The organism is Planococcus antarcticus DSM 14505 (assembly GCF_001687565.2).
GTDB classification, from domain to species: Bacteria; Bacillota; Bacilli; order Bacillales_A; family Planococcaceae; genus Planococcus; species Planococcus antarcticus.
In genome coordinates this window covers 2,004,286-2,060,843 of record NZ_CP016534.2, presented here as the reverse complement: position 1 = coordinate 2,060,843, position 56,558 = coordinate 2,004,286, and the positions used below count along the sequence as shown (strand labels likewise).

At 38.8% G+C, this 56,558-nt stretch carries 63 protein-coding genes, 3 pseudogenes and 1 CRISPR repeat array (2 of these 67 only partly in view); of the genes and pseudogenes, 34 read left to right on the top strand and 32 right to left on the bottom strand.

Annotated elements, in window-relative coordinates; translation table 11 throughout:
* From BBH88_RS10325 to BBH88_RS10315, 3 genes are all read left to right on the top strand, one after another.
* Window positions 1–391 carry the 3' portion of a hypothetical protein gene (locus BBH88_RS10325; protein WP_238323302.1) on the top strand. The gene continues 194 nt to the left of window position 1, outside the view, so 391 of the gene's 585 nt are visible here — the last part of the coding sequence; the start codon falls outside the window, past its left edge; the stop codon is at window positions 389–391.
* Between the two features lie 55 nt (window positions 392–446).
* Window positions 447–1,445, top strand: a complete 999-nt coding sequence (locus tag BBH88_RS10320; RefSeq protein WP_065536826.1) for a macro domain-containing protein — start codon at window positions 447–449, stop codon at window positions 1,443–1,445.
* An 81-nt stretch (window positions 1,446–1,526) separates the two neighbouring features.
* Complete coding sequence (locus BBH88_RS10315; RefSeq protein WP_006830636.1) at window positions 1,527–2,177, top strand: vWA domain-containing protein; 651 nt, start codon at window positions 1,527–1,529, stop codon at window positions 2,175–2,177.
* A gap of 166 nt (window positions 2,178–2,343) precedes the next feature.
* Here the strand turns inward: BBH88_RS10315 and BBH88_RS10310 are convergent, their stop codons facing one another.
* On the bottom strand, window positions 2,344–2,595 hold the full coding sequence (locus BBH88_RS10310) for a hypothetical protein (protein ID WP_006830637.1): 252 nt from the start codon (window positions 2,593–2,595) through the stop codon (window positions 2,344–2,346).
* A 527-nt stretch (window positions 2,596–3,122) separates the two neighbouring features.
* On the opposite strand from BBH88_RS10310, the gene BBH88_RS10305 reads away from it, so the two are divergent.
* Window positions 3,123–4,208: a Delta(10) desaturase DesB gene (locus tag BBH88_RS10305; RefSeq protein WP_006830638.1), complete on the top strand. Its 1,086-nt coding sequence runs from the start codon at window positions 3,123–3,125 to the stop codon at window positions 4,206–4,208.
* 60 nt (window positions 4,209–4,268) lie between these two features.
* Here BBH88_RS10305 and BBH88_RS10300 read toward each other — a convergent pair.
* Window positions 4,269–4,718, bottom strand: a pseudogene (locus BBH88_RS10300) (GNAT family N-acetyltransferase).
* 483 nt (window positions 4,719–5,201) lie between these two features.
* Window positions 5,202–5,894: an AIM24 family protein gene (locus tag BBH88_RS10295; protein ID WP_006830640.1), complete on the bottom strand. Its 693-nt coding sequence runs from the start codon at window positions 5,892–5,894 to the stop codon at window positions 5,202–5,204.
* A gap of 305 nt (window positions 5,895–6,199) precedes the next feature.
* Here BBH88_RS10295 and BBH88_RS10290 point away from each other — a divergent pair, with 305 nt between their 5' ends.
* Window positions 6,200–7,084: a proline iminopeptidase-family hydrolase gene (locus tag BBH88_RS10290; RefSeq protein ID WP_006830641.1), complete on the top strand. Its 885-nt coding sequence runs from the start codon at window positions 6,200–6,202 to the stop codon at window positions 7,082–7,084.
* A 177-nt stretch (window positions 7,085–7,261) separates the two neighbouring features.
* On the opposite strand, the gene BBH88_RS10285 is transcribed toward BBH88_RS10290, so the two are convergent.
* From BBH88_RS10285 to BBH88_RS10270, 4 genes are all read right to left on the bottom strand, one after another.
* Window positions 7,262–8,794, bottom strand: a complete 1,533-nt coding sequence (locus BBH88_RS10285) for a PH domain-containing protein (protein WP_065536827.1) — start codon at window positions 8,792–8,794, stop codon at window positions 7,262–7,264.
* Window positions 8,791–9,285: a PH domain-containing protein gene (locus BBH88_RS10280; RefSeq protein ID WP_006830643.1), complete on the bottom strand. Its 495-nt coding sequence runs from the start codon at window positions 9,283–9,285 to the stop codon at window positions 8,791–8,793. Before BBH88_RS10280 ends, BBH88_RS10285 begins: the two co-directional genes overlap by 4 nt.
* A gap of 434 nt (window positions 9,286–9,719) precedes the next feature.
* The gene (locus BBH88_RS10275) at window positions 9,720–10,277 is read right to left on the bottom strand and encodes a hypothetical protein (RefSeq protein WP_065536828.1); all 558 of its coding nucleotides are present in this window, start codon (window positions 10,275–10,277) and stop codon (window positions 9,720–9,722) included.
* 98 nt (window positions 10,278–10,375) lie between these two features.
* Complete coding sequence (locus BBH88_RS10270; RefSeq protein WP_006831638.1) at window positions 10,376–10,660, bottom strand: hypothetical protein; 285 nt, start codon at window positions 10,658–10,660, stop codon at window positions 10,376–10,378.
* A 230-nt stretch (window positions 10,661–10,890) separates the two neighbouring features.
* On the opposite strand from BBH88_RS10270, the gene BBH88_RS10265 reads away from it, so the two are divergent.
* Window positions 10,891–11,190: a transposase gene (locus BBH88_RS10265; RefSeq protein ID WP_006830420.1), complete on the top strand. Its 300-nt coding sequence runs from the start codon at window positions 10,891–10,893 to the stop codon at window positions 11,188–11,190.
* A complete protein-coding gene (locus BBH88_RS10260) occupies window positions 11,190–12,083 on the top strand; it encodes an IS3 family transposase (RefSeq protein WP_154669152.1) in 894 nt (297 codons plus the stop codon). Before BBH88_RS10265 ends, BBH88_RS10260 begins: the two co-directional genes overlap by 1 nt.
* A gap of 530 nt (window positions 12,084–12,613) precedes the next feature.
* Here BBH88_RS10260 and BBH88_RS10255 read toward each other — a convergent pair.
* Genes BBH88_RS10255 through BBH88_RS10235 form a run of 5 tightly spaced genes read right to left on the bottom strand, consistent with a single transcriptional unit; the run spans window position 12,614 to window position 15,624 of the window.
* Window positions 12,614–13,030 (bottom strand): metalloprotease family protein, encoded by a 417-nt coding sequence (locus tag BBH88_RS10255; protein WP_006828320.1) that lies wholly within the window; start codon window positions 13,028–13,030, stop codon window positions 12,614–12,616.
* Entirely contained in the window at window positions 13,020–13,295 is a 276-nt protein-coding gene (locus BBH88_RS10250) for a hypothetical protein (RefSeq protein ID WP_006828319.1), read from the bottom strand. The genes BBH88_RS10255 and BBH88_RS10250 overlap by 11 nt, the downstream gene beginning before the upstream one ends.
* Window positions 13,292–14,668, bottom strand: a complete 1,377-nt coding sequence (locus tag BBH88_RS10245; protein WP_006828318.1) for a hypothetical protein — start codon at window positions 14,666–14,668, stop codon at window positions 13,292–13,294. Before BBH88_RS10245 ends, BBH88_RS10250 begins: the two co-directional genes overlap by 4 nt.
* A complete protein-coding gene (locus tag BBH88_RS10240; RefSeq protein ID WP_006828317.1) occupies window positions 14,625–15,341 on the bottom strand; it encodes an ATP-binding cassette domain-containing protein in 717 nt (238 codons plus the stop codon). Before BBH88_RS10240 ends, BBH88_RS10245 begins: the two co-directional genes overlap by 44 nt.
* 55 nt (window positions 15,342–15,396) lie before the next feature.
* Window positions 15,397–15,624: a hypothetical protein gene (locus tag BBH88_RS10235; RefSeq protein ID WP_006828316.1), complete on the bottom strand. Its 228-nt coding sequence runs from the start codon at window positions 15,622–15,624 to the stop codon at window positions 15,397–15,399.
* A 648-nt stretch (window positions 15,625–16,272) separates the two neighbouring features.
* On the opposite strand from BBH88_RS10235, the gene BBH88_RS10230 reads away from it, so the two are divergent.
* Complete coding sequence (locus BBH88_RS10230; protein ID WP_006828315.1) at window positions 16,273–16,470, top strand: hypothetical protein; 198 nt, start codon at window positions 16,273–16,275, stop codon at window positions 16,468–16,470.
* 260 nt (window positions 16,471–16,730) lie between these two features.
* Here BBH88_RS10230 and istB (BBH88_RS10225) read toward each other — a convergent pair whose 3' ends face one another.
* Both istB (BBH88_RS10225) and istA (BBH88_RS10220) read right to left on the bottom strand, forming a co-directional pair.
* Window positions 16,731–17,483 (bottom strand): IS21-like element helper ATPase IstB, encoded by a 753-nt coding sequence (istB, locus tag BBH88_RS10225; protein ID WP_065536829.1) that lies wholly within the window; start codon window positions 17,481–17,483, stop codon window positions 16,731–16,733.
* Window positions 17,480–18,991, bottom strand: a complete 1,512-nt coding sequence (istA, locus tag BBH88_RS10220; RefSeq protein ID WP_006828313.1) for an IS21 family transposase — start codon at window positions 18,989–18,991, stop codon at window positions 17,480–17,482. The genes istB (BBH88_RS10225) and istA (BBH88_RS10220) overlap by 4 nt, the downstream gene beginning before the upstream one ends.
* Window positions 18,992–19,138: 147 nt before the next feature.
* Here istA (BBH88_RS10220) and BBH88_RS10215 point away from each other — a divergent pair, with 147 nt between their 5' ends.
* The 4 genes from BBH88_RS10215 to BBH88_RS10200 all read left to right on the top strand — a co-directional run bounded on the left by BBH88_RS10215 (window position 19,139) and on the right by BBH88_RS10200 (window position 21,432).
* Complete coding sequence (locus tag BBH88_RS10215; protein ID WP_006828312.1) at window positions 19,139–19,363, top strand: hypothetical protein; 225 nt, start codon at window positions 19,139–19,141, stop codon at window positions 19,361–19,363.
* 104 nt (window positions 19,364–19,467) lie between these two features.
* Window positions 19,468–19,815: a hypothetical protein gene (locus BBH88_RS10210; protein WP_065536830.1), complete on the top strand. Its 348-nt coding sequence runs from the start codon at window positions 19,468–19,470 to the stop codon at window positions 19,813–19,815.
* Window positions 19,816–20,127: 312 nt separating this feature from the next.
* The gene (locus BBH88_RS10205) at window positions 20,128–21,036 is read left to right on the top strand and encodes a hypothetical protein (RefSeq protein ID WP_006828310.1); all 909 of its coding nucleotides are present in this window, start codon (window positions 20,128–20,130) and stop codon (window positions 21,034–21,036) included.
* A 135-nt stretch (window positions 21,037–21,171) separates the two neighbouring features.
* Complete coding sequence (locus BBH88_RS10200) at window positions 21,172–21,432, top strand: hypothetical protein (protein ID WP_006828309.1); 261 nt, start codon at window positions 21,172–21,174, stop codon at window positions 21,430–21,432.
* A gap of 590 nt (window positions 21,433–22,022) precedes the next feature.
* Here the strand turns inward: BBH88_RS10200 and nadS are convergent.
* Together nadS and BBH88_RS10190 are read right to left on the bottom strand one after the other, a co-directional pair.
* The gene (gene nadS / locus BBH88_RS10195) at window positions 22,023–22,346 is read right to left on the bottom strand and encodes a NadS family protein (protein ID WP_006828308.1); all 324 of its coding nucleotides are present in this window, start codon (window positions 22,344–22,346) and stop codon (window positions 22,023–22,025) included.
* Entirely contained in the window at window positions 22,343–22,702 is a 360-nt protein-coding gene (locus BBH88_RS10190; RefSeq protein ID WP_006828307.1) for a type II toxin-antitoxin system RelE/ParE family toxin, read from the bottom strand. The genes nadS and BBH88_RS10190 overlap by 4 nt, the downstream gene beginning before the upstream one ends.
* 315 nt (window positions 22,703–23,017) lie before the next feature.
* On the opposite strand from BBH88_RS10190, the gene BBH88_RS18910 reads away from it, so the two are divergent.
* Entirely contained in the window at window positions 23,018–23,128 is a 111-nt protein-coding gene (locus BBH88_RS18910; protein WP_081487812.1) for an IS3 family transposase, read from the top strand.
* 58 nt (window positions 23,129–23,186) lie between these two features.
* Here the strand turns inward: BBH88_RS18910 and BBH88_RS10185 are convergent, their stop codons facing one another.
* The 4 genes from BBH88_RS10185 to BBH88_RS10170 form a co-directional block, all read right to left on the bottom strand.
* Window positions 23,187–23,510 (bottom strand): ribonuclease E inhibitor RraB, encoded by a 324-nt coding sequence (locus BBH88_RS10185; RefSeq protein ID WP_006828306.1) that lies wholly within the window; start codon window positions 23,508–23,510, stop codon window positions 23,187–23,189.
* Window positions 23,511–23,789: 279 nt separating this feature from the next.
* Window positions 23,790–24,137 carry a type II toxin-antitoxin system RelE family toxin gene (locus tag BBH88_RS10180; RefSeq protein ID WP_006828305.1) on the bottom strand — a complete coding sequence of 116 codons (348 nt, stop codon included), beginning with the start codon at window positions 24,135–24,137 and terminating at the stop codon, window positions 23,790–23,792.
* A complete protein-coding gene (locus tag BBH88_RS10175) occupies window positions 24,138–24,497 on the bottom strand; it encodes a hypothetical protein (protein ID WP_006828304.1) in 360 nt (119 codons plus the stop codon).
* A gap of 423 nt (window positions 24,498–24,920) precedes the next feature.
* Complete coding sequence (locus tag BBH88_RS10170; RefSeq protein WP_238323301.1) at window positions 24,921–25,823, bottom strand: hypothetical protein; 903 nt, start codon at window positions 25,821–25,823, stop codon at window positions 24,921–24,923.
* Between the two features lie 530 nt (window positions 25,824–26,353).
* Here BBH88_RS10170 and cas9 point away from each other — a divergent pair.
* Genes cas9 through BBH88_RS10150 form a run of 4 tightly spaced genes read left to right on the top strand, consistent with a single transcriptional unit; the run spans window position 26,354 to window position 32,425 of the window.
* Window positions 26,354–30,355: a type II CRISPR RNA-guided endonuclease Cas9 gene (cas9, locus tag BBH88_RS10165; protein ID WP_006828302.1), complete on the top strand. Its 4,002-nt coding sequence runs from the start codon at window positions 26,354–26,356 to the stop codon at window positions 30,353–30,355.
* A complete protein-coding gene (gene cas1, locus BBH88_RS10160) occupies window positions 30,352–31,236 on the top strand; it encodes a type II CRISPR-associated endonuclease Cas1 (RefSeq protein ID WP_006828301.1) in 885 nt (294 codons plus the stop codon). Before cas9 ends, cas1 begins: the two co-directional genes overlap by 4 nt.
* Window positions 31,237–31,253: 17 nt before the next feature.
* Entirely contained in the window at window positions 31,254–31,562 is a 309-nt protein-coding gene (gene cas2 / locus BBH88_RS10155) for a CRISPR-associated endonuclease Cas2 (RefSeq protein ID WP_006828300.1), read from the top strand.
* Entirely contained in the window at window positions 31,559–32,425 is an 867-nt protein-coding gene (locus BBH88_RS10150; RefSeq protein WP_006828299.1) for a hypothetical protein, read from the top strand. Before cas2 ends, BBH88_RS10150 begins: the two co-directional genes overlap by 4 nt.
* Before the next feature lie 20 nt (window positions 32,426–32,445).
* Window positions 32,446–33,870: a CRISPR direct-repeat array (repeat unit 36 nt; unit sequence GTTTTAGACCAATGTAATTTTAGAGAGTAGTAAAAC).
* Window positions 33,871–33,992: 122 nt separating this feature from the next.
* Here the strand turns inward: BBH88_RS10150 and BBH88_RS10145 are convergent.
* A protein-coding gene (locus BBH88_RS10145) for an IS3 family transposase (protein ID WP_154669139.1) occupies window positions 33,993–35,137 on the bottom strand; the annotation gives its coding sequence in 2 pieces (ribosomal slippage) (window positions 33,993–34,891 and window positions 34,891–35,137; 1,146 coding nt in all).
* Window positions 35,138–35,314: 177 nt separating this feature from the next.
* On the opposite strand from BBH88_RS10145, the gene BBH88_RS10135 reads away from it, so the two are divergent.
* Entirely contained in the window at window positions 35,315–35,983 is a 669-nt protein-coding gene (locus BBH88_RS10135) for a hypothetical protein (RefSeq protein WP_065536833.1), read from the top strand.
* Between the two features lie 372 nt (window positions 35,984–36,355).
* Here BBH88_RS10135 and BBH88_RS10130 read toward each other — a convergent pair whose 3' ends face one another.
* The 3 genes and pseudogenes from BBH88_RS10130 to BBH88_RS20040 form a co-directional block, all read right to left on the bottom strand.
* A complete protein-coding gene (locus BBH88_RS10130) occupies window positions 36,356–36,682 on the bottom strand; it encodes a helix-turn-helix domain-containing protein (protein WP_006831551.1) in 327 nt (108 codons plus the stop codon).
* 17 nt (window positions 36,683–36,699) lie between these two features.
* Window positions 36,700–37,146 (bottom strand): hypothetical protein, encoded by a 447-nt coding sequence (locus BBH88_RS10125; RefSeq protein ID WP_006831552.1) that lies wholly within the window; start codon window positions 37,144–37,146, stop codon window positions 36,700–36,702.
* A 221-nt stretch (window positions 37,147–37,367) separates the two neighbouring features.
* A pseudogene (locus tag BBH88_RS20040) lies at window positions 37,368–37,624 on the bottom strand (recombinase family protein); the annotation flags it as partial.
* A gap of 257 nt (window positions 37,625–37,881) precedes the next feature.
* Here BBH88_RS20040 and BBH88_RS10120 point away from each other — a divergent pair.
* The 3 genes from BBH88_RS10120 to BBH88_RS10115 all read left to right on the top strand — a co-directional run bounded on the left by BBH88_RS10120 (window position 37,882) and on the right by BBH88_RS10115 (window position 39,706).
* A complete protein-coding gene (locus BBH88_RS10120; protein WP_065536834.1) occupies window positions 37,882–38,505 on the top strand; it encodes a hypothetical protein in 624 nt (207 codons plus the stop codon).
* Window positions 38,495–38,620, top strand: a complete 126-nt coding sequence (locus tag BBH88_RS19815) for a hypothetical protein (RefSeq protein ID WP_269148233.1) — start codon at window positions 38,495–38,497, stop codon at window positions 38,618–38,620. The genes BBH88_RS10120 and BBH88_RS19815 overlap by 11 nt, the downstream gene beginning before the upstream one ends.
* A gap of 192 nt (window positions 38,621–38,812) precedes the next feature.
* The gene (locus BBH88_RS10115; protein WP_065536835.1) at window positions 38,813–39,706 is read left to right on the top strand and encodes a nucleotidyltransferase domain-containing protein; all 894 of its coding nucleotides are present in this window, start codon (window positions 38,813–38,815) and stop codon (window positions 39,704–39,706) included.
* Window positions 39,707–39,717: 11 nt separating this feature from the next.
* Here the strand turns inward: BBH88_RS10115 and BBH88_RS10110 are convergent, their stop codons facing one another.
* Window positions 39,718–40,320 (bottom strand): Cap15 family cyclic dinucleotide receptor domain-containing protein, encoded by a 603-nt coding sequence (locus BBH88_RS10110; RefSeq protein WP_065536836.1) that lies wholly within the window; start codon window positions 40,318–40,320, stop codon window positions 39,718–39,720.
* Window positions 40,321–40,479: 159 nt separating this feature from the next.
* Window positions 40,480–41,097 carry a recombinase family protein gene (locus BBH88_RS10105; protein ID WP_065536837.1) on the bottom strand — a complete coding sequence of 206 codons (618 nt, stop codon included), beginning with the start codon at window positions 41,095–41,097 and terminating at the stop codon, window positions 40,480–40,482.
* Window positions 41,098–41,367: 270 nt separating this feature from the next.
* Between BBH88_RS10105 and BBH88_RS19910 the strand changes: the two genes are divergently transcribed.
* Window positions 41,368–41,652, top strand: coding sequence for a GNAT family N-acetyltransferase (locus BBH88_RS19910; RefSeq protein WP_331243358.1), 285 nt, complete (start codon window positions 41,368–41,370; stop codon window positions 41,650–41,652).
* A 441-nt stretch (window positions 41,653–42,093) separates the two neighbouring features.
* Window positions 42,094–42,675 (top strand): sigma-70 family RNA polymerase sigma factor, encoded by a 582-nt coding sequence (locus BBH88_RS10095; RefSeq protein WP_065536838.1) that lies wholly within the window; start codon window positions 42,094–42,096, stop codon window positions 42,673–42,675.
* Here BBH88_RS10095 and istB (BBH88_RS10090) read toward each other — a convergent pair.
* A complete protein-coding gene (istB, locus tag BBH88_RS10090; protein WP_083387728.1) occupies window positions 42,670–43,422 on the bottom strand; it encodes an IS21-like element ISSau9 family helper ATPase IstB in 753 nt (250 codons plus the stop codon). The two genes, BBH88_RS10095 and istB (BBH88_RS10090), sit on opposite strands and share 6 nt — an antisense overlap.
* Window positions 43,415–44,962 carry an IS21 family transposase gene (gene istA, locus BBH88_RS10085; RefSeq protein WP_456291191.1) on the bottom strand — a complete coding sequence of 516 codons (1,548 nt, stop codon included), beginning with the start codon at window positions 44,960–44,962 and terminating at the stop codon, window positions 43,415–43,417. The genes istB (BBH88_RS10090) and istA (BBH88_RS10085) overlap by 8 nt, the downstream gene beginning before the upstream one ends.
* A gap of 130 nt (window positions 44,963–45,092) precedes the next feature.
* On the opposite strand from istA (BBH88_RS10085), the gene BBH88_RS10080 reads away from it, so the two are divergent.
* From BBH88_RS10080 to BBH88_RS10060, 5 genes are all read left to right on the top strand, one after another.
* Window positions 45,093–45,893, top strand: a complete 801-nt coding sequence (locus BBH88_RS10080; RefSeq protein ID WP_006831646.1) for a hypothetical protein — start codon at window positions 45,093–45,095, stop codon at window positions 45,891–45,893.
* The gene (locus tag BBH88_RS10075) at window positions 45,894–46,139 is read left to right on the top strand and encodes a hypothetical protein (RefSeq protein WP_065536839.1); all 246 of its coding nucleotides are present in this window, start codon (window positions 45,894–45,896) and stop codon (window positions 46,137–46,139) included. It abuts the gene before it with no gap.
* 606 nt (window positions 46,140–46,745) lie between these two features.
* A complete protein-coding gene (locus BBH88_RS10070) occupies window positions 46,746–47,219 on the top strand; it encodes a hypothetical protein (RefSeq protein ID WP_006831648.1) in 474 nt (157 codons plus the stop codon).
* A 3-nt stretch (window positions 47,220–47,222) separates the two neighbouring features.
* Window positions 47,223–47,630 (top strand): hypothetical protein, encoded by a 408-nt coding sequence (locus BBH88_RS10065; RefSeq protein WP_006831649.1) that lies wholly within the window; start codon window positions 47,223–47,225, stop codon window positions 47,628–47,630.
* Between the two features lie 102 nt (window positions 47,631–47,732).
* On the top strand, window positions 47,733–48,095 hold the full coding sequence (locus tag BBH88_RS10060) for a YolD-like family protein (RefSeq protein ID WP_006831650.1): 363 nt from the start codon (window positions 47,733–47,735) through the stop codon (window positions 48,093–48,095).
* Between the two features lie 40 nt (window positions 48,096–48,135).
* Here the strand turns inward: BBH88_RS10060 and BBH88_RS10055 are convergent, their stop codons facing one another.
* A complete protein-coding gene (locus tag BBH88_RS10055) occupies window positions 48,136–48,522 on the bottom strand; it encodes a site-specific integrase (RefSeq protein ID WP_006831651.1) in 387 nt (128 codons plus the stop codon).
* 317 nt (window positions 48,523–48,839) lie between these two features.
* Here BBH88_RS10055 and BBH88_RS10050 point away from each other — a divergent pair, with 317 nt between their 5' ends.
* Window positions 48,840–50,156, top strand: coding sequence for an IS1380 family transposase (locus BBH88_RS10050; protein ID WP_065536840.1), 1,317 nt, complete (start codon window positions 48,840–48,842; stop codon window positions 50,154–50,156).
* Window positions 50,157–50,556: 400 nt separating this feature from the next.
* Here the strand turns inward: BBH88_RS10050 and BBH88_RS10045 are convergent.
* Window positions 50,557–51,700, bottom strand: a pseudogene (locus BBH88_RS10045) (IS3 family transposase).
* Between the two features lie 132 nt (window positions 51,701–51,832).
* Here BBH88_RS10045 and BBH88_RS19220 point away from each other — a divergent pair.
* The 4 genes from BBH88_RS19220 to BBH88_RS10025 all read left to right on the top strand — a co-directional run bounded on the left by BBH88_RS19220 (window position 51,833) and on the right by BBH88_RS10025 (window position 54,369).
* Window positions 51,833–51,946: a TlpA family protein disulfide reductase gene (locus BBH88_RS19220; RefSeq protein ID WP_006830785.1), complete on the top strand. Its 114-nt coding sequence runs from the start codon at window positions 51,833–51,835 to the stop codon at window positions 51,944–51,946.
* Between the two features lie 15 nt (window positions 51,947–51,961).
* Complete coding sequence (locus tag BBH88_RS10035; protein ID WP_006830786.1) at window positions 51,962–52,588, top strand: redoxin domain-containing protein; 627 nt, start codon at window positions 51,962–51,964, stop codon at window positions 52,586–52,588.
* Between the two features lie 191 nt (window positions 52,589–52,779).
* On the top strand, window positions 52,780–53,673 hold the full coding sequence (locus BBH88_RS10030) for a DMT family transporter (RefSeq protein ID WP_065536841.1): 894 nt from the start codon (window positions 52,780–52,782) through the stop codon (window positions 53,671–53,673).
* 258 nt (window positions 53,674–53,931) lie between these two features.
* A complete protein-coding gene (locus BBH88_RS10025) occupies window positions 53,932–54,369 on the top strand; it encodes a hypothetical protein (protein ID WP_065536842.1) in 438 nt (145 codons plus the stop codon).
* A gap of 142 nt (window positions 54,370–54,511) precedes the next feature.
* Here the strand turns inward: BBH88_RS10025 and BBH88_RS10020 are convergent, their stop codons facing one another.
* Window positions 54,512–55,192, bottom strand: a complete 681-nt coding sequence (locus BBH88_RS10020; RefSeq protein WP_065536843.1) for a Crp/Fnr family transcriptional regulator — start codon at window positions 55,190–55,192, stop codon at window positions 54,512–54,514.
* A gap of 440 nt (window positions 55,193–55,632) precedes the next feature.
* Between BBH88_RS10020 and BBH88_RS10010 the strand changes: the two genes are divergently transcribed.
* Entirely contained in the window at window positions 55,633–55,959 is a 327-nt protein-coding gene (locus tag BBH88_RS10010; protein ID WP_065536845.1) for a thioredoxin family protein, read from the top strand.
* A gap of 144 nt (window positions 55,960–56,103) precedes the next feature.
* Here the strand turns inward: BBH88_RS10010 and BBH88_RS10005 are convergent, their stop codons facing one another.
* Window positions 56,104–56,558, bottom strand: partial view of a CDP-alcohol phosphatidyltransferase family protein gene (locus BBH88_RS10005; protein ID WP_065536846.1) — the 3' portion only. Its footprint extends 127 nt past the window's final position; the window shows 455 of its 582 coding nt (coding positions 128–582); its start codon lies off the right edge, out of view — the gene reads right to left on this strand; its stop codon occupies window positions 56,104–56,106.

Sequence of the window (56,558 nt, the reverse complement as noted above, 5' to 3'; positions counted from 1 at the left end):
ATCTTCTAGCTCAGGGCTATTTAAGAAAGCCATCCACTTCGTCCATACGACGTCAGAACTTGCTTATTCCGTGTTTTGTAATGGGAAGAATTGTAGCGAATCTACTCCGAGTTTGTTGAAAAATGAGATGTTGAAGAACTACATTACAGGAAATTTTGCGGCAGAACTAATAAATTTAAGTGAATCTTTGATTATTCCTTTAGGTGTAACTGTCTCGAACGCCTTAAATTATCTAGTAAAGAAAGAAATCGTTTCAAGTGAGCAAATTCTCTCAGGTTTCCCACATCCTTCGGGTGGCAACGGTCATCGCCACAAGCAATTTGCAGACAACAAAAGAGCGATGAAAGACATGCTGAAAGTTCATTTTGCGAAAATGGAAGTATCTGATTAATGCACTAAATGGATGGGTTTGCAAAAAAAACTAAATCACCAAGGGAGATGAAAGCATGCCACTAGAAATCGTACGAAACGACATTACGAAGATGAAAACCGGTGCCATCGTCAATGCTGCAAACTCTAGCTTAAAAATGGGTGGCGGTGTGTGCGGCGCCATATTTAATGCTGCAGGGGCTCAGACGTTACAAGAAGCATGCGACCAGATTGGTCATTGTTCTGTGGGCGGAGCGGTGTGTACAGAAGCTTTTTCGCTAAATGCCAAATACATCATCCATACGGTTGGACCTGTCTGGCAAGGAGGTGGTAATGACGAAGAAGTATTGCTTCGAAACTGTTACTGCAACTCGCTCAAACTTGCTTACGGGCTTGGTTGTGACTCAATTTCTTTTCCGCTCATTTCTACTGGGATTTTTGGCTATCCAAAAGAGCCTGCTTTGCAAATTGCGATTTTCGCAATTGAAAGGTTTCTGATGACACATGAAATGCATGTGTACCTTGTGGTGTTCGACAAGCAGTCTTTTGGAATCAGTGAAAAGCTATACCGATCGATTGCGGCTTTTATTGATGAAAATGAAGTAAGTGCGCTGGAGAAGAGAGATACACGGTATCGCAAAAAAAGCGATTCAGAATCCGCTTTGTATAGTGTAGAAGCAGAAGTTAAAGTGGAATCCCAAACGAAGAAGAGTTTGAAGGATATTTTTGAAAATATGAATGAATCCTTTTCACAACGACTGCTCCGTTTTATTGACGAAAAAGAGATGACAGATACAGAAACCTATAAAAAGGCGAATATCGATCGAAAGCTATTTTCTAAGATTCGTAATTCTCCTGGCTATACACCGATGAAAAAGACGATTATCGCTTTTGCAGTGGCTCTTGAACTGGACCTAACTGAAACAGAGGATTTGCTTGAAAAAGCCGGATACAGGCTATCGCGCAGCCATAAATTCGATTTGATCATTCTTTATTTTATTGAGCAGAAGAATTACAATATCCATGAAATCAACGAGGCTTTGTTCGCGTTTGATCAAATGCTTCTCGGTGCTTGAAATGTCGCTTTAAAAGCGACCATTTCGCCCGTCGAAAGTCGTATCTTTAAGTTGTAAAGAAAACTTGAGGAGGAATATACGATGAAAAAAGAAGCGACGGAATTGGTTTTTATTCTCGACAAAAGTGGGTCAATGGCGGGGCTAGAGAAGGATACAATCGATGGCTTTAACGCCTTGATTGAAAAACAGCGCAAGCTTCCTGGGGAGGTCCGTGTTACGACAGTGCTGTTCAATCAAGGGTATGAACTGCTGCATGACCGAATTTCGCTAAAAGGCGTTTCTGCGCTGACCGAAGCGGATTATGAGGTAGGCGGAATGACGGCGTTGCTCGATGCAATCGGTTCGACGATTCAAAAAATAAGCAACGTCCAAAAAAGCACGATGCCAGAACAGCGAGCAGATAAAGTAATGGTTGTTATTACGACCGACGGGTTGGAAAATTCCAGCTGTGAATACACGTATAAAAAAATTCATGAACTGATTGCGATGAAGAAAAACGAAGCTCATTGGGAATTCATCTTTCTTGGTGCGAATATTGACGCAGTCGCGACAGCGCGTCAATTCGGAGTAAAAGAGGAGTTCGCGGTTAACTACCATGCAGATGCTAAAGGGACTCAGTTAAACTATGATGTATTGAGTGAGGCCGTCACTTCTTTCCGAACAGGAAAAAAGATCGATCGTAGTTGGAAAAAAGATATTGAAAAAGACTTTAATGCTCGCGCGAAGAAATAAAGTTCCTTCGTTTCCTTATAGGAGGAAACGAAGGTTTTTAGTTGCTGAGTTGATATCTGAAGGCAACGTCCGCTTAGACCGACCAAACCTTGTAATAGTTGATGAATTTGTGAGACTGGGAAAGTCAAAATGGTTTATAGGTATCGAAACCTTAAAAGGGTACTTTTTACTCTCTGCTCCTTAATTCTTCCTGAAGATAATCTGCAAAATCAAGCCAAGTAGTTTCATCTGTCATCATGCCTGAATTTCTATACTCGTATATTTCACGAATATATTTTCTCAAATCAAAATCTTTTATACGGTTGATATTTTCTTTGATTGTGTCAATGACAAGTACAGGTATATCTGAACGGCTGCCTAATGCATATTTAAAAGCAAAGAATACAATATCATTAGTTACTGCTAGTTTCTGCTCCATTCTTCTTCCTCCTTAAGTTTACCTTCAATTTCTTAAATGATTCGAATTCCTTCTGCTGTTGATCAACTTTCTATACGGAACACACCATCATCATTTCCTAAAGCTCATTTTCTTCTTCTACTCCATGTATTACGGCGGCTTGTATTTTCATTCTAACCTCCTCATTAAAATTCAATCCTTTAAACCTACTACCATCTATATATGGCTTATTGAGAAAATCGAGAAATGAATAAAGAAAGGTTAAGTAACTGTTATGATTATGAATTTGTAGAATTAACCTGTACAGTAAAGGATAGCAGAATGCATGAAATGATTGCTTGAAGTTTTAGAAGTGAGATTTAGAAGGCTAGAAAAGAAGGCGCTGTAAGGAAGATTTTAACGTTTGTAAAAGATATTGAACATCCAATCCTCTATAAAGAACGCTCTTTATAGAGGTGGTTATTTGTTTGGTCCATGCTGCTCTAGTTTTTGATCGCACCTAATCGGTAGAAAAGAAGAAGCAATTGCTTGTTAATTGGAGGAATAGTATGAATAAAGAATTTCACTCATTTGGCTGGTATGCGTCTAAAGTATCGCCGCATATGCCCAAAAAAGCATTTAAACCGGTACCAGGACGTTTGCTTGGTGGTCTCGCCTATTTACTTATTACTATTACAGGAATGTTGGCTATTGGCGTATATGATTTACCCTTTCTTGCAAACACCGCCATTTCATTTGTAATTGGAACAAGTTTTGCCGCAATGGGATTTTTAGGACATGAAATCTTACACGGAACGGTAGTGAAAAAAGCCGGATTGCGTGATTTACTAGGAGCTGTTTTCTTTTTCCCTCTTCTTACTGGACCCAGACTTTGGCGCAAATGGCATAACATGACCCATCATGTTCATACTCAACATGAAGAGAAAGATCCGGATACGTGGATGTCTAAAGATGAATTAGACAAAAAACCTGCGCTGAAACTTATCTATCGATTGCCATTTTCAGTCCGTGCATTTCTGGAGTTTTTCTCTTTGTGCTTTTTATTCACGTTGCACTCCACTAGAATGTTTTTCACTTATGTTAAAGAGTTTCAGCCTAAAAAACGGGGGGCTGTTTGGATCCAGTTTTTAGTGCCTTGGGTTGTTTGGATAGGTTTGGTTTTCTTTGTCGGAATAACAAACTGGGTATTTATCTTTTTAATTCCACATTTGATTGCGAATGCAATGGTCATGGGGTATATTTCTACTAATCATCGGTTGAATCCATACGTTCCTGTAAATGATCCACTAGCAAACACTTTATCAGTGACGGTTCCTAAATGGATTGACGTTTTACATTTTAATTTTTCGTATCATACAGAGCATCATATATTTCCAAGTATAAGCTCTAAGTATTATCCTTTAGTGAAAAAGCATATAAAGGATAATTGGCCAAGTCTTTATCACGAGATGCCCATGTCGAGTGCTTTGAAAGCGTTATGGAAGACTCCTAGAGTTTATTATAATGGGAAAGAATTGATTGATCCTCAGGCTGGGTTAGTCTATGGGTCACTCGGGAATGGTCTTGATCCCGAAGCAATAGAGCCGCGATCGTTAAATGAAAGCGATGCTAAAAATGGAATAAAACAAGCATAAAGTTCTAAAGGACGTATCTTTTATCAAGATACGTCCTTTTTTTGCATTGCCATCTATAAATTATACATTTTTCACAACGGCCATTTCTTTGCCAAACCGGTCTCCATTATCAATAAACCCTAAACTAGCATAAAGGTGATGTGCCCCAAGGTTTTTGGGGTGATAGCCTACAGCGATTTTCTTGGCATTTAACGATTTAACCATCTCATCCATCATTAAACTGCTTGCTGCTTTTCAAATTCCTTTGCCTTGAAACTGTTTATCGACCATTATGCGATAAATCCAATAAGAGTCCAGTTCTTCTGGAGCGGAATTGTACATCAAAAATCCAACGACATTTTCTCCAGTATAGATAGCTAACGGTTTCAACGTCAGCTCGAACTTTGATTGTGCTATAGATACTGCATTAGGTTCCACATATTGTTTTTGTTCTTCTGCAACTTCTAGTTCACAGCAGGCATACCAATTTTCAGTGTTTACTTCTACAATTTTAATAGTTAATGTACTCATAATTTTCCCCTTTCAAATTGCGGGGAACCTCTTAACCACTAGTCAAATAAGCACGAACCCCGTGTAATCTGTGTTCACAAAGATAGCTTTATTTTTCATAATGAACGCCTCCTGTACCGATATTGTCTTTCAACTAAGTGTAAGTATCAGATGATTCAATTGTACCATAGTAATTTGCTTCTTTTGAACCAGCACTTGATTAGTAAAATTTTTTGTGACATGAATATTTATAATTTCTATAAAGGCTGGACGTATCGAATAATACCTGCAAGCATACATGAACTATCCTGAAAAAAGCCAAGTAAAAAATGAGCTTTGTTCTAGAAGTTCGTTTTGATAACGGATAAGATGTAATTAAACTAACAGCACAAAGAAAAAGGTTCTGATTTAACTGCCAGAATTTTTTTGAACATTGATTATCAAAAAAAGACCCGCTACCTGTCAAACTTGGCAAGCAACGGATCTCGTATTGAAAAGTAAAAATCATTTTTGCTGCGCTTGATACACTTCTTCAAAAGGCTGGACAACGACAAAGCCATTGCCGGAAAATTTCATTTGTACCGACTCTCCGCTGCCTCTGCCAAACAAGCTTTTCAATTGAATATCTGTAACGAAATCAGGTTCTAAACTACCTGACCACGCAACCGTTGCGTTCGGGTCTGTGAAAATGGGTGTATCAGGTGTAACGAGCAATGTCAGCGGTTCATAATGTGAAGTGAAGGCAACAAGACCATGTCCTTCTAAGCGCACATTAAACAAACCACCCGCCATCATACCAGCGACGCGGCGCATGAGCTTGATGTCCCACTCCAGTCCGTCTTGAAAAGCGAGCAAGTCATTGCCATTAATAAAGATACTCTCACCTTCCAAATCCAAAATGGTGATTTTTTTGCCACTGTCAGCTACATAAAGTTTCCCTTGTCCATTTGCTTTCATCAGTTGCGCACCTTCGCCACTAAAAGCTTTTTTGACAAATTTCCCTAGTCCGTGCTCTAGCATTCCTTCACGTTCAAATTTGATATTTCCTTCATAAGAAATCATGGATCCCGCTTTTGCCCAGACCAGACCGTTCAAGTTTACTTCTAATAAACGATCAGTCTCCAGTTCAAAAAATTCACGTGCATTTTCGTCTTGTTTTGTTTTTTGGACAAATTGATGGATAGAGTACTTCGACATCTACTATTCCTCCTTTAGTTGAATAGTAGATTATACGTTTGAATCGTGAAATGGTTCCAGTGAAATGGATTAGCATGTCTTCAATCCCACCAAGAAGGGCGCGAGCATCTCTCGCGATTGTTTAAAGTAGTGAACATCACTTTTCAAATGCTCTTTATTAACCCAAATAGCCAAACTATCAGTGCGGAATTCTGAATTTCACATAAAGATTTACTCTCGTTGTTATTCTTGTAGAAAAAAGGAATTCCCCATCCAGAAGAGAATTAGTATTGAGAACAGCTAGCAACAAAAGGAGGAATAACTAAATGGGTCTTGTCTCAGAAGGGTATATCCCTGTTACAGGGGGGAAGGTGTGGTACCAAGTCAGCGGTGACGGTCCAGGCATCCCGCTGTTGGTTTTACACGGAGGACCAGGAGGGAAAAGCAGCGACAGCGATCCGCTCTGTCAGTTAGGAACAGATCGACCGGTGATTCACTTTGACCAGCTGGGGTGTGGGAAATCAGATCGACCTACGAATACAGAACTATGGACAGTGGAACGTTATGTAGAAGAGTTGAGGCAAGTGATCGATGCGTTGAAACTGGAAGAAGTCCATATTCTAGGTCATTCTTGGGGAACGATGCTAGCCGCTTCCTATTTGTTGGGAAAACCAGACGGCGTCCGTAGTATTATTTTCTCTGGACCCGCTTTAGATGCACAAAGATGGGAACGCGATCAGCGGAATTACTTGAAACAACTCCCACAAGACATCCAAGATACGATTGAACAAAGCGAGCAAGAAGGGACGACAGACTCTGCAGAATACAACAAAGCAATGATGGCTTTTTATAAACGTCATATGTGCCGTGTTGATCCGTGGCCGAAAGAAATGGAAGAAGACATGGAAGAGATGAACCAACAAATTTATAATTTTATGTGGGGAGCTTCGGAATTTACCGTTACCGGCACGTTAAAAAACTTTGATGTGACCGGCCGCCTACATGAAATCACAATTCCTACTCTTTTCACATGTGGACGTTTTGACGAAGCCACGCCTGAAGCAACTGAATATTATGTAGGGTTCGTTCCAAATGCAGAATTCCATGTCTTTGAAAACAGCTCCCACATGCCGGGAATCGAAGAACCAAAAGCTTATGTAGCGATGGTTCGTGAATGGCTAAATCGGCAAGAATTTCGGCCGGGTGCATAAAGAAATGAACGTAAATCGCCCCCGTGTCAGAAGCAGTTCTGGTACTGGAGAGACAATTTGTATTTTAGATATGGCAGTAGTTGGTGAATCAGCATTTCTAAGGCCAATCTGCGAAATAGCGCGAACGTAGCAACCAATTAAAAAAACTCTTTGCCGATATTTCGGCAAAGAGTTTTTTTAATTGGTCGTATCCAGTTTGACTTCTTTACTACGCTCGCGATACCAATGACGAAAAGTACTTGCAAGTGAATCTGGTATATCCTCGAGATAAGACGTGTGGATTGGCCGAGCGCGCGTGACCGTCTGGAGAGAAGAAAGGCCAAATGCACGTTGAATTCGGTTTTGCTTGATTTCGACTTCGATAATTTTTTCTCGTTTTGTCACAAATAAAGTAGAAGTAAATCCGCCGTTTTTCAACTGAATCAATTCATCATGCAAGCAATAGCGCGTGTGCAGAAAATCCAAAATGCGAGATGCGAGGATCAATAGCAACAGCACACTAGACGCAATCCACCATGTGTTGTCAATTCCCAGAAATTTCGGTTGGAAGTAAAACAACAATGCGGTCGCGATCAGCCACAACCAGCTTGGCTTGAGCATACGGACCCAAAGCGCGCGGCGGGGCAGTCGCTGCATGTCTTCTTGGATGCGGTAGCCCGGCAACAACTCAGAAACGATTGCGTATGCTTTTTTCTTAGGAAGAAAAGGGTAAAGAGAACTGATGTTCAACTCTTCTGAACCTAAAGAAAGACTGCCGGCACTGATTAGTTTGACTTCTGCTAGCCCGAGAATGCGCTTTGTAAAAGATTGTGTAATTTCAATAGCTTGAACGCGTTCTTTGGCGATTGAAAAAGATGCGTGTGACAATACGCCTTTTTTTATATAGACGCGCTGGCTATCAGAAGAAATTTCGTATTTCCCATATTTGATAAACGAATGGAGAATACCGAATAAGAAAGACGCTAGGATAATCAGGATAGCTACTATAGCAATCATCCAAGGTGAAGCTAGCAAACTTGCGCCAATTCCGTCTAGTCGCTCTTCAAGACTGACAAATTCGGAAACATTATAGTAAAGAGAAGCGAGAAGCGGAACAAGCAGCAAAAAGCTGAACGATGTCATGGAAGCTTTTAACAAATCGCGGCGTGTGGGTTGAAAATGGATAATGTGCTCTTCCAGTTGTTTCTGTGTGGCCTGTTCGTGTTCAGTGGCCGGTGTCGCACCGGTGTCGTCCTCGCTTGTTAGTTGTTCTGTCACAAGAGATTCTTTGTGTTCTTGGACAGCTGACTCCAGCCGAAGCACTTCTTTTTTCGTAGTGACTTCGAATTTCACGGAGGAATCCTCACCAGCAATTCCAGTTTCGAAACTGATCGATGTCAGCCCCAACAAACGATGGGAAAATGAGGTATGGCGATTGATGTTCTGAACTTTTGAAAATGGAATCGACTGATCGGTTTTATTGAAAATGCCTCGTCGCAAATAGAACCGCTGGTCGTCAAGTGCATAAGTGGTCGTTAGCCAATTTAAAACAGAGGATACAAGGGACCAAAGAAAAAACAGCAAAAATGCATAACGGCCGTAAACAAAAAGAGTAGAACTGTTGTTGGCTTGAAAAACAAATAACACTAAGATTATGAAAATCGAATTCCGAAGTAATTTACCTATTTTAAAAAGAACGGTTGCCGGATGATGGCGACGAATGGCAATCATTGTTCCACTTCCTTGATTTTAGCGAATTGGGCAATGCGCTCACGCAGGTCGGCTGCCGTTTCTTTTGGCAATGCCGGAATTGCATGGCTTGAACCCATCGTTTCTACTGACAAAGAAGCAAGGTTAAATTTGCGCATCAAAGGTCCCTGCGTCAAGGAAACAGCCTGAATTTTCGTCATCGGCACCAATTGCTCTGTCCGGTTCCAAATACCAAACTGAAGATACAAAAACTCTTCGTCCAAATCGTAGCGCCAGTTTTTAAAAGTGAGTGGCGGACTGAGAACCGACCAAGCCAAGCCAACTACAAAAAAGATAGCCAAGGCAATCAGGACCCAAAAAATCCAGTTGTACCATTCAAAGTGCCAGTCCAGGTAAAACAGCACGGCCAGGACTATAAAGGCAATAAGGTTGGAAATAAGTTCATCCATGCGCCAGTATTTGACTGCATTGGGTGAGAGAGAATGCCGAGGAGCGGCATATTGTTCATTCATCTGTATAGCACCACCATTTTCGCAAGATAGTATTCTATACGTTCGGATTGATATAAGGTTTCATGATGGCAGACATTGCATTGAATAAAATTAGAAAGGTATAACCTATTGAAAAAAATCCAGTTATTTGTTATTTTAGCGTTATTTTGCGTTAGTTTTAAGCGTTATTGTGCATGTAAATTAGTAAACTTCAAAAAGATTACTTATATTTTTTTTGCAGTTGGATAAAGCTATCGATAACAGAGGATTATCGTTACTATTGTCAATTTTGCGTATGATACTTCGCTCTTTTTCACTTACTTGTCTGTATTTACACAATGAAACACGTCTTAACCTTAACCTTAAAACAAAGGGAAAAGCACAAACAAAAAAGAGTCGCTTTTGCCACCCTTTCTTCGTAAACAATCGTACTGATTTCAGTGGAACTACCTTTTTTATTCCATTTCAGTTGATTGATGAGAAGGACTTAAATACACATCCTTTATCCCTTTCTGAGTAAAAAAACGAACGGTATTTTCAGTAATCCATTTTTCTTTACCCAAACCTAAAACACCTTCTGGGTCGATAAACGAACCATCATAAACTATCACTTCAATTGATTGGTCATCAAGGTGCTTGCCAACAAAACCGTTTTTTGTCTTGTAAAAATTATAAAAATAAGTTGTTTCTCCTAGTGTTGCATGTCGGTATTCGATTACTAGTGATTGTTGGTTATCGGAAGTAACGGTTTCAATATAATTCCGATCCATCCACAAAACTATAAAACCATGGAACAATAGTATAGGTATACCAGTGAAAAGGATGACAGCTGTCCATACTTTAGAAAGTTTTGATTTAAAGATGATTACACTAATGATAAGAATGTTTAAAACCAAAGGGATTACATACCCTGTTGGTTTTAAAAAAAGTAGAACATAACCTGTATAATTCATGACGACAAGAATGATGTCCATGATTCCCAAAAATACGAGTAGCCATTTTTCCTTTGTCATAAGATTCCCCATTCCTACTGCTTTTAGCAATTTTTTTATAATCAGTTTTTAAACAATTGGACTTGTTTGTCGAAGGTTAACCTTTCTTAATCACGTAATCAGTTTTTGTTTTTTAGTTCTAAAAGTATAGGAGTTATACTTAATAAAATTGATAGTATTGTTAAAATCCATAACGCTGCTGCCATCGTAGGAACTACATCTAATAAAGCAGACCAATCTTCCGCATTTACCCAATTGGCCACCATACTGTAATCTGCAACAACCGTTAATGCTGTAAAAGATAATCCCATGGCCATTGCCAATTTATAATCTTTGCCTGCTGCATACATAAAAAGATTTATACAAGTTGCTGTTATTGCGATAAGTCCTAATATGAACCACATAGTCATACCTCCATTACACTGGAAATTATTATTAAGTAAGACAGAATGAGACAGCAATTAGTTTCATAATCACAACAATATAGCCGGTTTGTTTGAAATAACCTTTCGTAATCGTACAATTATTTGAACCAGCCTACTAATAAGCCACATAATGGGTTTAGACTTAAAAGTGGACACGACCAAACGGTTTTCGACATACTGAAACCACCAAGAAAAAGGACGTGTCAAACATGGGTAAACACAAAACGACCGAATACAAGGAATATATCGCCAAGCTCCATATCAAAGAAGGACGGAAAGCCACGGACCTGGCTTATGAAGTCGGCGTGAGTGCCACAACGGTGCGGCAATGGGCAAGAGAGTATCGGGAAAAGCAAGAGCGTTTAGCGAATCCAACGGGTGAGCCGCTGGTCACCTTCTCAGAGATGGAGAAGAAGCTGCGGGATACAGAAAACCGGCTGAAAGAGCGTGACGATGAAGTAGAAATCTTAAAAAAGGCCATGCATGTCTTCATGAAAAGCCGCACGTAATCTTTTCGTTCATCCAGGAGCATCGGAACGAATACGACGTGTTGATGATGTGTAATTTACTTGGCGTATCCAGAGGCGGCTACTATAAATGGCGGACTCAGCTGGTCGTAGCTACTCGGACTGAACGGCAGATTCTGCGGGAAGAACTTCTCCAAAAAATTGCTCAATCGTATCATGAGAGCTATGGCACCTATGGTAGCCCGCGCATTCTTGAAGATCTCAAGGCGCAGGGATATTCCATATGCGAACGAACCGTGGGTCGTTACATGAAAGAGCTAGGACTCTGTGCATTGCCAGTAAAACAATTCGTGACAACGACGGATTCCAACCATCACCAATTCGTTTACCCAAATCTTCTCGAGCGCCGTTTTAATGTCGACAAGCCCAATACGGTCTGGGTATCCGATATCACGTATATCTGGACGCTAGAGGGATGGTTGTATCTGGCGAGTGTAATGGATCTATTCTCGCGCAAGATTATCGGGTGGAGTCTGGATGTCACGATGAAGACCGAACTGCCACTTGGGGCGCTGCAAGAGGCGCTGCTCTTGCGAAATCCCACTGGTGAGCCAATCCATCACTCTGACCGCGGCTCTCAATACTGTTCCGATGAGTACATTAAGTGCTTGAAAAAAGCCGAATTCCAAATCAGCATGAGCCGCAAGGGAGATCCGTACGATAACGCCTGCATCGAATCGTTTCACGCCACCATTAAGAAAGAGCTGATTTACCGCCACCGGTTCCGAACACGGGAAGACGCTCGAAAGGCAATCGGCCATTACATCGATGACTTCTATAATTTGCGTAGACGGCACTCCACACTCGGTTATTTGTCACCCGAAAACTATGAAAAAAAATACGCATCCCTGATATCAGAACGATTGGTTTCGTGACAGTTTGACAGCCATGAGAAGCGGTTCGCTTTTGAACCGCTTCTCATGGCTGTCCGATCAAGCGGAGCGCGATAGGGTTTTTGAAGAAAAAGAACAGTTTTTCTGTGTCCACTTTCTTGACAGAAGACCACTACTGACGATTTTGTAATTCCCAAAATGTTTTTGGTCATTTTTGTTCTTTATTTGGTCTTGAAAATCAATAAATCGATAGAAGAATAGCATTCGGTGTTCTTAAAAATCTTTCTTTATGTCATTTTAGCTTTAATCTGGTTCTTTGCATTTTCCCCTTAAAGATTTAAGACATCTACAGATCACTCAAAATGTAAGAGGTATTTTCTGAAGTCCAATGGCATATTAGGAAAAGATAAAGAAGATGCTCTTGGTACAGCATCTTCTTTAATTTGATCAATGCTTCTGTAACTTCTTTTCGAAGTTGTAGCTTAAAAATTTCAACTGTAGTTTCTTGTCCTCAAAGACATTTAAATAAATAGCAATCTGTTGCTTCCTGTTTCTTCCTAATGGTTATCTACTCAATTTCGCTTTTTGGGAAGAGGCATTTTAGAGTGATCTGTTCTTCCTGTTCGCCTTTTTTTAAGCATGTTAAGAAGAGATAACAATATTACTTGGCCATCCGCTGTTAGGGGAAGGAAGTTAAAAATATTAGCCAAGCACATTATTTTGATCAACACGAGTATTCCGCTATCAGCTTCAATTAAAAGACCTACAGTAAAAAGGCCTAAAGGAGCAGAAGCTGAAATAATCAAATTTTGTATATCGGATTGATTGTTTTTGTAAGTAATAACTGGCGTAAAAAAATGTTCGAATTTGAGAGTAGGGACTCTACGAAACAATAGAGCGAACATCCAATGAATTGCTTCATGAAGAATAACAATACTGATGACAATAAAGACGTAACTAAAAAGAATGACAACTGTTTCAGTTGTCATAGCTTGTTAGACGCTTTTTTGAGTTGATGAGTAAGGCAAGCGAAACAAAAACAATCAAGAAGACAAGATACATGATTAAAGCTTGCCATGTGAGTGAGAAGTAAGTATTTAACTCTTCCTTAGTCATCACAGTTGTAATGCGTAATCCTGCAAGAGTCGTAACCACACTTGTTTCCGTTATTTTAAACAGTTCATAAATGTAATCGATTAAGAAAATAATCGCCCAGACTACTGTGCCGATTCCAATGTACTTTGTGATTTTCATTTTGCCACCTCATATTCTTTCTTTAAGATTACGTAGAGAACACCCAGAAGTATAAGAAGAGAAGGGTATAAAGCTCCTTTAACGCCGATGAGTGCAGATAATATTATGATAATAACGAATGTTAATACGGATGCGATGGTCTCATTGATATTACTTTGCGACTTGGGAAATAAAAAGCCTGCAATTGTTGCGACAAAGAAGATATTGATGCCATACATATAAGGGTCAAGATTTTGCGTCTCTATGATTCCTACATATAGAGCAGGGGACATCAAGAGGATGGAGACCCCAAGTAAGGAAGCAAGTTCTGTCAATGGACTGATTTTGTAGATGGTGAATAGCTTGCGAATGGAAATCGTAGCATCTGCATAGGTAATCGTTACGATTCCAAGAACTGGTAATGAAAATAGCCACAATTGGAATGTACTGTCCAGCCCGTTCTGAACGAATGAACCAATCGAGATAACAATCAACAATGCCCAAAAGTAGAGGAAATTTTTACTCCGCACAATGGCAGGCATTGTGGTCGCTAGTCCAATATTTATTGCCGGCAATCCAAGTTTGAAGTAATCTGATTGGACGTATATATTGTCTTTAGCAAAAAATTTAGCATTTAATAGATAAACAATTGTTCCAATCATTAGACTAGTGAAGAGAACGATAAATGTCATTTGAAGAATAGATTCTTCTTGTACACTAGTCCAAGCATCTATCTTAAAACGGGTAATTAACAAATGAACCGTAACGAATACAATAATCAAAAAATCAAGCGAAAAAGTGAACAAAAGTCTTTTCGTACCCGCAGTATCTTTTAAGACGAAAGCGTATATCAATTCTAATATAAAAAAACTAGCAATGAACAGCGTATGAAGCGTTATAAGTACAAGGCCTGCGGTAAAGATATTCATCGATATGAGTTTGAGGGCTGGTGCAACAATGATAATTAACAATTCAAAGAAGGCTAAAGCAACACTTAACTTGAATATCATTTGGCTGACACTGACTTCTTTTTCAGAGAATGGAAGCGTTTTGGCGAAAAATAAGGAATTCTTATTTAAGCTCACTGTTGAATTAACTAATATAAACAAAAAGGCACTTAAGATTAAGACAATATTGAAATAGCTACTCAATGTCATTTTTGCTGCAATCATGAGATTCGTGCTATGTACGTCTTGAATATTCTTGCTTAAAGTGGCGAGTTGGATCATGTTTAAGTAAAAATAACCCAGATAAAGAAGGGTTAGAATTAGAATTAATCCATAACGATTAACTTTGCTCTTAAAGAATGGGCGGTTAAACATCCCGTGAAACGTATCATTATAAAAAAATTTAAGAATGCATAAAATGTTTTTGAATTTCAATGAGTTTGTCATGTAAGACGCCCTCCTGCTTAATGAATTTAGTTAGTTCATCTGGAGATCCTGTAAAGGAAGTGAGTGTGCCTTTGCGCATGAGGCGAACATCCTCGGGAAAACGATCAATGGTGTTACGTTCATGCGAGACGATGATGATTTTTTTCTTGTTGCTAATCGCATCGAAAATTTCTTGAACGAGAATCACGGTATCAAAATCTAGTCCACCTAAGATTTCATCTGCAATTATATAATCAGTATTGGCAGCAATTGCAACTGCAATTTGGATTTTCTTTTTCATTCCAAAAGAATAGGACTCAATCGTTTTGTTTTGACTTTGGGTCATATCTAAAAGATTTAATAATTTGGGTAATTGATTATAATTGCTTGTATCGTATCGGCTTAAAACAAAATGAGCATATTCTTTCCCGGTCATGTAACCTGGTAAATAAAAATCAGATGGGAGATAAAAAATTTTTGATTTATATTCACGACTACCTGGATTTAATTCATCCAGCACAATCTGACCCGAGTCTGGTTGAAGCAGGTTCGTAATCATATTCAACAAAGTGGTTTTACCACTCCCATTAGTTCCAACAATGACAGTGATTCCTGTTTGAGAGAAGTTTGTACTTAGATTATCGATAATAACTTGTTGTTTAAATTTTTTCGATAAGTTTTTAATCTCTAACATGATAATCCTCTCCTAATTAAAAAGGGGCCCTAAGAACCCCCTTCCCCTATATAAGTTAAGTGGCTTTACAGCCAATTCCCATTTGCCAAATCTTTGGCCAGTTAAGCTTAACATTTCCATTAAAACTATAACCACGACTTGTACAATAAAAAGCATACGCAAATAGACCAACAAGGACAAGAAGAGCAAAGACCATCCAGAACCATTTGTTTTCAATCACACCTGAAAATTTTTCTTCAAGAGAAAACTGATAAGATAGAACCATTGTAGAGACTGCAGACATTGTAAAGACCTCCTTCCTGGTAAAAGTGAAGAAGAAATAATTCCTAAAGACTATGGCCATAGTAAATAAAGGGGAAAATTTACTTCTTTCACATCACCTTACAGTAGTTTGGGCCCGCTATAAATAGGGGTTTAATACCATTTTTTCTATTGTTAAAATATATTATTAATTATAAATTTCTCAATTGGGCCTTTTTACTTTTTATTCTATTAATACCTTTAAAAAAGTATCTTTTAGCTTAAGAAAGCATAAAATAAAGCTGTTTTTAACTCAATAAAGCTAAATTTAAGTGGTGGGGATATGCGAATTCTAATTAGCTGACTTATAAAAGCAATGAATTTTAAAGTTCATCAACTCTGGGAACGGGAAGGCATGGTAAGTAATAAAAACTCTAAGCAGAATTATCACCGGGGATGTACCTAAGACCAGATGAAACAGATTGTTTTAATTACGCAGCTTATCCATGAATAGCGAGTGAATGAGATTAAACGAAAGAATTTTGAAGAAGTCGAACTAAGTGGCTAGAAACGATTTGGAGGAGAATTGAAACTGCTGGATACGGAGCTGATAGTTGCTTGGCAATTTCTTAACCAGCTTGTTGAATTGCTCATATAGAAGAATCCAAAAATCAATGACCTGTAGCGACTCATGAAACAGCAGCCGAAACCTCAATTGCCGAACCCTCTAGACTATGCTGACGTCCTTAGGGACATGAAAAACGAATTGAAAAAGAGTCAGGAACGGGAAGAACAGCTTGTGGCCATCGTCCAGCAGCTGCAGAGCGATCTGGACGAATTGAAAAATGCCCCGGCAAAATACAAGTGGAAATTTGGGGGCAAAGACTAGGATTTGAATGTAACTTAAGTGCAGTTAAGTTACATTCAAAAGAATTATCTTATAAAAGACAATACATACTTGAAGAAACTAGGAGGGAATTCAGATGAACAACAAAAAACTGGCAGAATTTACTTTGCTAGATATTATTGAAAGGCAAATCCACTTCACTAAAACAAATACTATATTCGATAGAAAAGACTTTGAAACTTATGTAAACGTCAAGCCAAAAGTTGACCAGGTCGCTCATATAAAAGTTGACCACCCTCTACTTAGATCGACCTGGACTCCAAGGTCTCTCGTAAACGATAACTCTCCCCGTTCATATCGAGGATATGCGCTTTGTGCGTGAGTCGATCCAACAAGACGGCGGTCATCTGATCATCGTGGAAGACTTCGTTCCATTTGTTGAATTCCCGGTTGCTGGTGATGATCATGCTGCCTTTTTCGTAACGGCTGGAGAAAAATTGAAACATCAATTCGGCGGCTCTTTTATGGTACGGAATATACCCCAATTCATCGACCAAAACCAAATCGGCTGCTAACCATTTCTTTTCAAGTTGGAGAAGCTTTTTTTCGTCTTGTGCTTCCATGATTTCGTTGGCTAGCCCGGCTGCGGTATAATACCTGACCTTATAGCCTTTTTCAATCGCGATCTGCGCCAATCCAATCATGATGTGGGTTTTGCCGGTCCCCGAATTCCCGATCATGAGGACGTTGCGTTTATCGTAAATATAATTGCCTTCGGCAATTTCCAATACTTTTCTTTTGGGTACATGGGGCGCACGCTCAAAATAGAAATCGGCTAAGGTCTTTTCGACGGGGAACCTGGCTTGCTTGCGCGCCAGTTCCTTCCGTTTGATTTCCCTTTCCGCTACCTCCAGTTGAAGAAGGTGGTACAGAAAGGATTCATAGGTCATCTGTTGTTCGTTGGCTTCCCGGAGATAGACATCCAGTTGCGCTCGGATGGCCGGGAGGCGCAACCGTTTTAAGTAATCTTCCAGCTGGAAATGATGCTCATTCAATGATAGATACCGCCCTTCAATAATTCATTGTAGTCTCCGAGTGCAGGAGGTTTTACGCGAATGCTTTCCGTGACTTCGTACATCATCGGCAAGGGGTTCGCAAGTGCCGGATGCAAGGTTTGATAGAGAAATTGTTTGACCGCATCGCACGTGAATAACTGTTTCTCCACACTTTGGCGGACGGCGTTCTCGACTGCCGAAGCTGGATAATCCCGATGCAGCTTCAACACACGAATCAGTTCTTTTCCATGACCATACCGCAGGTTGGTTTCCCGGTAAAACGACTGATAAGAGGCGGGCAGTGTGTTCTTTTTCAACGGGCGTGCGAAAGGGATGGCACGTGGCTTTCTCTCCAGTTCATCCAGGTAATGGTCAATGTCCAACAATTCTCCGCGCTGTGTGTAGAGACGCTCGTGTTCCGCAATCGTTTCTCCGTCGATTTTGATGATGATTTTATCGACGTACGCATACAGAAAAGCATCCTTCCTGCCGGAATAACGGGTCGGGACGGAATACCGGTTGGTCTCGAAATTCACCAATGCCAGCGTGTTAATGTTTACCCCAACACGGCGCGCACAGTCAAATCGACTGAGAATCGGCAGGAGAAGTGCTTTTTCCTCCGTGAACCGTTGGTGCACTAAATCAGCTGAATTCGGTACTTTATGTAGGTCGTAACGATCGCAACACATTTTTAGGTGATCATTCAGCTCTTCCAAACTGGTTACTTTGGGGACAGGCACTAGAAATTGCGCTCTCGCTGTTTGTACCAGCTTCTCCACCTGCCCCTTTTCATTTCCTTTTGCCGGTGCACAAAATTGGGCATCGAACAAAAAGGCCGAACGAAATGCGATGAACGCTTCTTGCTCTTCCCGCTTCGTCCCTTCCAACACTTTTTTGACCGCCGTCTTCATATTGTCATACACAATCGTCTTCGGCACACCACCGAAATAATTGAACGCATCAAGGTGCCCCTGGAATAACGCTTCCTGACGCTGGTGGGGAAATACTTTCACAAAGATTTTCCGGCTATACAAAAGCCGTATGCAAAAGAGCATGCATTTGATCTCGCTGCCATTCAATTCGATGATGACTTCTCCCCAATCGAATTGGGCGAATTCACCGGCTTGAAATTCCAACGGAATGGAAGAGGGTGGCGCCAGTAAATCCCACTCCTGCTTGACCTGCCGAACAAAATGGCGGACCGTCGATTCACCACCGGTGAATTGGTATTCGTTCACAAGGCGGCGATAGATTTGTGCAGCCGAGTGGCGCTGCTTCAAAGGGGCTGTTTGGTCTTCCTGCATCCACTGAAAAATCAACGGTTTGACGGCGTCGATCGCCGGCCTTTTGATGGGTGCGGTTCGGGTATAGCGAGGAATCTCGTTCTGTTCCAATGCTTTCCGAATCGTCTGTCGTGAGTACCCCAAGTCTTTTGATAACTGCCGGATTGATCTTTTTTCCACATAATGAAGTTTTCTGATAAGCTCAATATTAGCCATCTTTATCATTCCTTTTCCTCCCATATCATGCTTGTTCTAGACAAACATAATGATACGGGATATATGATAAAGGTGGTCAACTTTTTGGTGAGCGAAACCCCTTCAAGTGGTCAACTTTTATATTAGCGTTTACAAACTTACAACGAAGGATCATTGTTGGCTTTGAACGAGATGTCGACAGATGTTAAGGAAATGGCTGAAGATGAATTTACAAATAAGTATCTCAATGTTATACGGAAACTGGCTGATCAATTTGAAAAATTTGAAGAAGAGGAATTTAATGATGAAGGAGAAGTCGATAAACTGTCAGGTTATAACAATGCCATTATATCTATCATGATGTGCATTAACCCTCAATTTCAATATCCTTCAGAAGATTAAGTTCATAATTATTTAAATTCAAGCTTCTGAATGTAACATAATGTGAATTAAGTTACATTCACATTTGCTATTAACCGTAGTTTATAAATTAAGGCAGGTGCGATATGGCGTCTTATTATTATTTGGCTTCAGAGCAGAACATGACAGATGGAACAGGCTCTCTTGATTTTGTAGAGATGGATCCAATGAATGTTCCAGGCTTCGATTATCCAATCCAAAGAGAAATTTTTAATGGTATAGAAAAGGCCTGGCAGATGCGAGAATTACACCAATATATTTCAAATCAGATGACACGTCATGCAAATTGCGTAATTCAGATAGCCCACTTACTCAATTCGAATCTGGTCGAGCTTAAAGTGCAGGAAAAAAACCTGTTACTGTTTTCCGAGTTGACGGATCCTAGACAACTTTTGCTAAATGAAGGCCAATTATTGACCATCAAAAAAGAATAGAAGGGTTTTGAATGTAACTTATTAGCAAGTAAGTTACATTCAGATTCCCAATTTATAAAGCTTACAAAAGGAATAATTTAAATGCTTATTGAGTAAAAGATAACGTCAAAAAGAAAGTTAGGATGATATCCTAACTTTCTTTTTCATTTTAGTTAAATTGTAATTATTTGATAAATAAAACATATTTTTCAACTAAATTTTAAAAATACATAATTTTCTAAAAAATAGTATATATATTCCATAATTGTATTGTTACAATTTCATTACATCGAGAGACACTTCATTGAAAAAAAGGAGAATGGAGATGTTAAAATGAGTAAGGTTAAAAGTTTTTTTGTTAAAGGGTTTTTAGTAGCCATCATTTTGGTAATGATGGGAGGACAAGCTTATGCCGGCGGAACAAAACAAGTACGTGTTGTTCCTTTAGGGACGTCGGGTGCTGGCGGAACAAGTTATATTGGTCAAGATATTGCAAGTGGGCCTTACTTTGCATCTTGCGGAAGTGTAAAATACAATCTTCAGCATAACGTCAATTATGGAGCTTACAAATCAACTAGTTTTAAATTTAATTCTACAGGATACACTGTTCGCAGTTTATCTGGCTCCCTCAAAGGTGGAGTAGGATTTATTGGTAACTATGAAACTACCGCTTACAATAAGTACAATTACAACTATAACGGCGTTCGTTTATACAAAGGTAGTACAGCAAAATATACTTGGAACTATACGATGCCATTAGGTTCTAAAAATAGAAATGCTCACTACGACGTTACAACAACATCCGGATTTTCTAATCCACCAATACTTTGCAATAATGAACTTAACATTGTAATGGATGTAGGAGGACGTTCTTCATTGGCACTAAAACAAAATGAAGTTCCTGCTAGTTTTAAAGAAAATAGCGAAAAAATATCCGATGCTTTAGGAGACGGATATAAAGTAGATGAAAAAGCTTTTACAAGTAATGCTATGTTAAGTAACTTCCATGATGAAAATGAAAATATTGCTTTAACACAACAAACCGATAATGCGATAGAAGTGGTCGGTGTTGAAGATTACGAATTAATTACATCTAATGAAATGGTATATGAAGTCGGAGAATTTTATAATGCTGCAGATGTAAAGGTAAATGTAGTAAGGTTCGAGAAAAATAATGTATTTATGTCACTAGTATCAGAACAAGACGTCGAATCTATTTTAGAATTTGCTGAGAGTTTATAAGGTTTAAATTAACAAATATTTCTGTTAAATAAAAAACACTGCTAAACGCAGTGTTTTTTATTTAACTTGGAGAGGATATCAAAGTAGATCGAAAATTCGTATATAATATAAATTATTAGAGGAGGTGACTTGTTAATGAAAAAAATGTTTATCTCTTTACTAGGTGGATTAATACTGGGTATCATTTCATCTTTTATATTTATGGACTACCAAAAAATAAGTTATGAAGTAATAGGATTAGGTGGTGTTGATGAGAGGACTATAAAAGATATCGATTTTGAGTTTGCATTCAATGCTTCTTTATTAGTTATCGGATTCACTATTTTAATATTTGTAATTTGGACCTATATAGACAAGAAAAAAGATGAAAAATTTTATAAAAATTATAACAAGTAAAGATACTTTAGAATATTAAGTTGCTTTTGTCTTTAAATAGTCCTGTCTAAAAGAAGGTATCAATTCCTCTGAATCTTTATATTGCGATCCACAGGAAAAAGCTAATAATTACTTTGCCTACTTTAAACTTTTAAAAATAGGCAAAGTAATTACATATCCAACAAAAAATATAGTTTCTCACTTGCTGGCTCATTAAAAATAAATGAGTCTTTTTTTACTGTTTTGAATGTAACTTAATGGTAATTAAGTTACATTCAAAACCCCGGTTCCAATGACTTAACGAGAAAACTGAGCGAAACTGAACTTTTCAGAAAAAATGATGCATTTAAATCGTTGATTCTACTAGTCTCGCTTTTCTTTGCATTTATACGTCTGCTATCTATTACTTTAGCACAAACGTAAAAATACTCGGTTTACAGGTGGATTCGTTCTGGATGGGTCGAGTGATTTGAGAAAGAAGAGTACTGAAACCTTATGAATAAGAGATAGATCATTCCATAGCCCTTATACAATATAAAGAAAAGACTGACAGGTTTTAGCGAACCTGCCAGTCTTTTTCTACTAAATTAATTGAATCAATGACAGTTGGGTTAGACAGAGACGATTTGCTGTTCTTCTGCTACGTGCGGTCGATTACTTAAGATTTCTAGTAATCGTCGGGCTGCACCGCTAGGTTGGTTGGTGCCATGTTCCCAAGATTCGATCGTTTTGACAGAGACCCCGATAAGAGCAGCAAATGACTTTTGAGTTAAATTCATCTGCAAACGCAGACTTTTGATGTCTTGTGCAGAAAAAGTTGCCAATTCCTTAATCGCTACGGTTTTTGTTCTTGCCTTTGATTGGTTGCCTTCAGCATATTCAATGGCTTGGCCTAAACTGGATTTCAGGTCATCAAAAAATTGATTTTCATTCATTTTCCATCCATCCTTTCGAAAGTATACGAGCTTTTCAGCTGATCTACCAATTGCTTTAGTATCTTTTTTTGATTTGGTTTTAACGTTGCTTCTTGGTTCTTTGCATAAATTAGAAGCAGAATCGTATGGGAAGACGTTTGGATATCCAAGTAGATGATTCGATAAGAACCACTTTTTCCTTGGTTCTCACTTTCGGGAGAAAAACGCATTTTCCGTAAACCACCTGTACCGGTGATGACAGCTCCTTGACCTGGATCCATCAACAATTGAAGTTCCAGTTCACGCTGTTCAGCAGCCAGTCCGTTTTGTTTCCATTGTTGATCAAAATTCTTTACGTATACAAATGTTCTTTTCATAACGACCTCATTGTCTAGTGACATATTCTAGATTTATTATACCCTATTGAATAGGGTTTTTCAAATTAATGGCCAACGGATAGTTAGATACCATTTATAGAGAAGAATAATAAAATCACTACTGTGGTCCACATTATTAAGAGGCGTGATAGGTTCTAATCGATCTAGGATTCAATTCTCTATTCGAAATATCTATCTCTGATCCTGCTTTTCCATTCTTTGGGGAAGGTGGCTTCTGCATTTACGTCTGTATTTTCTTCAATAACGGGACACATCCGCTCCGCTATACGATGCAATTTATAAAGACAATAGAGGATTGTCATTACTGATGTCATTTTCTACTACAACAACGAGCGCATCAAACAAAAATTGGCCGGTATGAGCCCAGTGAAATACCGAACTCATGCCAACCAATTAGCTGCATAAACTAAAACTCTAGCTTTAAGGGCCCACTCCTATCCAACCATTCTTTCTAAACGTTCGTTTAGTTAACCATGAGTCCCCATCCCTCTGTGTATGCATCATGGGGTTTACTTAATTCGTCAAGTCGTTTTTGTATGTCAATTATCTCTTTGTAATTTAAAAGCATCGTTATAAAACAATAACAAGTCCATTCTTCAGTTTCCTCATCTTGTTCTAATTCACAATTAAATCCTTCACTTCTTAAAGTTTCTAAAACAGCTTTACCGTTCTTTTTATCTGGAACTGCAACCACAAAATCAACATTTTGTGGTTCTTTAAAATCAACGCCTTGTTTATATAACATTTTTAATACTTGTCCATCTTCATCGTTAGGAAATACTGTCATGTTGTCGTCTCCTTCAAATCTTGAGTAGCGAATTAGTTCTTGTTGATATTTTATCACTTTTTCGCTATTACATGTAATAGCGAAAAATATAACTGAACTGTTCATTTCTATTTGGAATTCAAATAGACTAGCCGTCGTGTTAAGACAACAGAGGATTGTCTTTACTATTCCTCTATTATTTTGCAGAGTAAATATTATGTCTACACTTTCTACTATGAAGCCTTACTGTTGAAAGTATGATCAAAAAAAACCTCCTTACTGGAGGTCTCTTAAGATTATTTAGTCTTCTAGGTTTTTTAAGAAATCTGCAAGCCGGTTAGAAGCATCTTTAAATGCTTTATCTTCGTCTCTATCTCCTATACCAAGAATCATGACGATTTCTAACTCGTCCTCTGTTCTACCTGTAATTCGATAAATAACTCGAATGCCACTGCCTTTAAACTTCAATTCCTTACAACCATGCAATTTCATATTTCGCTTGTTTTCAAGTTCTTTTCCAAGTGTATCAGCCCGTGTTCGTAGCTTTGCTAATCCCTTATTCACATGTCCTTTTACGCTGCCATCTAGCTTATCATATTCCCTTTGAGCCTTCTTATCGAACCGAATCTTAAACCGATCTTGGCTCATTTATTCGAATAACTCGTCATCTGCAATTTCATCGGGATCACTAGACATGATTTGAGCATAACTAACTTCCCCTACAGCTTCGCGTAGTGAGATAGAGTCTTCGGGATGGGCATCAGCGTAATCAGCACGACGGGCGATTTCGTCCATATAAAATAATTCGCGGTAAGTTTCAAGCTCTTGATACATTTTGAGGTAGTGTGCGTAATCTAACACAACACTGTCGAGCTTGTTGTTGGCCAAAATATATTGGGGTGAATTTTTTGCAGCAGCTCGTACTTTGCCGAACGTTTTAGAAGCAACTCCAGCTGCTGTGATTTGTTCATCGCTGAACTTAGGTCTTTCTGGAATATGAATACTCATCGTGATCAACTCCTATTGTTTCATTTAAATAAAGTATACTATAGAAAATTATTCGAGTACAGAAAAAAGTCTGTAGTATCATACGTATTTTCGTACGTACTATATTTTGTCATTCTTTTTTACAGCTCTTATTTTTAATTTTTTTAGGGATAGTCATAACTAGTATCAATTAGTTATGGAAACAGAGGATTGTCTATACTTAATTAATGTGTTGGATATGAAACCAACTTATAATTGAATGAGTTTTTTGGGGGAGTGAAGTTTATAACAGCTTGAGGTTTTTAATATTTCATTTCAAATATCGTAAATAAAGTAAAATCAAAAAACAGCCTTCAGATACTTAAAGGCTGTCTAACTAGTATTATGTGAAATTGAGATATAGAGGGAAAGAGTAGACATAAGAAATAAGGTCTTGCATTTTTTCTAGTAATTAGAGAGATAATATTCAAGTAGGTTCTCATAGGTGATTCCAAACTCATTCATATCTCGTCTTAGCCTATCAAATTCTTCAGCGGTTAATTCATGAACCTCATAACCTTGCGCTCGCAATTCTTCTGCTGAAGACAACTCTTCTGGGATCTTCATTCCTGTTTCACCCGAGTATAATACCCCATCAACGAACATGGCCTGGTCAGGAGAGGGCTCAGTTATTTCTGTAGCGTTCTCTGTCTCAAAGCTATTAGACGTTTCTTCAGCCAGCGCTTTCATTATATTAAATGAGGCTAAATCAAATTTATCAGCATCAGTATTCGCTGCTGATGCATCATAAAGATCTGGATTATTTTCATAATCAGCCATTAACTCATCGATGGTAACACTAACTTGAGGAGGATCAGTTGCCTCATATCCAGAAATGCCCATATTGATTACACCATACACTGGATTAAACGTATCACCTTGTCGTTCAATCATATAGACAGGATGCCCAATCCCAGCGCCGGAATGAACTTGTATGAAGGTGAAATTCTCTTCCAGTCCATATAAGATAAACCACATACCTTCACTGATACCTTGCGGTTCTCCGCGCTCATCATAATATGGCGTTAGTAAAGCTACTTGAGTATCCATTGGCAATGATTCGAATTTTTCACTATTTGACTCTTTGTTCTGAAGAGAGGATTCAGATATAACTTCTACTTCATCATTTGTTGAATCTTCCTCAATTACCTCAGTTTCTTCAGCTTTATTTACTTTTTCCAATTCTTTTTGAACTTCTTCTCGATAGATAGTTTCGAGCTCTTCTTTTGTTAGTTCATTGCTTTCTTGGTTACATCCCATTAAAAATAATATACTAAAAAAAATAACCAACTTAAGAATATGTATCACCACCTGCCACCCCTTTCATACACAATATTAACCATTACAATAGTACCGTGATTCAGGTGAATGATTTGAAAGGATTAAAGAAGGTAGAATATTAGCTGTAACGTCTAAATTTTTTTCTAAAGTAGTTAATGGGTCTATGATTCTCGAAGAGTTAAGAAATTAGAGGATTGTCTTAAGACATTCCTCTGTTTTCATTGCTAGTGCTTGGCAATCAGAATTAAATGTAGAGAAGCTTGCATTACCGTACCTCAAAGAAATTCGTATTAACCATAGAGGGAGGATCAGCAGTATTATACAAAAGAACTATTAAATATGGGTAATTTGTAACTTATTATTTTTATTTTTAAAAATTTGGAAGTTATGATAGAAGAAGGAAATAAAAAAGCCACCGACGAAGTCGATGGCGGAGACCTCATAGGGCCAACTTTTACGCTTTAAGCTTATTTTAACGTACCAATGTAATGTTACAGAGTAGTAACACTCTTAGCGTACATTTTCTTTTGAAAAATGTAAAGGGGGAATATTTTGAAATGAAGAACTATACGATCGGATTGGATATTGGAGTTGCAAGCGTTGGATGGGTTTGTATAGATGAAAACTACAAAATTTTAAACTATAACAATCGTCATGCTTTTGGTGTCCATGAATTTGAATCTGCTGAGAGTGCAGCTGGTAGAAGGCTCAAACGAGGAATGAGAAGACGTTATAACCGTAGGAAGAAGAGGTTGCAACTACTTCAGTCACTATTCGATTCCTACATAACCGATTCGGGATTCTTTTCAAAAACAGACTCTCAACATTTTTGGAAAAACAATAATGAATTCGAAAATCGAAGCTTAACGGAGGTTCTTTCTTCTTTGAGAATTAGTTCTCGTAAGTATCCGACTATTTATCATTTGCGAAGCGACTTAATTGAATCCAATAAAAAAATGGATTTGCGTCTGGTTTATTTGGCATTACATAACTTAGTGAAGTATCGTGGTCATTTTCTTCAGGAAGGAAATTGGTCAGAAGCTGCTTCTGCAGAGGGAATGGATGACCAACTTTTAGAGTTGGTGACTCGTTATGCAGAATTAGAGAATTTATCACCCTTAGACTTAAGTGAGTCACAATGGAAAGCTGCAGAAACATTGCTCTTAAATCGCAACCTTACGAAAACAGACCAATCAAAAGAGCTAACTGCCATGTTCGGAAAAGAGTATGAACCGTTTTGCAAACTTGTTGCTGGCCTAGGGGTTTCGCTTCATCAGCTATTTCCGAGTTCGGAACAAGCACTCGCTTATAAAGAAACCAAAACCAAAGTACAGCTCTCCAACGAAAATGTGGAAGAAGTTATGGAATTGTTGCTAGAAGAGGAAAGTGCATTGTTAGAAGCAGTCCAACCTTTTTATCAACAAGTTGTTCTTTACGAATTGTTAAAAGGCGAGACGTATGTAGCAAAGGCAAAAGTCAGCGCATTCAAGCAGTATCAAAAAGATATGGCTTCTCTTAAGAATTTACTGGATAAAACATTCGGTGAAAAAGTCTATCGTTCTTATTTCATCTCCGATAAAAACAGTCAACGTGAATATCAAAAATCGCATAAAGTCGAAGTGCTCTGCAAGCTTGACCAATTTAATAAAGAAGCGAAATTCGCAGAGACGTTCTATAAAGACTTAAAAAAACTGTTAGAAGATAAGTCGAAAACTAGTATTGGAACAACAGAAAAAGATGAGATGCTACGGATTATCAAAGCAATCGACAGCAATCAATTTCTTCAGAAGCAAAAAGGGATTCAAAACGCTGCCATTCCCCATCAAAACAGTTTGTATGAAGCAGAGAAAATTTTACGGAATCAGCAAGCTCATTATCCATTTATCACAACCGAGTGGATAGAAAAAGTAAAACAGATACTTGCATTCCGTATTCCGTATTACATCGGACCGCTAGTCAAAGATACCACTCAGTCGCCATTCAGCTGGGTCGAACGAAAAGGAGATGCACCCATAACTCCTTGGAATTTTGATGAACAAATTGATAAAGCAGCATCTGCTGAAGCATTTATATCCAGAATGCGTAAAACCTGTACGTATTTAAAGGGTCAAGAAGTGCTACCTAAAAGTTCACTGACTTATGAACGCTTTGAAGTGCTTAACGAACTAAACGGCATCCAACTGCGAACAACAGGTGCAGAATCGGATTTCCGTCACCGTTTATCTTACGAGATGAAATGTTGGATCATCGACAACGTATTTAAGCAATATAAAACGGTTAGTACCAAACGCTTATTACAAGAGTTGAAAAAAAGCCCATACGCAGATGAACTTTATGATGAACATACAGGGGAGATTAAAGAGGTATTTGGTACACAAAAAGAAAATGCTTTTGCAACAAGTTTAAGCGGGTACATTTCGATGAAATCGATTCTAGGTGCAGTAGTTGATGATAATCCGGCAATGACCGAAGAACTTATTTACTGGATAGCCGTGTTTGAAGATCGCGAAATTCTTCACTTGAAGATTCAAGAAAAGTACCCTTCGATTACGGATGTTCAGAGACAAAAGCTAGCACTTGTAAAACTTCCAGGATGGGGCCGTTTTTCTAGGTTATTAATCGATGGACTGCCACTTGATGAACAGGGACAAAGTGTCCTCGATCATATGGAACAGTATAGCTCTGTCTTTATGGAGGTATTAAAGAATAAAGGGTTTGGACTGGAAAAGAAAATTCAAAAGATGAATCAACATCAAGTAGATGGAACGAAAAAAATTCGCTACGAAGACATTGAAGAGCTGGCGGGTTCACCCGCATTAAAACGAGGGATATGGCGTTCGGTGAAAATTGTCGAAGAACTAGTCAGCATATTTGGTGAGCCAGCTAACATCGTTCTAGAAGTGGCTCGTGAAGATGGCGAGAAAAAAAGAACGAAGAGTCGAAAAGACCAATGGGAAGAATTGACGAAAACAACGTTGAAAAATGATCCAGATCTGAAAAGCTTTATTGGAGAAATCAAAAGCCAAGGCGATCAACGTTTTAATGAGCAACGTTTCTGGTTGTATGTCACACAGCAAGGAAAATGTTTGTATACAGGAAAAGCATTGGATATTCAGAACTTATCGATGTATGAAGTAGACCACATCCTGCCACAAAACTTTGTGAAAGACGATAGTCTTGATAACTTAGCACTCGTCATGCCGGAAGCGAACCAGCGTAAGAATCAAGTTGGACAAAATAAAATGCCGTTGGAAATCATTGAGGCTAATCAACAATATGCTATGCGTACATTATGGGAGAGACTTCATGAGCTGAAGCTTATTTCCAGCGGAAAGCTAGGACGTTTGAAGAAACCCAGCTTTGATGAAGTTGATAAAGATAAATTTATCGCGCGCCAATTGGTTGAAACACGCCAAATTATTAAACACGTCCGAGACCTTCTCGATGAGCGATTTTCAAAATCAGACATTCACTTAGTGAAAGCAGGGATTGTCTCTAAATTCAGGCGCTTCAGTGAAATACCGAAAATACGTGATTATAACAACAAGCATCATGCAATGGATGCACTATTTGCCGCTGCGCTCATTCAATCGATTCTAGGTAAATATGGAAAAAACTTTTTAGCGTTTGACCTGTCTAAAAAAGATCGTCAAAAGCAGTGGCGTTCAGTCAAAGGAAGCAACAAAGAATTTTTCTTATTTAAAAACTTCGGGAATTTAAGGTTACAGAGTCCTGTAACTGGAGAAGAAGTTTCAGGAGTTGAATACATGAAACATGTCTACTTCGAGCTACCGTGGCAAACAACAAAAATGACACAAACTGGGGACGGAATGTTCTATAAAGAAAGTATTTTTTCACCTAAAGTAAAGCAAGCAAAATACGTCTCACCTAAAACTGAGAAGTTTGTTCACGATGAAGTGAAGAACCATTCTATTTGCCTAGTGGAATTTACATTCATGAAGAAAGAGAAAGAGGTGCAAGAGACTAAGTTTATAGATTTAAAAGTCATTGAGCACCATCAATTCTTAAAAGAACCAGAAAGCCAATTAGCAAAGTTTTTAGCAGAAAAAGAAACAAACAGTCCGATTATCCATGCACGAATTATCCGAACGATTCCAAAATACCAAAAAATTTGGATAGAACATTTCCCGTATTATTTCATCTCGACGAGAGAGCTGCATAACGCACGTCAATTTGAAATATCTTACGAGTTGATGGAAAAGGTAAAACAGTTGAGTGAACGTTCATCGGTCGAAGAATTAAAAATAGTTTTTGGACTTTTAATTGACCAGATGAATGATAACTATCCAATTTACACGAAAAGCTCCATTCAAGATCGAGTGCAAAAATTTGTGGATACGCAGCTCTACGATTTTAAGTCATTTGAAATAGGATTTGAAGAACTGAAGAAAGCTGTTGCTGCAAATGCCCAGCGTTCAGATACGTTTGGAAGTCGGATTTCGAAAAAACCAAAGCCTGAAGAAGTAGCTATTGGTTATGAATCTATCACAGGCTTAAAGTACAGAAAGCCAAGAAGTGTAGTTGGAACAAAGCGATGAGTTGGCGAACGGTTATTTTAGCCAAGGAAGCTAAGCTAACGTTACGTATGGGGCATTTGATTGTTTCAGGAGAAACAGTAAATCGGGTTCCCTTAGAGGAGATAAGTTTTCTTTTAATTGAAAACCCAAACATCCAATTGACCGGTCATCTCATTAATGCGTTATCGCACCACCACATTGTTACGTTAATTTGCGATGCCAACATGAAACCTTCATCTGTAGTGAATTCTGTCTATGGTCATCACCGGCAGAGTCGGATAATTGCCCAACAAGCTACTTGGACGGAAGAGAGAAAAGGAATGTTGTGGCAAGAAATCACTAAACAGAAAATTGAGAACCAACGTCAGTTGTTAATTCATTTAAAAAAAGAAGGCATTGATGAACTGTCCATGTTCCGAGATCAAGTAGAGGTTTTTGATACAACTAATCGCGAGGGGCATGCGGCAAAAGTATATTTTAATCGACTGTACGGGCAAGATTTTACCCGGAGCATAGATGAGCCGAGGAATTGGGCGCTAAATTATGGCTACGTGGTCATACACTCACTGATTGCGCGTCAAATTGTCAGCCGTGGTTACTTGACGGAGTTGGGAATTTTCCACGCAAACGAATTTAATCAAATGAACTTAGCTAGCGATTTTGTCGAGGTTTTTCGACCACTTGTCGACTATATTGTCCATGAACACATTACCGATACTTTTGGAAAAGACGAAAAACGAAAAGTATTGAAGATGTTGGAATATAAAGTTCAAATTCGCAACTCAAAACAATTCTTACAAGCAGCAGTCCAAGTATATTTGGATAGTTGCTTGCAATACTTGAACGATGGCCACAAAGAAAAATTGTTATTTCCGATTTTAGACTTTCCAAAAGCGAGGTGAGGGGCGTGCACCGGATTATGAGATTGATTGTCATGTTTGATTTGCCGGTACAGTCTTCTGCAGATCAGCGAAACTACAGAAAGTTTAAGAAGTTTCTTCATATTAATGGGTATTCCATGGTGCAGTATTCCATCTACTCGAAAATCGTGATGAATCATTCAGCGTTGCAGTTTCAAAAAAAGAAGTTGCAAGTAAATCTTCCAACAAAAGGACACATAACAAGTTTACTGGTGACAGAAAAACAATTTGCCAATATGGAACAGCATAATCGACCAGTCAGACAAGAAGAGCAAATTGATACCGTTGAGAGGACCATTGAGCTATGAAGTGGCATTCGAATTTATTTGAAGTAATTCCATTGGTCGAGGGTGAAGTGAATGTCATCGCGTTTGCGGATTTAGAAAAGCAATTTGCTTATAGACAATTGGTCAAAAGTTGGTCGGCTCATCAACGTATGGACTATCCCTTCTGTCTGTTGACCATCGAGGGAAGGGAAGTGGCAGCTAAAGAGCTCAATATTTTGTCATTACAGGGCGGAGGACTGGAGTTTTTTAAAGACAAGCATCATGCAAAGCAGTTAATCGAGCTAATGAAATTTGAATTGGAAAATTCACCAGAACTGCTAGAAGTCTTCACAGTGCTTCAGGGTGAATTGGAGAAAGCATTCGAACAATGTGTCGTGGAATTTGAAGGGATGGAATTGCAACCATCAACGGAATTAATCAGCTTCGAACAGTTAATAAAAATAGCCCCAATCGAAGTGCGAACAGTATCAGATGAACCGATGGGAGCTTATCAATATCAATCCTTCCTATTGAAAAGCTGGCTTCACTTAGTGCATAATAAAGCTACCAATGTATGCTTTTATGATTTTCCTGAAAATGAATTAAACAAATCAGAACTAAAAGAACTTTTTCAATTTGCGACAAGTCAAGCGTGTACGATGATTTGTTTGACGACAAGTCCTCAAGTCATTAATCAAGTAGGGCTTTCAAATGTTCATTTAATTAAGCGAACAGGCGAACGATATTCGATTGAAACGCTTCATGAAGAGTTGAAATTATTTTTCGAAGATACGCCAGAATCACTTAAATCTTTAGCGAAAAATCTAGCTTACAGCGACCTTCATGAAGAGTACATCATGCTTGATCAAAAGTGGTGGGAGTTCTTAACCAGTAGAATGTGCTAATACTGCGCTCAAAATTTGAGGTTTTAGACCAATGTAATTTTAGAGAGTAGTAAAACCCAGCAACTTGAGCAGATGGCTCAAGTTGCGTTTTAGACCAATGTAATTTTAGAGAGTAGTAAAACACACCTTGCTTCTCGAATAGTACAGCTTATGTTTTAGACCAATGTAATTTTAGAGAGTAGTAAAACAAACTATTCAAGCGTCGGAATGTATCTCGTGGTTTTAGACCAATGTAATTTTAGAGAGTAGTAAAACATGGTGGTTTATATACTGGCGCTCCTGAATGTTTTAGACCAATGTAATTTTAGAGAGTAGTAAAACTATTGAACTTAATGGAACAGCAGAATCTACGTTTTAGACCAATGTAATTTTAGAGAGTAGTAAAACACTTGATAGCTGAAAGCTACACTGCTGATAGTTTTAGACCAATGTAATTTTAGAGAGTAGTAAAACCTTTCGTCAAACCTGTGGACGACTGACCTGGTTTTAGACCAATGTAATTTTAGAGAGTAGTAAAACTTGAAATGATGAAAGCCCAGTTCGAGAACGGTTTTAGACCAATGTAATTTTAGAGAGTAGTAAAACCTCAAACGCCCCCTCCCGATCAATCTTGGGAGTTTTAGACCAATGTAATTTTAGAGAGTAGTAAAACCCACTTGGAAAGATAATAACATTAGTAAGTGTTTTAGACCAATGTAATTTTAGAGAGTAGTAAAACTAAACTAAAGCAAATCGTAGCGATGGCGGGGTTTTAGACCAATGTAATTTTAGAGAGTAGTAAAACTTTTGCCACCACCTTTTAGATTCCTAATAAGTTTTAGACCAATGTAATTTTAGAGAGTAGTAAAACTAAAGCACGTAAGCAAATTGATTCTGTGGAGTTTTAGACCAATGTAATTTTAGAGAGTAGTAAAACTATAGATTGCCTAAACCCAAAATGTAATAAGTTTTAGACCAATGTAATTTTAGAGAGTAGTAAAACCATGGTAGATGATTGGAATACCATGTTGCAGGTTTTAGACCAATGTAATTTTAGAGAGTAGTAAAACACATTGACCGCATCGAGCGCACGGGTTACGGTTTTAGACCAATGTAATTTTAGAGAGTAGTAAAACACACGTTCCTTTTTATTCATTTTCATCGATGTTTTAGACCAATGTAATTTTAGAGAGTAGTAAAACTGCAGCCGATGAAGGAACGTCATACTGGCCGTTTTAGACCAATGTAATTTTAGAGAGTAGTAAAACCAAATCCACAACTATCCCTTTGTGGTCATAGTTTTAGACCAATGTAATTTTAGAGAGTAGTAAAACTGAGAACGTAACAGATCAGCGGCTCGACTGGTTTTAGACCAATGTAATTTTAGAGAGTAGTAAAACTTGTTTGTCATTTTGTTTTCCTCTTTTCGTGTTTTAGACCAATGTAATTTTAGAGAGTAGTAAAACGAAAAAGCGCGTCTCTCATAGATTTCCTACGTTTTAGACCAATATAATTTTAATGAGTTCCCAATAAATGTACAGCATATTTTTTATTTCTCAAAAACGATGGTTGGTAAGTCAACACTAAATCAAACAACTTTTTTAAGGGCTGCGTTTCGATAAGTGACAGGGCTGGTGTAGCCTAAGCTGCCGTGTAAACGAATATGATTGTACCAATGGACGTAATCAAATAGCTCAAGTGATAGCTGATTAAGGGATTCAAAGTGCATGCCGTTGATCAGTTCCGTCTTCAGAATCTTAAACGTAGCTTCTGCCACCGCATTGTCATAAGGGTTTCCTTTTTGACTCAGCGAACGTTCAATTTGATGCGTCTCTAGTAAGGCATCAATACCGGCATTTTTAAATTCAGATCCACGGTCTGTATGGAAAATGTTCACGGCTCCCAGGTCGCTTTTGACCGTCGCGAAGGCACGCTGAACTAAAGCAGCGTCTTTTCGCTCACCCAGACTGTACCCGACAATTTCACGGTTATAGAGATCGAGAAGGAAACAAATATAATTCCACCGGCCGCCAACCTTCACGTACGTTAAGTCACTAACCAATACGGCACTTTTCTCTGTTGGATTGAATTCACGGTTTAATACGTTTCGATACGTTGCTTCGTTAGGAGGCGTAACCATCGGCTTGTACGAAGGCAGTGCGTATTTCGATTGGATGCCAAGTGTCGCCATGAGGCGTCCAATACGACGTCTCGAGACGATCCAATTCTTTCTGATCTTCAGTTCTTCTTTCAGTTTACGCGTCCCATAGACACGGCGATTCTCATGAAAGATTGCCCAGATTTCATCTTTTAATTCTTGTTCTGCTCGCGCTTTTTGGCGTTCTTTTTCTACTGAAACGGACGTTTCATAGTAAAAAGTACTGCGAGCGATTTGCAGGACATTACACATTGCTGATACCGAATAGAGGTGTTGATTCTGTTGAATGATCTCTATTTTCGTCCCATGATCAGCGCTGCTTGCTTTAAAATATCCACTTCCATCTCCAACTGTTTGTTTCGTTTCTTGTAGGCAAGTAATTCTGCCTCCAGCGGGCTTCGATTATCCTTCTCTTCGAATGAACCCGTTCGATTGAATTGGGCAATCCATCGATCGAGTGCGGAAGCCGTTAGGTCATATTCTCGGACAATATCTACCCGGCTTTTTCCACCTGCGTGCAGTGCAACCACCTGTTTTTTAAATTCTGCAGAAAATGTGCGTCTCTTTTGGGTCATAGTAGATTCTCCTCACGTATTGTGGACTATTCTACGCCCCCTTATTTTTTCTGTCCAATTAAGTGTAGACTATCCATTATTGATGACGCAAGAGGTGAAATCTATAGAGGATTTCTGATTGGTGAAACATCAAGAGTTCCGTTTAGCCAAGCACTTCATATCGAGAATGAGGCATTCATGCTACGGGATCCGGAACAAGAGCTTTCTTTCCGAAAGACGTTCAAAGCGAATTTCTTGGAAGCTGTGGAGAGAAAAAGGGAAAGGGAGAAACGGATTCTTGAAGACCAAGCGCAACAAAACGCACTTCTCCAAAGAATCAGAGAAGAAGAGAAAGAAGCGGCAGTTGCCCCAGTAGAGGGAGAGAAGACAGAAGAACTTCAAGAAGCTGTTCCACAAATCGAACCGTCGGTTTCCTTACCGCGAGCAGTTTTAGCATCCACTGCCATGAGTCCACAGGAAAAAGAATTGGATGATCGTTTTCGCCAGTACTTTTATGAGTTAAATAGAGGGAAAGTCCAAAACTTATCCTCACACGTTCCTGAAAAGAAATATAGAGAGTTTCTGGAAAGAATGAGAACGACACGAATAGAAGGCGCTAGTTATATCTTGTCTTCCAATCATGTTTGGAGACCGATTATTTTAACGTGGTTAGAAGAGAACTATTACTTGGAAAACTGGAAGGTTTCTGTGCAAATAATAAGAGACGTTTTAAAAAATGCTCGAGTTGAATTTACAGAAAACCGTGAAGAGATTTTAAAAGTACCCATTAAAGATTTTCTTACGGTCTACCAAAAATCACTTAAAAAAGACTTGAAAGTAAAAAGTAGCTTCAGTATAAAAAGTTGAAAAATTGAAGTATACAGGATGAAGGGAGACTGAAAATTGAAATGTTCTAAATGTGGGAAAGAAAATAATAGCTATATGAAAAAGTGTAAGTACTGCGGAAATAGGTTTGTTCCTTCAGAGCCATCTGATAATGTGCTTGGACATTGTGAATGTGGTTGTCCAGTGCCATTAACCAACGGAAAAGGGTATTGTGTCAATTGCAAGGAGGAAGTATACAGTTTTGAGTTAGGCTCTTACTAAGTAACGAATCCTTTGGCTTAAATGATGGTGTTCTGTATTTCAGGTCATGAAATCATATGAAAAAAATAGAACTAGAGAAGATATGCTTCTATCTCTCTGGTTCTATTTTGAGTTTCTACTATATATAGATGTCTATGAATGAATTAAATCTTTACCTTTAGGATTTTCCTTAAATGTAGGAGTTAAATCTTCGAGACCACCCAAAGCCACGAAAACTTTGTCGTATGTTTCGGATTTGATGTTATCAGCACCACTTTCAATTTTCGACAGCGTCGCCTGTGTAAAGGTATCTCCATGTTCTTTGATCATAGCGACAACCTCTTTTTGGGTCAAGCCTAGTTCAAGGCGTCTCTTGAGTATTTTTTTTCCCATAATAACAGAAATTTTATTCAAGTGTTCATTTACTTTCGGCACTTGTCTTAAGATCCCCATCACATCGTTATAATTCTTATTTGCCATTTAAACCCTCTCCTTTTTTACTCAGGTTTAAAAAATTCAACCATCATTTTTTCACTCGCACTAATTGCATGTTCAAAGTCTCGTGAATAGGTCTCCTGCTTGATAACAGCTTTTGTGAAGTAAATAGATTGGTTTCCTTTATCATCTTCTTCATAGAAAAAGATAGCTCGAAAAGCTCCTACGGGTCTCCAATTCGCTCGTGCTTCCATCAGTGGGGGATGGTGGTTCAGTTCTTTTACCACATCGACTAGTGTGATGGGATTCCCTACCGAGCTGATACCGTATAACGTACGTTTTTCTATAGGAGGAACTCCTATGTCTTTCATGTAATCAAATAGCTGGGCTATACGAGCTGCAAGTTCGGCATAATCTTCATCGTTCATTCCTCTATCAGCAATGGAAGTGATTAAGTCTATGACTTGTTGATTACCATGTTCATCTGCTAAGAATTCAATTTCTACCATAATTATATCACGTGGAATATAAATTTTCTAATAAATTATATTCTGTGTAATATATTCACCTCCTTTTAATTGAAATATAGAGTTACACTATACTAATAGCTCTGATAAAGGAAAAAGAGTTTCTTCTATTATATAGTGTTACCTGTTTCTTCTTCGAGCGCTTTGACCAATTTATAAAAACTGGTCTTTTTAACCCCGGCTTCTTGCATGCCTCCACTGCTCTTAACTCTTTGGCTTTCCATTCCTTCACGCTCCCGTTTCCGGATGAGTTCGCTTTCTCTTCTGTCATCCAGGAAAGAATCTGTAAAACTAAGTCTACAATAAATGTTCCCATGCTGTCTTTGTATTAAGTGGTATCAAGTAACGGCAAATCCAGTACCACAATATCGGCTTCAATATTTTCAGTAAGATTACTTCACTCCTGGAGGAGCTCTTCTTTGTTCCGGCCGAACCGATTGAGTGAATGGTCATGCAATAGAAAGGCAAAGCATAAGTTTAGAAACACAACACAATAGCAATTGTGTTGCATGTCAATTTAAAAATTGAATATTATTTAATAAGGAGTAATAAATAGTCTCGAACAGACACGACCTTAGAAAATTTTATTTAATATGAAAATAGGGAATACGATTTAAGTTCATAAATTATTGAAACTTTATGATTGTGATGCCGTATTAGATAAGACTAGTGAGAGAGATATTAAAGAATATATAAATTCAGTGGAGGAGAATATGGGTGTCTTTTAGCGAACTTACATTAAAACTATTAATACTGTTAATCCCAGGAGTTATAGCAATATTGGTAATCGATTTGTTTACCAATCATTCAAAAAAAGATTTAAAATACTTTCTCCTTCATTCTTATTTGCTGTCTATTATTGCTTACTTTATACATTCTCTTTTTAGTCATAATTCATTTTTTGTTAATATTTTAGATTCTCGCATTAACATTGATCTTTCGGTAGTAATCCATGTTTCTATAATAGGCTTCCTTTTAGGAGTTGTGCTGTCATATTTAATAAATTATAAAATTTTATATAATTTAGCTGCTAAATTTAAGCTATCCAAAAAATTTGGAGATGGAGAAGTATGGGAAAGTATAATATCTAACAATGACGTTTCTTGGGTGACCATTCGAGATAACAAAAGTAGATTGACTTATTTAGGTAAGATTCTCCATTTTTCAGATGTACCAGGTAAGAGAGAGTTAGCATTGACAGAAGTTGATGTTTTCACTGAGGACAGCGATTACTTGTATAGTCAGCAACTAATCTATTTTGATTTTGTAGTAGGAGAAAATTTAGTAATAGAAATTGGTAATTCGTATAATATAAACGAGGAGGTCGAAAATGATGCCTAACAAAAATACTAAAGAAAACCGTCATGGAACCAACATTAATAATTATGGTTCAAAAAAAACCGAAGTCAGTACTGCTAAGCCACCAACACCTCCACCTCAAAAGAAAAAAGACTAGAAATTCGATGAATCGATATAATTTTATTTGAAATATTACCGTTATAAGTGGTGATAATTAATATTTCACTTGTTAGTGAAAGAAGAACTTGTAATTAGAATTCCAAAATCAAGGTTAACTAAACTTTTAAGTGAGTTATATTTATTTTCTTATTATAAAATGAACAACCAAAGAGGAAATGGGAGGAATAGCATGTTTGAATTTAAATCAAATTTAGAAGATACTTTTCAGAATTGGTCCAAACCAGCAAGTGAAAATGAAGAATCGAAATGTGAAAATGCGATTAGGATGATTAGAGATGCCTTAAGTAAATCAGCAGCTCTAAAAAACCGCGGAATTCAATTGATTCCAAAAGGTTCTTATCATAACAATACTAATGTAAGGCTAACTAGTGATGTAGATATCGCTGTGAAATTAAAAGACGTATTTTTTGCAGATTATCCAGATGGGCAAGGCCATAAAGACTTCGGTAATTCAGACGCTGATTATACCTTTGCTCAATACAGGAGTGATATTGAAGCGGCTATAGTAAACCATTTTGGGATTGAAAACGTTGAGCTGGGAAATAAAGCAATACAAATAAATTTTAATTCGTATCGCGTAGATGCAGACGTTGTTCCTTGTTTTGAGCATCGAAGATATTCTCTAGGTGGAAGTTACCTTACTGGTACTGAATTTCAGACAAGGCATTCACAAAATAGAATCATCAATTTTCCTGAACAACATTATATTAATGGAGTAAGGAAAAATACTGAAACTTCTAGGCGGTACAAGAAATTGGTACGTATTTTTAAAAGACTAAGATATAATCTATTAGATGAGGGATATGCAGTAGAAAAAGTATCGTCTTTTTTAGTAGAATCACTTATTTGGAATGTGCCGAATGATAGATTTAACAACGCTACACTAACAGAGGATGTTCAAAAATGTTTTGATTACTTAATCGAAAAAACATCAAGTGTTGAAAAGACAAAAGAGTGGGGGGAAGTATCGGAATTGTTATATTTATTCCGTGCTAATCGAAAATATACTTTTAGTGATACCCATAAGTTTTTAGTCGAAGGTAGAAAATATTTATTTAAATGAAAAAACTCCCATTATGCATGGGAGTTTTTCTTTGACGTTCTTTTAAATTCCATTTTTCCGGTAGTGGCTCTTCCAGTCCAATAATGGCCTTCTAACTTTATTTCACCGTCATGTTTAATTCTTAGTTTTACTGCGCCGTCATGTTTTGGATTTATTTCTCTGTCTTTATCAGCGTCATTCCCGTAAAGGTAGCACAAATACTTTTGTTTACCTTCATCAATCGATATATCACTGACATTACTACTACTGTAAGATTTATTTGTTTCCAAACGTATATGTATACTCTCAAATTCATGAAATATCTCCATTTTCGCAGGGATAGGCTCACCCGGCATACCGGTATCAGGATAAATATAGTTTGAATATAAATGTCCTTCCCATTTTCCGCCAAGGAAAGGTATAGTAGTCAGCCATTTATAAAAAAAATTTGGTGCTAATTTCCATATAAGCTGTTTAAAAATGAGTTTATCAATTAATAAAGTCGCTCCTGCTGCACTCAATGCTGTCGCAACAATGCTAATATCAAATACTTTGCCTTTTAATGCCCATATAATAATAAAGATAGCTAAAGCTAATAAAAGAAGCGTTCGGGAATAAAGCTGTTTGTCGTACATATAATTCCTCCAATATGTTTTCGTTCCGAATTAGAATGTTCTTTTATGGTCAAGAAGTTCCTTTTTACTTTAATGCACCATCAGTAGATTTAATAGGTTAAGCTTCATTAAATTTTCTTGAGAGTACTTATTAGCTAAAAGATGATTGAGTTTCTTCTATTATAATGTGTTAGCTGTTTCTTCTTCGAGTGCTTTGACTAATTTATAAAAGCTAGTCTTTTTAAATCCAGCTTCCTGCATAGCTTGCACCGCTGTTAACTCTTTTGCTTTCCATTTTCTATAAATTTCTTTAAATTCCTCTGAGACAAGAACAGGGGTCCTGCCAAACTGAATGCCATTTTGCAACGCCAAGTCAATTCCTTCACGCTGTCGTTTTCGGATGCGTCCTCGTTCCTCTTCAGCCATCCAGGAAAGAATTTGTAAAACCAAATCTGCAATAAACGTCCCCATGCTATCTTTGTATTGGGTCGTATCCAATAACGGCATATCCATCACAATAATATCAGCTTCTAATATTTTCGTGAGGTCATTCCATTCTTCAAGAATCTCTTCTTTGTTCCGACCAAACCGATCCAGCGAGTGGATGTACAAAATGTCGCTTTTTCGAATAACTCTTTTGAGCAATTGATAGTTCGCTCGCTCAAAATTCTTTCCACTTTGCTTATCCAAATAAATGTCCCGTTCATTGATGCCCATTTTACGCATGGCTTCCAATTGACGGCCTTCATTTTGATCTTTGCTGCTGACACGTATATAACCAAATTTACGATGTTCCATAATTCACCTCTTAAACGATTGTTTCCCTTAATTATACCTGAAAACCGTTCGTAAAAGTATGTGCAATTTCGCGAACGTTCGTAAAGTGTTTTGATACGTTTACGAACGCCTTTTTTGGTCGTTTTCAGCCCTTTTCAAAGCGTTCGTAAAAGTGTACTTTTACGAACGCTTTTATTTTCAAAATTATCTAGCTATTTTTTAGTCTCAAGTACATTTAATGTTAGAATTTGTTTATTGAGGAAGTCTTTTAAATTATAAGGAGGAGTACTTGTGGACATTCAATATTACACTTTAGATTCGATGCTTGATTATGATGTTTTGAATGGAATTATAGATCTGCATAAAACCATTTTTGAAACTGCTGACGGACTAAATGAAAAAATAAATAATGAGGATAAGGTGCTAATTGTTGTCGCTATAAATAATATTAAAGTTATCGGATATAAGATTGGATACCAGCTTAACGATGATACATTTAATAGTTGGTTAGGTGGTGTGGATATTAATTTTAGAAAGTACGGTATCGCTTCTAAATTAATGGAAAAACAACACTAATATTTAATTAAGGCTGGATACAGTGTTGTTCAAACAAAAACAATGAATAAATGGCGAAACATGCTCTTGTTGAACATTAAATGTGGGTTTGATGTTATCCATACTTACACGGATGAAAAAGGATTGCATAAAATTGTGCTTGAGAAAAAACTACTTTACTAAAATAAGCCTTAAAAATATATAGGTTTACATTTCAATACTTATCAGAAGCTACATAGATACACTGGAAGAAAAGAGGTTAATCAAATCACCCTTTCTTTTTTCTGTAAAGTTAAATCAATGGAACAGAGCGTGCTCTTGGACCCTTTTTTAGAAAAACCCCTCGAAAATTAAATATCTTTCAAAATATTTTTTAAATATGAAACCGGAATCCATTTTCCCTCGTCTTAGGGGTACTCAAAAGTAGAGTGGACAAAAAACCAAAAGAAAGGAGGGCGTTTAGTGACTGAACTTGCACAGACCGACTATTCAAGAAGCAATCAGGAACAGTGGCTGTCCGATCTGATGGATGAATACGGAGATCGTTTGACAAAGCTGGCCTATAGTTACCTCCACGACTGGGGGAAATCACATGAGATTATCCAAGACGTCTTTTTGACTTGTTATCAGCAGTACAATACACACGAAGAAATTCAATCCTATAAAGCGTGGATTTACCGGATCACCATCAACCGCTGCAAAGATGTGTTGAAAAGTTCCTGGGCAAGACGGGTCGTGGTCAACAACAGTTTGTTCCAGTTCCTTCAGTCGAAAGAGCCGTCACCCGAAACCGCTTCACTGAAAAAGGACGCGGACATTCTGTTGGCTGAAAAGGTCATGGGGCTGCCGGTCAAGTACAGGGAAATCATCCATTTACATTATTATGAAGAGTTGTCTGTCCTAGAAATTTCACGGTTGCTCAAAACCAACGAAAATACAGTGAAAACCCGCTTGAAAAGAGGGCGCGGCCTTCTGGGAGAAACGGTGTGTATTTCGCAAATGAAAATTGAGCCACAACGCAATTTAATTTTGAGCCACTTATGAATGGTTGTTTTCGAGCCATTTTTTCGTTTCTCTCATTCGATAAGAAGGACCTACCATATTCACCACATGTGATTTGTGCGTCAGCCGATCCGTCAATGCTGCAGTCAAAATGGGGTCATGAAACACTTCCTCCCATTTCGCAAACGATAGATTACTTGTGATAATGGTCGAGGATCGCCCTGCACGCAAAGATAAATGCGTAAAGAGTAATTCAGCGCCTTCTTTATCGAAGGAAATGTAGCCCAATTCGTCAATGATGACAAGGTCGTACTTCTCAAAGCGCAATTCGAAAGAGCGCAAGGTCCGTTCGGACCTACTTTCTTTCAATTGATTGATCAAGGAAGAGACACTCGCAAAATATACCTTGTAACCAGCCAAACAGGCTTCTACTCCTAAGCCGATAGCCAAGTGGCTCTTGCCGGTGCCAGGGGAACCGGTCAGAATCACATTCTGCCCAGCTTTAATGAAATCAAGCGTCTGTAAGTTGGGCAGTTTTTGTTGCGCATCTGTGGGCAGCGCTTGGATCTCAATCTCCTCAAGCAGTTTCTTCTCCGGAAAGTTGGCACGGCGGATCCGTGTTGATTTCGATCGGATCCAACGGTCTTTCTTTTCTTTTGTTAATACTGTATATAACAGCTCGATTGCAGCTGTCGTTTCTTCAAATCCTTCATCTTCTTCAACCAACTCACGGATCCCCGGGAGTCGTAATTCTTTGCACATATCAATGACTTGTTGCTTTTTATCCATGTTCAAGCACTCCTTCATCGACTTGTTTGAACATCGCTGAAAAGGCTTGGATGTTTTGAAGCGCCTGTTCGACTGTCTCATCTTTTTGTAGAGGTACCGTAGGTACTAAATCTGTTTGTTCGCTCAGAAAAATTAGCTTTTCGGTCGTAATTTCACCGAGACCTTTTATCTCAATCTGTCGTGCAGCGGTCATCACGTTATCCAACTGATTTTTCTCTCGTACATAGAGGAGTAGCTCTAGAAAATCTCTCTCTTTTCCGATATAATGGTTTTCGAAGAGTTTTTTAATTTGATTTGGTGCTTGGCTCAAACATTCACTTTGAGCTAAAGCGCCTTTTTTCTTTGTGAAGGTTTTTATGTAGTGATAGAGATTCATTTCCCATTGATGGACACCCCAATTTCTCCGATGTTCTGCAACGAGTTCGCCTTTAATAAAGAGCCGGACTGCATCTGCGCTGACCTTGGCACGGATCCATGCGCCTACATTGCCCTCGGGTACGGAGTACCGATTTTGTTTAATCATGACGGTGCTGTATTTATCTACCCGACATTCCAAGACTTCCGAAACATCGAATGGCAGAGGGAGCGACTCTTGAGTAGCTGTTGCTTTTTCTTGCTCTTTCAATTCCACATGAGCGATCTTCTTTTCGTGGTGGATTCGTTTATTGAGCGATTGAATCGTTTGGCTTAGACGTTTCCGGGCGTCTTCCAGGGAAGCGAACGCAATATCATATGAAAATGCTTTTCTGCGGACAACCTCGACACTCCGTTCTACGTGTCCTTTCTGGTTTCCTTTTCTTGGCTCGCAGAGCCGTATCCGGAATCCGTAATAATTGGAGAGGTTGATCATTCCATCCGTGATCTTCCGGTCTGTTCCGACAAACGATTTCACCACGGTTCGCATATTGTCGTAAGTGAAAACAGATGGGACGAAACCTAAGTGGTCAATCAGCTTGGTATGGGCATCCTGCACACAGATCATCGTCTCGGATTCATAAAGCAGCGCAAATCGGTAATTGCTGTAAGCCAAGGTGAAAACCGCTAAGGAATAGGATTTCTGTTTCCCATCAATTACTAGTTTTACTTCTCCCCAATCAAATTCTACTTCCCAAGCTGCTGAATAGCGTTGCCGAATAAAAACCTCTTTCGCTCGCATCTCCTCGATATTGACGAAATTCCGAACCGTCGTATAGCCGATGTCATATCCTTCTTCTTGCAGTTTTTCATACATATCAATCTTTTTCATTTGTTGCTTGCTCATGTTGTTTTTGCGTTTCCATTCATTGTCTTGAATGAATCCTCTGAGCCTGTCTATAATCTCCTCTGTCATTTTGCGTTTTACCCCATCCCTTTTCTTGTAGGAGGGAGCCGATAAGATATCCTCTGTAACCGGCAGGTTACGGACATCGGTTGCCTTGCTCTTCTCAAAAGCTTCGATGTATTTTGAAACGGTGTTTCTGGAGACCTTCACTTCAGTGGATATTTGTCTTTGGCTGACATCTTGAAGATGCAGCTGAATCACCTGTTGCTTCTTGTTCAATGTAATCACTCCTGTTTCCCCCTAACAATCATGCTAGGGTTTATTTTCCTACAGAAGTGGCTCAGTTTTCAATTGCTTTGGTGGCTCAGTTTTAAGTTACCATATACAACGGTGGAAAGAGGTGAATGGAATGAAGGATAGATTGAACGAGTATCGGAATGCCCTAAATAGCACAGTGTTTAAAGATAACCAATTCAAAGCCGAGCACAAGCAACAAGTCCTAGTAAAACTTAACCAACGCCCAGAGCCAAAAAAGAGAAAGGACTGGATGCCTCGCGCCATGAGCGTTGCCTTTATCGCATTCCTTCTTTTGGCAGGCGGTTATTTTTTGAGTGAGCAACTAGGGAAATCTCCTGTTAATATAGCAGAGCCCACAAGTGAACAGGGACTCCCTCAGCGTGGCGACACGGGTCTGCCAGTAGAAGAAACAAAGCAAGAAGAGGAGGATTCGGTTTTGGAATCACCCTATCTGGAAATCAGCGACTACTTTACCCGCTACGAATTGCCGGAAGAGGGCCGTCTTGATTCAAGTGAAGCAGTAAATGGTGTATCGTATGAGAACGGCTATACCTTCAATAAAGATAAGAAGTATATGGTTGGCCGAATTCATTATGAAGGTACTGGGCCAAAAGAACCCACGGAAGGGCAGGAAGTTGGCGTGATCATGGGGTGGATTGCTGGTGCAGCTGCCATCCAGCATCCTGAAAATCAAACGGCCTATATGACGCTAGGAATACTGGATCCACCGCTTACAAGCCTAGGCCAAGCGAAAGAATTGAACGACTTTGAACCGCTGGAAGAATGGATAATTGAAGTAGAGGACCTGCTCAAGCACGTTCAATCCAGTGAAAATGAAGAAGAACGGAAACAATCTTACGAAGAAGCTTACGAAATGCTGCAGAAAATGTATTCCATAGTAGAAGGGCAGTAGGTGATGTGTTTTGTTGAAAAAATCGTCATAGGCGTACCTTTGCTGGCTTTGACGTGGTTAGTGTTACTGGCTATTTCAGTCAATATAGGAGATTCCGATTCTACTGTAGCCGAAGAGGTCGCGATAGAAGAAAAGGATGCACTTGAAAAATATAAATTCGCCAACTTCGAAGAAGAGGAAGCATATCAAATCAGCTACACATCCTATTCAAATTTTGAAATATTTGTGAAAGAATGGATGAAATAAAGACGTCTATTTTACTATTTTTATTCCAATTTTATTACAACGTAAAGAAAATAAAATTAAAATTAAACTAAAAATAAACAAAGGGATCATGTGTTGTGGTTGGAAATAGCAATGAGTTAAAGGACGTTGATGTGGTGGTTGCTAAAATGACAATCCACGATGTGAAATAGATTTGATTTCAGTATTGAGAACTGGAAAGAGATCGGTTTAATAAAACCTTCCATTGTAAGATGTAGCAAGCTGTTCACGATAAAGGCCATCTATTTAAAATTTAAAGTTGCAAAAATTGAAGAAGATTTAGAAATCATCAAGAAAACTATAGCGGAATATATATTGGAATAATAAGAGTTTAAGAAAGCTCTTAATTTCCCTTATACTGTTAATTTAGCGGTTAAACATATGCTAAGAATATGATATAATTGGTCTATAACTGGAGGGATTCAACTGAAAAAGTCTACGTTAGGAATTGTAGTTTCAGTTTCTTTACTCCTGTCTGCATGTTCATCAAATGAAGCAGCTGCTCCAGAATTAGAGACAGAGAGTCAAGCACAAGAAGTAAGTCAAGTTCAAGGAGAATCATCTTCATCTTCATCAACAGATGTTTTATTGGAATCTCCTTACAAAGAAATTAAAGATTACTTTGACAATTATGAACTACCAAGTGGCGGGAAAGAAGATGGCAGGCTCATCTCGTATGAAAATGGCTACACCTTTGATAAAGAAACTAAGTTTATGATTGGCAGAGAATGGAATGAGAATGAGACTGTTAACGAACCTACTGAAGAGCAGAAGATTGGGGTCATAATGGGATTCCTAGTTGACGCTGCGGAGTTAGGAGATTTTGAAGATATGACAGAAACGAATTATAACGAACAAATGTCACACCCTATTTCTAGACTTAATCAAGTTAGTGAGCTAACTGATTTTGAACCGTTAAAAGAATGGTCTCAAGAAACAGCTAGTCTTCTTGACGAAGCTCAGAACTTGGATTCAGGAGATGAAAGACAAGCTCTTCTTGAAGAAGGCTACAACGAACTTCAAAAAATGAAGTCTTTAATTAATAAGAACGGAGAGGATTAAGGAATGAAAAAAATTGTATTTGCGGCGCCTTTTGTGATTCTTATTTCTTTAGCAGCTATAATTGCCTGGGCGAACCTTTCTACAGTTGAAAGTGGAATACCGGAGGATTACTCTAAAGAAGATGCTGAAGAATTCAAAGGAGAAGAGAATATCAAAACTGCGTGGAACCATTGGACCAAGAGCGGTGAATTTCATGAAGAAGATTATGAAAAGAATCTAACCTTTATTGCTCTTAGATCGATTGATGATAGTCAAATGGAAGCGTTAGGTATGAGCCGCGAAATATCTGAAATGCAAAAAACAATCGGCCTAATGAACGGTAATCCAATGGCGTTGTCTGAGGCAGAAAGAGCCGCTTATCATAGTGCATTTGAACAAAAGCTAGAAGCAGCATATAATTCGATAAATTAAAAAAAGAAGGGAGCCTTAATTGGTTTCCTTTTTTATTTGTCTTGCAACAAGAGCGAGTGTTGTTAATTATGTTAGTAAATACGAATTGAAAGGAGTGGAAGTATGAAAGGAAACAAACATTTAAAAATTCAAGGTGATGTCAAAGATCGAGGTATGATTAAGTGGCAGGGGTTAATGTTGACTGAGCATGTTGAGTTAATTAAAACTTGGAAAGAAGACTACAATAAAGTGGCGAAGTCATATCTAGATGAACATAATATGCAACTAATTCAAGAAGAAATTGATCTTGCAATGAAAAGACAGTGCATCGTTTATATTCATACTTGGAATAATGGAGAAATCACAGAACATCATGGGACCATTTCCAATGTAGATATTAAAACAAGAATTTTGTATTATGAAGATCCGTTTAAGAATCATCGATTGAACTTAGATGATGTTGTATCGATAACGATGGTTAATTAAAAAAAGAAACCCTCAACCTAGCTGGAAGAGGGTTTTTCACTTACAACCCGAATGCTTCTGCTAAAATTTCAGCATCTTTATTCGGCAAGTAAGATTGAGTTGTTGAAATATCGCTGTGGTTAGCAAGTGTTTTCAAAACTTTCAATTCTAATTTATCTTTTCCAAGTTCCTTCAATACGTAGTGAGTTCCATTTTCATAGTTTGTTAGTGAACTATGTCTGAAGGAGTGAGGATTTAGATTAATTAAATCTCCAGTTTCTTTCTCTAAGATCTTACGGAATGTGATTGTCCAATTGTACAAAGTTTCGTACTTCGCTGGTCGTTTCAATTCTTCTCTGCCAACTGTCCATAGACTGGCAATATCATCTTCGCCACGTTGACCAAAATATAACTGAGCAATTTCTCTCGAACGATTGAAGTAGAGCAACTGAAACTTCTTACCATGCTTGCCTTGAACTGTGTTGGTTTTATTGTTATCCAGAAAGCCTTCTTTGAGTATCTGGAAGACTTCATTTCTACGTCCTGCGGATTCATATGAGACAAAGAGGTATAGGGCCTTCTGGAATTATTTCTTACCAATAAGATAGTTCAACCTGAATTATTCACCGATTTATTGATAAAGGCCCCAAAACCCGAGTTCATCGGCTTTTGGGGCCTTTGCTTATGCATGAAAAAAATGAAAAAAGAATCCGTTTCTGCTAAGGTTAAATCACCACAAAATAACCAACAGAAAGGATTCTTCTTATGGCTACATTACCGCAAATATCCCTTGATTTCAATCGTCAGATCAAATTATCAAATGATGGAGGTTCACTTTCCTCAGATACCGGCGCGTTCCTGTTCAAGGAATTCGACGTAAAGTTTGGCTTTTCGCAAACCGTGGCGAAGCATCTTCATTTGAAAGATACTCGTTCTCATTGGATCCATTCGAACGAAAAATTATTCGGCCAGAAAATCTACCAGATAATAACGGGTTATGCGGAAGATGATGCTGCGGACCACCTGACGGACGATCCGATTTTCACTCAAGTTCTCGGACAAGGAGCGTTAGCTTCCCAACCCAGTCTATCTCGTTTTTGGCCACGTTTTAATCCGGAAGCGATGATTCAATTACAACAAGCCAACCAGGAACTGCTCGATAAAGTGCATCGGCACCGGAAAGCTGAAGCGATCATCTTCGATCTGGACTCGACACATGCCGATACCTACGGCAACCAGTGCGATGCGGCGTACAATGCCCATTACGGGACGGTCGGTTTCCATCCGTTGGTCGCTTTTGACGGGATCACCGGTGATTTCTTGAAAGCCCAGCTGCGCCCCGGCAATGTCTACACATCCAACGGAGTCGTGGATTTCATCCGGCCGCTGATTGAACATTATAATGAACAGTTTCCTGAGACGACGCCGTTCATCCGCGGGGACAGTGGGTTTGCCGTTCCGGCTTTGTATGAACTATGTGAAAAGGAATCGGTCTATTACGTCATCCGGCTCAAATCCAATGCCATCCTGCAATGCCTTGCGGAGGAATACCATCCATCTTCGACACCATCTGACAGCACAAAGACCGAATATCATGTTTCAGAAACAACCTATCAGGCGAAAAAATGGGATAAGCCCCGGAAAGTCGTCATCCAGTCCGCACGGCTTGCGGGTGAATTGTTCTTTACCCATACATTTTTTGTGACGAATTTCACGGACGTGTTCTCCCCGGAAGCCATTGTCCGCACCTATCAAAAAAGAGGAACCATGGAAAATTACATCAAAGAAGCTAAAAATGGGTTTGGATTTGATCGAATGAACAGCCATTCCTACCAAGTGAACGAAGCGAAAATGATGCTAAGCCTGTTGGCTTATAATTTAGTGAATTGGCTGCGCACATTAACGTTTCCGGAAGTGCAAAAGAAGATGCAGATCCAGACCATCCGGAGACGACTGGTAAAAGTGGCCAGTAAGCTGGTGAAGTCAGGACGGTCTCTTTACTTCAAATTGTCTTCCAGTTTTGTCTACCAAGACTTCTTTTGGAAAATCCTCGCCCGGATTCAACAGCTGAAAATCGAATAGCTTCTCATTACTCCTTTTTTGAAATTTGGATCTCTGCCAAGGGAGTAGTCTGCCCAAAAACGCTCTTTTTAAATGAGTCGATGCAGAATTTCACGTAGATGAAATGAAAAAGAGGAAATATGCCTTAAAAAATTTCGACAATCAGTGAATTTCAGCTAAATTCCCGGATGAGCGACCAAGCGTGAATAATTCAGGAGTAATTGTAAAACTTGATCATTGAGTTAAGTTTTTAATAAAAAGACATAAACGTGTAATAGTTTAAATATTATCAAGCCTTATAAGGGTATATTGCACGGAGGGAGCGTCAAGAATTATGAGTGAAGTGATAACGGTTCTTTCTATTCATCCATCTATCTACACCAGATAGTTTACGAGTTTAAATTGGTAAGTCAACACTAAATCAAACAACTTTTTTAAGGGCTGCGTTTCGATAAGTGACAGGGCTGGTGTAGCCTAAGCTGCCGTGTAAACGAATATGATTGTACCAATGGACGTAATCAAATAGCTCAAGTGATAGCTGATTAAGGGATTCAAAGTGCATGCCGTTGATCAGTTCCGTCTTCAGAATCTTAAACGTAGCTTCTGCCACCGCATTGTCATAAGGGTTTCCTTTTTGACTCAGCGACCGTTCAATTTGATGCGTCTCTAGTAAGGCATCAATACCGGCATTTTTAAATTCAGATCCACGGTCTGTATGGAAAATGTTCACGGCTCCCAGGTCGCTTTTGACCGTCGCGAAGGCACGCTGAACTAAAGCAGCGTCTTTTCGCTCACCCAGACTGTACCCGACAATTTCACGGTTATAGAGATCGAGAAGGAAACAAATATAGTTCCACCGGCCGCCAACCTTCACGTACGTTAAGTCGCTAACCAATACGGCACTTTTCTCTGTTGGATTGAATTCACGGTTTAATACGTTTCGATACGTTGCTTCGTTAGGAGGCGTAACCATCGGCTTGTACGAAGGCAGTGCGTATTTCGATTGGATGCCAAGTGTCGCCATGAGGCGTCCAATACGACGTCTCGAGACGATCCAATTCTTTCTGATCTTCAGTTCTTCTTTCAGTTTACGCGTCCCATAGACACGGCGATTCTAATGAAAGATTGCCCAGATTTCGTCTTTTAATTCTTGTTCTGCTCGAGCTTTTTGGCGTTCTTTTTCTACTGAAACGGACGTTTCATAGTAAAAAGTACTGCGAGCGATTTGCAGGACATTACACATTGCTGATACCGAATAGAGGTGTTGATTCTGTTGAATAATCTCTATTTTCGTCCCATGATCAGCGCTGCAAGACTCACATATCCACTTCCATCTCCAACTGTTTGTTTCGTTTCTTGTAGGCAAGTAATTCTGCCTCCAGCGGGCTTCGATTATCCTTCTCTTCGAATGAACCCGTTCGATTGAATTGGGCAATCCATCGATCGAGTGCGGAAGCCGTTAGGTCATATTCTCGGACAATATCTACCCGGCTTTTTCCACCTGCGTGCAGTGCAACCACCTGTTTTTTAAATTCTGCAGAAAATGTGCGTCTCTTTTGGGTCATAGTAGATTCTCCTCACGTATTGTGGACTATTCTACGCCCCCTTATATTTTCTGTCCAACTAAGTGTAGACTATCCAAATAACCATTGGTATGCTTAAGTTCTCAAGTGAAAATGAAAAAGGGAGGAAAAGTTATGTTGTTAACTAAGATTCAAGATATGCAATTCTCTGATTTAGAAGGCAATTCAGTAGCACTCAGCGATTACCGAGGGAAAAACACTTTAATTTTCATGTGGGCTTCCTGGTGAAGATGCCGCGAACAGTTGCCAGGTTGGCAACAAGTATATGAAACGCATAAAGACAATAACTTTGAAATTCTTTCCGTTGCAGTAGATGGTCAAGGTCCGGAAGTCGTCAAACCGTTTGTAAAAGACACAACGTTTACGACGGTTGTAGATGAAAACAATCAATTGGTTAATCTGTTTCAGTTCAAAATGGTGCCCAATGGCATTTTCATCGACGAAGAAGGAACAATCCGGTTACTTAAAGAAGGCTTCAAGGTGGAAAACCCAGAACACGTGAAGGCCGTTGAACAGCTGATTCATAAAGAAACAGAGAAGATTGAATTTGAAAGCAGTCAATCAAGCAACAACAAAGCCGATTTTCAGCTCCAGTTGGCACAAACCAAATTTAAACTCGGCATGGAATATGCAAAGCAAAAAAGAAATGAAGAAGCATTAAAAGAACTGGATGACGCAATTTTGTTGGATCCGGAAAACTTCACGATCCGCAAACAAAGATGGTATATCCGATTTCCGGAGAAATTCGGTTCAGAAATCGATTTTGAATGGCAGAATGGCCAGCTAGAGAAAGAAAAAGAGGACGAAGAATTCCATCGAACGCAAGGACTTGTATGCGGACCGGATGGTTGTTTTCTACCTAGCAGATAAGCCCATTGAAGAAATCAAATAACCCTTTCTTTATGTCACAAATTCCGACTGTCGACATGGGAAAGGGTTTTTTTTGCAGTCCACTAATTAACAGCGGGTCAAAGTGTTATAATTCTTAATCATATAGAGTGAGCTTTAACAAGCTTCAAATTAGCAGTTGTATCATACAAACCTGTGAGGAGGCCACCGATTTGAAGAAGAAATTAATCTTTGCACTTTTAGTTATAATAACGACAAGTTTGATGGGGTCTTCTTTTGCTGTGGCAAAGATCGGCTTGGAATATTTTTCACCGCTGTTGCTTGTCGGAATGCGTTTTACGATGGCAGGAATGATCATGGGGACGTTTGTCCTTTTACTTAAAAAGAAACACCCCAAGAAAGCATCCGATTGGCTTCGAATCGCAATCGTTGGCGCTGTGCAGACCGCAGGTGTAATGGGGGCAATCTTTCTGAGTTTGCGGACGATCACTGCGGGCGAGTCTGCGATTTTGACTTTTACAAATCCGTTGCTGGTGGTTATTTTTGGGACGCTACTGTTGAGGATACGGTACCGGATCGTTCAGTGGGGAGGCGTACTGATCGGCTTTTTTGGCGTGTTCATTACTATGGGAAGCCATGTGGATCTGGAAGTTGGAACTTTTTTAGCATTTGCCAGCGCAGTTTCATGGGCAATTGGTACGCTGTTGATCAAGAAATGGGGCTTACTCTTCGACATTTGGGTCTTAACGGCTTATCAAATGCTGTTTGGCGGTTTGATTCTGTTGGCGGGCAGTGCGTTGCTGGAAGATGTCCGGCTGGTTCTCAATCCGACATCTGTCTCTATTCTTTTATGGCTTTCAATTCCAGCGTCCATCATCCAATTTGCCATCTGGTTTTCTCTGCTGCAAAACGGAAATCCAGGAAAAGTCAGCGCGTTTTTGTTTCTCGCACCACTCTTTGGCGTACTCTCGGGTTGGTTGATTCTAGATGAGAAAATCGGGTGGTCACTGGTTGGTGGAGGAGCGCTGATCTTTTCAGGGATTTTCCTTGTCAACTGGCCTGAAAAATCACCGAAACAAGAACCTGCGTTAAGAATTCTTCGTTAAAGAATTGTGGAGCGATAGAAAGAATAATAAAAGAAAAAGTATCTGGAATTAATGCAAACTTAGTGAACTTGGTCTACGTTTGAAAGGAATTCTGAAACCGTTTTTCTACATAAGTGAAGTACGAATAACATTCATACATATACGTTGAAAATTTTACTAAGTTAGATTGGATACCTTTATAATTTATCCGAATTGTTAGATAACTTACTTTTTCATTTCTAATGCTGATTTATACTCAAGAAAAAAGGAGTGAGGACAATGGTGGTGTCTGGACAAACTTCAAAAGTTTCAGGTTATACCAAAGTGGTGAAGGCGTCATTAGTCGGCAGCACAGTCGCAGGAGTAGCATTTGGCATCTATATGCAGGTAATGGGGATGATTCCGGTATTGGCTTCGATGCTCGGCAGTGAAAGTCTGGTGGTTGGATGGCTCATGCACATGATGATCAGTTGGGTTTTTGGGCTGGGGTATGGAGTAATGACTCTTTTCTCTACTCGTTACTATGTATTGGGTGTTCTGCATGGCGTGATCATTTGGGTGATCGGACCATTAGTGGTGATGCCGATCATGATGGGTATGGGACCTATGATTGGAGCGATGTTTGAAAGTGCCCAATTGATGAGTTTGATCACGCACTTGGCCTTCTCGCTCATCTTGGCAGCTGTCTTTAGCCGTTTCGTTCACAGACATGCTTAGTAAATAGAAAAAACCTTTCGAACTCTACCGACAGTTCTTCTGCGGTAGGGTGAGAAAGGTTTTTTAAAAGCAATATTTGTTTCAGCAAAATAAGTTCCCTTACTTTTTTATTGAGCAATCTTTTAGAAGATAAAGAAAATCCTTACTCAATCAGGATTTTCTTTATCTCATCGGCTTTGATGGAGTATCCCAAAAGTGTTTTCTTAAGTAATCCTTCTTTTTTCAATTTGCTCATCAGAAGCGAAATGGTTTCCCGTGAGGATCCAACCATCGTAGCAATGTCTTCGTGGGTAATTTTCATCGCAATGGATTGCCATTCCTTGTCTCGCTTTCCACTTTTTTCGCTCATTTTAAGTAACAGGAAAAGCGTACGGTAGCGGACATCGCCGAGGGCGATCTTTTCACTGAGATCATAGGTTTCTTTCAGCCGATCCGATAAAATTTGAATGAGTTTGATGGATACATCTGGTGTGGTCCGAATAAAAGATTCGAATTTCCCTTTATCCATTGTGCACAGATAGCAGTCGGTCATTGCCTCTGCATAGGTTTGTTTATCCGTCAGCATGAAGGATTCCGTTTCTCCAAAAACATTGCCGTCTACAAGGATATCCGTAGTGAACTGTTTTCCTTTAGGGGTCATTCGATACAAACGAACTTGCCCTTTCTTCAGAAAGAATAATACGTCCAGGGGTTGTTCGGGAATCAGAATTTGTGTCCCTTTCTTCACGGGTGTCATTGTACTGTTGTCATCAATCAACTTCATATCTTCCATTGGCAGTTCATCAAAGAGATTGATATGCGAAAGGAGTGTCAGTTTATCCATGGTTAAAATTCCCTCTTTTCTTCTAAATAGGAAGTCGTCTGATTATCTTTTATTAATAGTTCCTGGATGCACCAAATGTAAAAAAGCGGAAAGTAAGCTGAATGAGATGGCTATCTCTTTTCAATCCTTTAATATTTTTGAGCACCGCAGTTTACTTCAGGATGTACCTATCGAGAAAAAAAGACAAGGTTTTCCGCTCTTAAAAATGCGTAATGGCTATTACACATATAAGGAAATAATGGAACTAGAAAATAAGCAATCAGGTTAATGCATCGCATTAATTTTACATGTATTAACACGGAAGACTGTAAGATGCGTTACATCAGCTTCAAGCAGACGGGTATATTCCGGAACTTAACGCACCTCATATTTTAAGTGCGAATCATCTATTATAATCTTATTATGACATAGACTAAATGTCAGGCAGAGGAGGAAGTAACATGTTCGAGAAACTCTTATCAGAAGCTCAATTTAAAGAAACTATCAGTCAGGATCAGCCCGTCTTCATAAAATTTTACGCTGACTGGTGTCCCGACTGTAAACGGATGGATATGTTTATAGGCGAGGTACTGTCGGAATTTCAAGTGATCTCAACGTATTCCATCGATAAAGATCAATTTGAAGAAATTGCGAATCAACAAGAAGTGATGGGTATACCCAGCCTGCTCGTCTTTCAAAACGATCGTAAGTTAGGGCATCTTCACAGCGCCAATGCCAAAACGCCTGATCAAGCGAGAGCATTCCTGGAGCAATTTTTCAATCATTAACAAAAATGATCAAAAAAAGAAGTTAAATACAGTAAGGAATAAAGTGGCGGAACTCGCTTCATAAATTTCCAGTTATACTTTGTGATAAACCTAGAAATATTACTGGATAGCAAGAGTTCACTATACGTCACACATACTTCGTTTCTATCCTAAAATTCGTATGGCTTCTGTCATCCGCTGGAAAATCGTAAAGATTTGCATGGCGATGAATAACAAGGTAAATACGGTTAGGTAGGGAGAAAAGACAATCATTAAGGTAAAGAGTAGAAATCCTTCTGTCCGTTCCCCGAGCCCCGCCTGATAATAGAATGATTTCGTGCCTTGTTTTTCTGATAATGCGCCAACTGTCAGAAACACGGTCATCGCGACAATGATGGAAACACTCAGTAGTAGCAAAGCCCACATCGAATCGGGGAAGCGGAAGGCTAATCCTAAAATGACACTAATTTCAACTAACCTGTCAAAGTTGATGTCCAACAGCGTCCCCCAGGAGGATGGTTTGGTTTTTCTAGCCATCGTGCCATCAACAGCATCTAAAAAGCCGGAGAACCAAAGGACCAAAATTGCCCATATAGGCTGGTCCAGGTAAATAAACAGGC

Bases quoted from the DNA above. Each gene is read 5' to 3' on its own strand.
- BBH88_RS10255 (WP_006828320.1), bottom strand. From the start codon at position 13,030: ATGACAACTGAAACAGTTGTCATTCTTTTTAGTTACGTCTTTATTGTC.
- cas1 (WP_006828301.1), top strand. From the start codon at position 30,352: ATGAGTTGGCGAACGGTTATTTTAGCCAAGGAAGCTAAGCTAACGTTA.
- BBH88_RS10240 (WP_006828317.1), bottom strand. From the start codon at position 15,341: ATGTTAGAGATTAAAAACTTATCGAAAAAATTTAAACAACAAGTTATT.
- BBH88_RS10060 (WP_006831650.1), top strand. From the start codon at position 47,733: ATGAAAGGAAACAAACATTTAAAAATTCAAGGTGATGTCAAAGATCGA.
- BBH88_RS10110 (WP_065536836.1), bottom strand. From the start codon at position 40,320: ATGTACGACAAACAGCTTTATTCCCGAACGCTTCTTTTATTAGCTTTA.
- BBH88_RS10130 (WP_006831551.1), bottom strand. From the start codon at position 36,682: ATGGCAAATAAGAATTATAACGATGTGATGGGGATCTTAAGACAAGTG.
- BBH88_RS19815 (WP_269148233.1), top strand. From the start codon at position 38,495: ATGATGCCTAACAAAAATACTAAAGAAAACCGTCATGGAACCAACATT.
- istA (WP_006828313.1), bottom strand. From the start codon at position 18,991: ATGATAAAGATGGCTAATATTGAGCTTATCAGAAAACTTCATTATGTG.
- cas2 (WP_006828300.1), top strand. From the start codon at position 31,254: ATGAGATTGATTGTCATGTTTGATTTGCCGGTACAGTCTTCTGCAGAT.
- nadS (WP_006828308.1), bottom strand. From the start codon at position 22,346: ATGAATGAAAATCAATTTTTTGATGACCTGAAATCCAGTTTAGGCCAA.
- BBH88_RS10025 (WP_065536842.1), top strand. From the start codon at position 53,932: ATGGTGGTGTCTGGACAAACTTCAAAAGTTTCAGGTTATACCAAAGTG.
- BBH88_RS10065 (WP_006831649.1), top strand. From the start codon at position 47,223: ATGAAAAAAATTGTATTTGCGGCGCCTTTTGTGATTCTTATTTCTTTA.
- BBH88_RS10210 (WP_065536830.1), top strand. From the start codon at position 19,468: ATGGCGTCTTATTATTATTTGGCTTCAGAGCAGAACATGACAGATGGA.
- BBH88_RS10230 (WP_006828315.1), top strand. From the start codon at position 16,273: ATGAAACAGCAGCCGAAACCTCAATTGCCGAACCCTCTAGACTATGCT.
- BBH88_RS10270 (WP_006831638.1), bottom strand. From the start codon at position 10,660: ATGTGGTTCATATTAGGACTTATCGCAATAACAGCAACTTGTATAAAT.
- BBH88_RS10175 (WP_006828304.1), bottom strand. From the start codon at position 24,497: ATGAGTATTCATATTCCAGAAAGACCTAAGTTCAGCGATGAACAAATC.
- BBH88_RS10050 (WP_065536840.1), top strand. From the start codon at position 48,840: ATGGCTACATTACCGCAAATATCCCTTGATTTCAATCGTCAGATCAAA.
- BBH88_RS10265 (WP_006830420.1), top strand. From the start codon at position 10,891: ATGGGTAAACACAAAACGACCGAATACAAGGAATATATCGCCAAGCTC.
- BBH88_RS10080 (WP_006831646.1), top strand. From the start codon at position 45,093: ATGAAGGATAGATTGAACGAGTATCGGAATGCCCTAAATAGCACAGTG.
- BBH88_RS10290 (WP_006830641.1), top strand. From the start codon at position 6,200: ATGGGTCTTGTCTCAGAAGGGTATATCCCTGTTACAGGGGGGAAGGTG.
- BBH88_RS10285 (WP_065536827.1), bottom strand. From the start codon at position 8,794: ATGATTGCCATTCGTCGCCATCATCCGGCAACCGTTCTTTTTAAAATA.
- BBH88_RS10185 (WP_006828306.1), bottom strand. From the start codon at position 23,510: ATGACAGTATTTCCTAACGATGAAGATGGACAAGTATTAAAAATGTTA.
- BBH88_RS10295 (WP_006830640.1), bottom strand. From the start codon at position 5,894: ATGTCGAAGTACTCTATCCATCAATTTGTCCAAAAAACAAAACAAGAC.
- BBH88_RS10180 (WP_006828305.1), bottom strand. From the start codon at position 24,137: ATGAGCCAAGATCGGTTTAAGATTCGGTTCGATAAGAAGGCTCAAAGG.
- BBH88_RS10320 (WP_065536826.1), top strand. From the start codon at position 447: ATGCCACTAGAAATCGTACGAAACGACATTACGAAGATGAAAACCGGT.
- BBH88_RS10190 (WP_006828307.1), bottom strand. From the start codon at position 22,702: ATGAAAAGAACATTTGTATACGTAAAGAATTTTGATCAACAATGGAAA.
- BBH88_RS10310 (WP_006830637.1), bottom strand. From the start codon at position 2,595: ATGGAGCAGAAACTAGCAGTAACTAATGATATTGTATTCTTTGCTTTT.
- BBH88_RS10250 (WP_006828319.1), bottom strand. From the start codon at position 13,295: ATGAAAATCACAAAGTACATTGGAATCGGCACAGTAGTCTGGGCGATT.
- BBH88_RS10275 (WP_065536828.1), bottom strand. From the start codon at position 10,277: ATGACAAAGGAAAAATGGCTACTCGTATTTTTGGGAATCATGGACATC.
- BBH88_RS10235 (WP_006828316.1), bottom strand. From the start codon at position 15,624: ATGTCTGCAGTCTCTACAATGGTTCTATCTTATCAGTTTTCTCTTGAA.
- BBH88_RS10150 (WP_006828299.1), top strand. From the start codon at position 31,559: ATGAAGTGGCATTCGAATTTATTTGAAGTAATTCCATTGGTCGAGGGT.
- istB (WP_083387728.1), bottom strand. From the start codon at position 43,422: ATGGATAAAAAGCAACAAGTCATTGATATGTGCAAAGAATTACGACTC.
- BBH88_RS10245 (WP_006828318.1), bottom strand. From the start codon at position 14,668: ATGACAAACTCATTGAAATTCAAAAACATTTTATGCATTCTTAAATTT.
- BBH88_RS10125 (WP_006831552.1), bottom strand. From the start codon at position 37,146: ATGGTAGAAATTGAATTCTTAGCAGATGAACATGGTAATCAACAAGTC.
- BBH88_RS10315 (WP_006830636.1), top strand. From the start codon at position 1,527: ATGAAAAAAGAAGCGACGGAATTGGTTTTTATTCTCGACAAAAGTGGG.
- BBH88_RS10200 (WP_006828309.1), top strand. From the start codon at position 21,172: ATGAAAAAAATGTTTATCTCTTTACTAGGTGGATTAATACTGGGTATC.
- BBH88_RS10020 (WP_065536843.1), bottom strand. From the start codon at position 55,192: ATGGATAAACTGACACTCCTTTCGCATATCAATCTCTTTGATGAACTG.
- cas9 (WP_006828302.1), top strand. From the start codon at position 26,354: ATGAAGAACTATACGATCGGATTGGATATTGGAGTTGCAAGCGTTGGA.
- BBH88_RS10115 (WP_065536835.1), top strand. From the start codon at position 38,813: ATGTTTGAATTTAAATCAAATTTAGAAGATACTTTTCAGAATTGGTCC.
- BBH88_RS10105 (WP_065536837.1), bottom strand. From the start codon at position 41,097: ATGGAACATCGTAAATTTGGTTATATACGTGTCAGCAGCAAAGATCAA.
- BBH88_RS10280 (WP_006830643.1), bottom strand. From the start codon at position 9,285: ATGAATGAACAATATGCCGCTCCTCGGCATTCTCTCTCACCCAATGCA.
- BBH88_RS10135 (WP_065536833.1), top strand. From the start codon at position 35,315: ATGCTACGGGATCCGGAACAAGAGCTTTCTTTCCGAAAGACGTTCAAA.
- BBH88_RS10010 (WP_065536845.1), top strand. From the start codon at position 55,633: ATGTTCGAGAAACTCTTATCAGAAGCTCAATTTAAAGAAACTATCAGT.
- BBH88_RS10305 (WP_006830638.1), top strand. From the start codon at position 3,123: ATGAATAAAGAATTTCACTCATTTGGCTGGTATGCGTCTAAAGTATCG.
- BBH88_RS10205 (WP_006828310.1), top strand. From the start codon at position 20,128: ATGAGTAAGGTTAAAAGTTTTTTTGTTAAAGGGTTTTTAGTAGCCATC.
- BBH88_RS19220 (WP_006830785.1), top strand. From the start codon at position 51,833: ATGTTGTTAACTAAGATTCAAGATATGCAATTCTCTGATTTAGAAGGC.